The 47,139-nt window shown below is 45.3% G+C and carries 47 protein-coding genes, 1 tRNA gene and 1 pseudogene; 17 read left to right on the forward strand and 32 right to left on the reverse strand.

Annotated features, from left to right (window positions below):
- The 4 genes and pseudogenes from Q0144_RS10615 to Q0144_RS09540 form a co-directional block, all read right to left on the reverse strand.
- Positions 1–385, reverse strand: a pseudogene (locus Q0144_RS10615) (threonine/serine exporter family protein); the annotation flags it as partial.
- A gap of 17 nt (positions 386–402) precedes the next feature.
- Positions 403–621: a threonine/serine exporter family protein gene (locus Q0144_RS09530; protein ID WP_297944486.1), complete on the reverse strand. Its 219-nt coding sequence runs from the start codon at positions 619–621 to the stop codon at positions 403–405.
- A 104-nt stretch (positions 622–725) separates the two neighbouring features.
- The gene (locus tag Q0144_RS09535) at positions 726–929 is read right to left on the reverse strand and encodes a hypothetical protein (RefSeq protein WP_298063704.1); all 204 of its coding nucleotides are present in this window, start codon (positions 927–929) and stop codon (positions 726–728) included.
- Positions 930–983: 54 nt separating this feature from the next.
- A complete protein-coding gene (locus Q0144_RS09540; RefSeq protein ID WP_298063706.1) occupies positions 984–1,538 on the reverse strand; it encodes a manganese efflux pump MntP family protein in 555 nt (184 codons plus the stop codon).
- Between the two features lie 86 nt (positions 1,539–1,624).
- Here Q0144_RS09540 and Q0144_RS09545 point away from each other — a divergent pair, with 86 nt between their 5' ends.
- A complete protein-coding gene (locus Q0144_RS09545) occupies positions 1,625–2,254 on the forward strand; it encodes a hypothetical protein (protein WP_298063708.1) in 630 nt (209 codons plus the stop codon).
- Positions 2,255–2,297: 43 nt separating this feature from the next.
- Positions 2,298–4,127: a DMT family transporter gene (locus tag Q0144_RS09550; protein WP_298063711.1), complete on the forward strand. Its 1,830-nt coding sequence runs from the start codon at positions 2,298–2,300 to the stop codon at positions 4,125–4,127.
- Here Q0144_RS09550 and Q0144_RS09555 read toward each other — a convergent pair.
- Together Q0144_RS09555 and Q0144_RS09560 are read right to left on the reverse strand one after the other, a co-directional pair.
- The gene (locus Q0144_RS09555; protein WP_298063713.1) at positions 4,071–4,874 is read right to left on the reverse strand and encodes a metal ABC transporter permease; all 804 of its coding nucleotides are present in this window, start codon (positions 4,872–4,874) and stop codon (positions 4,071–4,073) included. The genes Q0144_RS09550 and Q0144_RS09555 overlap by 57 nt on opposite strands.
- A complete protein-coding gene (locus Q0144_RS09560; protein ID WP_298063716.1) occupies positions 4,867–5,634 on the reverse strand; it encodes an ABC transporter ATP-binding protein in 768 nt (255 codons plus the stop codon). The genes Q0144_RS09555 and Q0144_RS09560 overlap by 8 nt, the downstream gene beginning before the upstream one ends.
- Positions 5,635–5,733: 99 nt before the next feature.
- On the opposite strand from Q0144_RS09560, the gene Q0144_RS09565 reads away from it, so the two are divergent.
- From Q0144_RS09565 to Q0144_RS09575, 3 genes are read left to right on the forward strand one after another with little or no spacing between them, the layout of a single operon-like run.
- Positions 5,734–6,642, forward strand: a complete 909-nt coding sequence (locus Q0144_RS09565; protein WP_298063721.1) for a class I SAM-dependent methyltransferase — start codon at positions 5,734–5,736, stop codon at positions 6,640–6,642.
- Positions 6,605–7,477 carry a cytochrome c peroxidase gene (locus Q0144_RS09570; RefSeq protein ID WP_298063723.1) on the forward strand — a complete coding sequence of 291 codons (873 nt, stop codon included), beginning with the start codon at positions 6,605–6,607 and terminating at the stop codon, positions 7,475–7,477. Before Q0144_RS09565 ends, Q0144_RS09570 begins: the two co-directional genes overlap by 38 nt.
- Positions 7,467–9,887 (forward strand): GGDEF domain-containing phosphodiesterase, encoded by a 2,421-nt coding sequence (locus Q0144_RS09575; protein ID WP_298063726.1) that lies wholly within the window; start codon positions 7,467–7,469, stop codon positions 9,885–9,887. Before Q0144_RS09570 ends, Q0144_RS09575 begins: the two co-directional genes overlap by 11 nt.
- A gap of 595 nt (positions 9,888–10,482) precedes the next feature.
- Here the strand turns inward: Q0144_RS09575 and Q0144_RS09580 are convergent.
- From Q0144_RS09580 to Q0144_RS09595, 4 genes are all read right to left on the reverse strand, one after another.
- Positions 10,483–11,991, reverse strand: a complete 1,509-nt coding sequence (locus tag Q0144_RS09580; RefSeq protein WP_298063729.1) for a succinate CoA transferase — start codon at positions 11,989–11,991, stop codon at positions 10,483–10,485.
- A 956-nt stretch (positions 11,992–12,947) separates the two neighbouring features.
- Entirely contained in the window at positions 12,948–13,466 is a 519-nt protein-coding gene (locus Q0144_RS09585) for a hypothetical protein (protein ID WP_298063733.1), read from the reverse strand.
- 142 nt (positions 13,467–13,608) lie between these two features.
- Entirely contained in the window at positions 13,609–14,169 is a 561-nt protein-coding gene (locus Q0144_RS09590) for a sel1 repeat family protein (protein ID WP_298063735.1), read from the reverse strand.
- A gap of 138 nt (positions 14,170–14,307) precedes the next feature.
- Positions 14,308–14,739: a redoxin gene (locus Q0144_RS09595; RefSeq protein ID WP_298063737.1), complete on the reverse strand. Its 432-nt coding sequence runs from the start codon at positions 14,737–14,739 to the stop codon at positions 14,308–14,310.
- 345 nt (positions 14,740–15,084) lie between these two features.
- On the opposite strand from Q0144_RS09595, the gene Q0144_RS09600 reads away from it, so the two are divergent.
- Complete coding sequence (locus Q0144_RS09600) at positions 15,085–15,819, forward strand: hypothetical protein (protein WP_298063740.1); 735 nt, start codon at positions 15,085–15,087, stop codon at positions 15,817–15,819.
- Positions 15,820–15,900: 81 nt separating this feature from the next.
- On the opposite strand, the gene Q0144_RS09605 is transcribed toward Q0144_RS09600, so the two are convergent.
- A complete protein-coding gene (locus Q0144_RS09605; protein WP_298063742.1) occupies positions 15,901–16,911 on the reverse strand; it encodes a DUF475 domain-containing protein in 1,011 nt (336 codons plus the stop codon).
- Between the two features lie 87 nt (positions 16,912–16,998).
- Here Q0144_RS09605 and Q0144_RS09610 point away from each other — a divergent pair, with 87 nt between their 5' ends.
- The 6 genes from Q0144_RS09610 (at position 16,999) to Q0144_RS09635 (ending at position 22,904) form a co-directional block, all read left to right on the forward strand.
- On the forward strand, positions 16,999–18,318 hold the full coding sequence (locus Q0144_RS09610; protein WP_298063744.1) for a Na+/H+ antiporter NhaC family protein: 1,320 nt from the start codon (positions 16,999–17,001) through the stop codon (positions 18,316–18,318).
- Between the two features lie 209 nt (positions 18,319–18,527).
- Complete coding sequence (locus Q0144_RS09615) at positions 18,528–18,971, forward strand: copper resistance protein CopD (RefSeq protein WP_298063749.1); 444 nt, start codon at positions 18,528–18,530, stop codon at positions 18,969–18,971.
- Positions 18,972–19,583: 612 nt separating this feature from the next.
- Positions 19,584–20,393, forward strand: coding sequence for a transporter substrate-binding domain-containing protein (locus Q0144_RS09620; protein ID WP_295150425.1), 810 nt, complete (start codon positions 19,584–19,586; stop codon positions 20,391–20,393).
- A gap of 20 nt (positions 20,394–20,413) precedes the next feature.
- The gene (locus tag Q0144_RS09625) at positions 20,414–21,217 is read left to right on the forward strand and encodes a transporter substrate-binding domain-containing protein (protein WP_297896997.1); all 804 of its coding nucleotides are present in this window, start codon (positions 20,414–20,416) and stop codon (positions 21,215–21,217) included.
- A 64-nt stretch (positions 21,218–21,281) separates the two neighbouring features.
- A complete protein-coding gene (locus Q0144_RS09630) occupies positions 21,282–22,085 on the forward strand; it encodes a transporter substrate-binding domain-containing protein (protein ID WP_298063753.1) in 804 nt (267 codons plus the stop codon).
- A 15-nt stretch (positions 22,086–22,100) separates the two neighbouring features.
- Positions 22,101–22,904, forward strand: a complete 804-nt coding sequence (locus Q0144_RS09635) for a transporter substrate-binding domain-containing protein (RefSeq protein WP_005872862.1) — start codon at positions 22,101–22,103, stop codon at positions 22,902–22,904.
- A 220-nt stretch (positions 22,905–23,124) separates the two neighbouring features.
- On the opposite strand, the gene Q0144_RS09640 is transcribed toward Q0144_RS09635, so the two are convergent.
- Positions 23,125–24,081, reverse strand: a complete 957-nt coding sequence (locus Q0144_RS09640; RefSeq protein WP_298063756.1) for an AraC family transcriptional regulator — start codon at positions 24,079–24,081, stop codon at positions 23,125–23,127.
- Positions 24,082–24,190: 109 nt separating this feature from the next.
- On the opposite strand from Q0144_RS09640, the gene Q0144_RS09645 reads away from it, so the two are divergent.
- On the forward strand, positions 24,191–26,161 hold the full coding sequence (locus Q0144_RS09645; RefSeq protein WP_298063759.1) for a TonB-dependent receptor: 1,971 nt from the start codon (positions 24,191–24,193) through the stop codon (positions 26,159–26,161).
- A gap of 49 nt (positions 26,162–26,210) precedes the next feature.
- The gene (locus tag Q0144_RS09650) at positions 26,211–27,356 is read left to right on the forward strand and encodes a PepSY-associated TM helix domain-containing protein (RefSeq protein WP_298063762.1); all 1,146 of its coding nucleotides are present in this window, start codon (positions 26,211–26,213) and stop codon (positions 27,354–27,356) included.
- A 189-nt stretch (positions 27,357–27,545) separates the two neighbouring features.
- Here Q0144_RS09650 and Q0144_RS09655 read toward each other — a convergent pair whose 3' ends face one another.
- The 4 genes from Q0144_RS09655 to Q0144_RS09670 all read right to left on the reverse strand — a co-directional run bounded on the left by Q0144_RS09655 (position 27,546) and on the right by Q0144_RS09670 (position 31,867).
- A complete protein-coding gene (locus Q0144_RS09655) occupies positions 27,546–28,478 on the reverse strand; it encodes a D-2-hydroxyacid dehydrogenase (protein ID WP_298063765.1) in 933 nt (310 codons plus the stop codon).
- Between the two features lie 618 nt (positions 28,479–29,096).
- Entirely contained in the window at positions 29,097–30,281 is a 1,185-nt protein-coding gene (locus Q0144_RS09660; protein ID WP_298063767.1) for a glutathionylspermidine synthase family protein, read from the reverse strand.
- 363 nt (positions 30,282–30,644) lie between these two features.
- Positions 30,645–31,232: a UPF0323 family lipoprotein gene (locus Q0144_RS09665; protein WP_298063769.1), complete on the reverse strand. Its 588-nt coding sequence runs from the start codon at positions 31,230–31,232 to the stop codon at positions 30,645–30,647.
- Complete coding sequence (locus Q0144_RS09670) at positions 31,229–31,867, reverse strand: helix-turn-helix domain-containing protein (RefSeq protein WP_298063771.1); 639 nt, start codon at positions 31,865–31,867, stop codon at positions 31,229–31,231. Before Q0144_RS09670 ends, Q0144_RS09665 begins: the two co-directional genes overlap by 4 nt.
- A 279-nt stretch (positions 31,868–32,146) precedes the next feature.
- Between Q0144_RS09670 and Q0144_RS09675 the strand changes: the two genes are divergently transcribed.
- Complete coding sequence (locus tag Q0144_RS09675; RefSeq protein WP_298063774.1) at positions 32,147–32,770, forward strand: TetR/AcrR family transcriptional regulator; 624 nt, start codon at positions 32,147–32,149, stop codon at positions 32,768–32,770.
- A 335-nt stretch (positions 32,771–33,105) separates the two neighbouring features.
- Complete coding sequence (locus Q0144_RS09680; RefSeq protein ID WP_298063777.1) at positions 33,106–34,446, forward strand: FAD-dependent oxidoreductase; 1,341 nt, start codon at positions 33,106–33,108, stop codon at positions 34,444–34,446.
- A gap of 177 nt (positions 34,447–34,623) precedes the next feature.
- Here the strand turns inward: Q0144_RS09680 and Q0144_RS09685 are convergent, their stop codons facing one another.
- The 15 genes from Q0144_RS09685 to Q0144_RS09755 form a co-directional block, all read right to left on the reverse strand.
- Positions 34,624–35,181: a hypothetical protein gene (locus Q0144_RS09685; RefSeq protein WP_298063780.1), complete on the reverse strand. Its 558-nt coding sequence runs from the start codon at positions 35,179–35,181 to the stop codon at positions 34,624–34,626.
- Positions 35,182–35,192: 11 nt separating this feature from the next.
- The gene (locus tag Q0144_RS09690; RefSeq protein ID WP_298063783.1) at positions 35,193–35,561 is read right to left on the reverse strand and encodes a hypothetical protein; all 369 of its coding nucleotides are present in this window, start codon (positions 35,559–35,561) and stop codon (positions 35,193–35,195) included.
- A gap of 35 nt (positions 35,562–35,596) precedes the next feature.
- Complete coding sequence (locus Q0144_RS09695) at positions 35,597–36,079, reverse strand: hypothetical protein (protein WP_298063786.1); 483 nt, start codon at positions 36,077–36,079, stop codon at positions 35,597–35,599.
- 230 nt (positions 36,080–36,309) lie between these two features.
- The gene (locus Q0144_RS09700) at positions 36,310–36,513 is read right to left on the reverse strand and encodes a hypothetical protein (protein ID WP_298063788.1); all 204 of its coding nucleotides are present in this window, start codon (positions 36,511–36,513) and stop codon (positions 36,310–36,312) included.
- Between the two features lie 49 nt (positions 36,514–36,562).
- Positions 36,563–37,072, reverse strand: a complete 510-nt coding sequence (locus tag Q0144_RS09705; RefSeq protein ID WP_298063790.1) for a hypothetical protein — start codon at positions 37,070–37,072, stop codon at positions 36,563–36,565.
- A 13-nt stretch (positions 37,073–37,085) separates the two neighbouring features.
- Complete coding sequence (locus Q0144_RS09710; protein ID WP_298063796.1) at positions 37,086–37,400, reverse strand: hypothetical protein; 315 nt, start codon at positions 37,398–37,400, stop codon at positions 37,086–37,088.
- 92 nt (positions 37,401–37,492) lie between these two features.
- Entirely contained in the window at positions 37,493–37,924 is a 432-nt protein-coding gene (locus tag Q0144_RS09715) for a hypothetical protein (protein ID WP_298063798.1), read from the reverse strand.
- A 31-nt stretch (positions 37,925–37,955) separates the two neighbouring features.
- Positions 37,956–38,360, reverse strand: a complete 405-nt coding sequence (locus Q0144_RS09720; protein ID WP_298063801.1) for a hypothetical protein — start codon at positions 38,358–38,360, stop codon at positions 37,956–37,958.
- A gap of 103 nt (positions 38,361–38,463) precedes the next feature.
- The gene (locus Q0144_RS09725; RefSeq protein WP_298063804.1) at positions 38,464–38,784 is read right to left on the reverse strand and encodes a hypothetical protein; all 321 of its coding nucleotides are present in this window, start codon (positions 38,782–38,784) and stop codon (positions 38,464–38,466) included.
- A gap of 548 nt (positions 38,785–39,332) precedes the next feature.
- Positions 39,333–39,408 (reverse strand) — tRNA-Val (locus Q0144_RS09730).
- 358 nt (positions 39,409–39,766) lie between these two features.
- Positions 39,767–40,741 (reverse strand): DUF3137 domain-containing protein, encoded by a 975-nt coding sequence (locus Q0144_RS09735; protein ID WP_298063807.1) that lies wholly within the window; start codon positions 40,739–40,741, stop codon positions 39,767–39,769.
- A 185-nt stretch (positions 40,742–40,926) separates the two neighbouring features.
- Entirely contained in the window at positions 40,927–42,012 is a 1,086-nt protein-coding gene (gene dxr / locus Q0144_RS09740) for a 1-deoxy-D-xylulose-5-phosphate reductoisomerase (protein WP_298063810.1), read from the reverse strand.
- Positions 42,006–42,770, reverse strand: a complete 765-nt coding sequence (locus Q0144_RS09745; protein WP_298063812.1) for a phosphatidate cytidylyltransferase — start codon at positions 42,768–42,770, stop codon at positions 42,006–42,008. The genes dxr and Q0144_RS09745 overlap by 7 nt, the downstream gene beginning before the upstream one ends.
- Positions 42,771–42,819: 49 nt before the next feature.
- On the reverse strand, positions 42,820–44,142 hold the full coding sequence (locus Q0144_RS09750; RefSeq protein WP_298063814.1) for an NFACT RNA binding domain-containing protein: 1,323 nt from the start codon (positions 44,140–44,142) through the stop codon (positions 42,820–42,822).
- 5 nt (positions 44,143–44,147) lie between these two features.
- Positions 44,148–44,672 carry a nitroreductase family protein gene (locus Q0144_RS09755; RefSeq protein ID WP_298063816.1) on the reverse strand — a complete coding sequence of 175 codons (525 nt, stop codon included), beginning with the start codon at positions 44,670–44,672 and terminating at the stop codon, positions 44,148–44,150.
- Positions 44,673–44,769: 97 nt separating this feature from the next.
- Here Q0144_RS09755 and Q0144_RS09760 point away from each other — a divergent pair, with 97 nt between their 5' ends.
- A complete protein-coding gene (locus Q0144_RS09760; RefSeq protein ID WP_298063818.1) occupies positions 44,770–46,035 on the forward strand; it encodes a 3-isopropylmalate dehydratase large subunit in 1,266 nt (421 codons plus the stop codon).
- A gap of 223 nt (positions 46,036–46,258) precedes the next feature.
- Here the strand turns inward: Q0144_RS09760 and Q0144_RS09765 are convergent.
- The coding region (locus tag Q0144_RS09765) for a hypothetical protein (protein WP_298063820.1) at positions 46,259–47,139 on the reverse strand (881 nt) is incomplete at its 5' end.

Consider the following 47,139-nt stretch of genomic DNA (forward strand, 5'->3'; position numbering starts at 1 on the left):
CGAAAAATATGATTAAGTATTCGTTTTTCTTAGCGATATCAGGCTCGTTTAGAAACAAAAAACAGCGTCAAAATGCCCTTATACGCGTAAACTCCGAGCACTATCGGCAAAAGCACCAAAAACGCTATGATCTCGGCCGGTACTTTTAGGCGCTTGGCAAAGAGCATACCTAAAATCCCGCTTAAAAATGATACTATGAGAGTAGCGATGCTGATGTTAAAAATCCCATCTGCATGATCCAAAAGCGGCTAGTGTGCGCAAATGCCGCAATAAGCGCGCAAAATGCGAGAGTCCTTTTTGGCGGCGAGCTAGCGTAGGCAAAGCCAAGCCCAGCCACCGCGGCAAAAGCGCCGTCTATGAGAGTCGCGGTCAAAATCTCAAACATGTAAAATCTCCGCGCTGCTAAGCGAGAGCGTGATATAGGCGCCCCGCGATGCAAAGTATCAGGATGCCCGTGCTCACGGCTCTGCTGATGCCCACAAGTGTATTGTCGTTTAGGATATCAAAGACCAAGTTTATGAGAAAAACGCCCGGCATCAAAAAGAGTATCGACGAGCCGATCGCCACGTCGCTAGTATGCGTAAAGCTGTAAAATACGCCAAAATGTGTGATAAAAACCATAAACCAAAGTTAAAGCATTTGAGACTTTAAATTGATATCTATCTTAGCTAGCGCGCCCGTGTATCCGCCGCCGATATAGACGTGCAAACTCGCCTCGCCCGCTTTTACGTCTGCGTTTCGCAGGACGTAGCCTTTTTCAGGCTCTCCCACTCCTTTTTTAAGCAGGCTTTTTGTGCTTCGTCTATGCTGGCAAACTCCTTTTGCGTCTGCCTAGTTTTGCCGTTTTTGACGCTCTCGCTGAGTAAAATTTGACCCTGCACGCGCAAATTTAGGCGATCGCCGCCGCTTAAATTTATTAAATTTTTCATTTTCGCTCCTGCGGATTAGTTTTAAAAATTGTCGCAAAGCGGCGCTAAAAGCCGCTAAATATCGATAACGCCGAGGTGCGAGAGTAAAATTTTAACTCCGATTAGGATTAAAATCACGCCGCCTAAAACGAGCGCCTTTGAGTGCAGATATTCGCCCGTTAGCTTGCCTACGTAGCACGCCGCGACGCACAGCGCGAAGCAGACGAACCCGATTACGCAACAGGCGTAGAGGATGTTTATCTCGCCAAAGGCAAAGGTCACGCCCACGGCCATCGCGTCGATGCTGGTTGCGATCGCGCCCAGCACCAGCTCCTTCGTGCTTAGGCGTAAATCTGGCTCGTCCTGCTCGTGGCGGGATTCTGCGATCATCTTGATGCCTAAAAACGATAAAATTCCAAACGCGACGAAGTGATCGATCTGCGCGATAAATTTGACGAAATTTATCCCCAAAGCGTAACCCACAAGCGGCATTATAAACTGAGCCGCCGCGTAGAAAAACGCGACGCGCGCGATCTGCGCAAATTTAAAATTCGGATATTTCGCGCCGTTTGAGATACTAAGCGCGACGCTGTCCATCGCAAGCGCGAAAGCGATGAGTAAAAGCTCCATATTTAGCCCTTTTGGTATTATAAAAGCGTTGATTATACATTAAAATTTCTGAAATAAAATGAACAATCTTAAATTGGGAAAAAGCCTTGCTTAAAAATCTAATTTTTTGCCTTTTGCCGCTCATGGCGGCTGCGAGTTGGGAAGAGGTCGCCGTAAAGGGGCTAGACGTCGTCATCAGCGCAAACGTGGGCGATAGCGAAAATTTTAAAAACTCGCTAAGCACTCTAATCGAGCGCGCCGCAAGCGAATACGAGCGCGAAGGGATCGAGGACTACGAGCTCGATCTGCCCGCTTATCTGACGCAGCGCGCCGGCAAAAAAAGCATCGCCGTACAAAATATGCGCCGCCTGGCTACTCAAAAGCTAAATCCCGCGATTGAGCCGCTAAAAAATTTGATACTTACTAAAATCAAAGAGATGCCCGAGGCCGATACCAAGGCGGTTATGAGCGGCGAGGTGCTATTCAGCCACTATCTGCGCACCAACGCCTTTGATGAAATTTACGATATTTTGCTGCCGTTCGCGCGCGCGCTGGGCTCAGACGCGGGCTTTGCCAAAAGCTACAAAAATGCCGTGGGCAAGGAGATTGCGGATGATTTCGGCAGCGAATTTAGCAGCGCCTTCATCAACGAAAGTTTTGATTTTTTAAGCAAAAACGAAAGGGAGTTTCGCAAAAACTCGGGCGCGATTTTAAACGCGATAAAGACGGTCAGATAGGCGCGGTGGCACTAAGATCTCGGCGAAATTTTACTTTAAATTTATGAAAAATTCTATCTCGGAGCCCGCGGAAAATTTTAATTCAGGACCCGCTTTAAATTTCATCTCAAATCAGACGTGCGAGCGCGCGAAAAATACAACGCCTGGCGGTGCGGTAAATTTCGCTCCCGCTCCCTACCTCAAAAGAAATTTCAAATTTCAAGATGCGGCCACCGAGTTAAATTTTATCCGCGAAAGAAATTTAAAATTTTATCCCACTTCGGCTGGTTTCGCCGCACGCAATCGTGCCTCGATCGGTTTTGCCGCGTGTAATCGTACTTCGTGCAATCTTACCGCGCTCTATTCCGCTCTGCGCGTCAAAAATCTTGAAAGAAAATCCGCTTTAAGCTCCGCGACTCTTGCGCTAAATTTAAAGCCCGCGCAAATTCTAAGCTGCGCCGAAAACAAAGCTTTAAATTCCGCAAAAGCCCCCACAATAAATCCTTGGGAAAATTCCGCGAAAAATTTCAAACGAAATTTTATGGGAAATTCCACTCATAGTAGCACAAATAGCGCGAGTTCGCTAAGCCGTGCAAGCATCGTAAACGATCCAAATTTAAGCCTCGCAAAAAGTCTCGCTGCCGCCCATATGCGACGCTCAAAGAAAAATTTTACTGGGGTTCTTGCAAACGATCCGGACTCCGCTCATACGCCGCAGAGCTTTGGATTGAAAAATTTTAAGGCGCGGAATTTTGCGAAGAAATCTAATTTGGCAGAGAATTCTAGCTCCGCTCGAAGCTTAAATTCCGCACAGAATTTCGATTTCGCGCAAAGCTCTGATTCTACGCAGAGCCCTGCTACCGCGCAAAATTCTGCCTCTACGCAAAACTCGAATTCCACGCAGAGTTTTGGTCAAAATTCCAATTCCGCGCAAAACCCCGCGCAAAACCCCGCTCCGCCTAGCAGGCTGTGGGATCTGGGGCTGCTTTTCGTGGCGATCGTTTGGGGCTGTACCTTCGTACCGGTTCAGCGCGCGCTGCATAGCGGCGACGTTTTTAGCTTTTTGTTTTGGCGCTTTTTGGCGGCAAGCATTTTTACCTACCTCGCCTGCCTGCGCTTCGGCGTCAAATTTGACCGCGGCACGATAGGGCGGGGCGTATTTTGCGGGCTGATGCTATTTTGCGATTTTTCGTGCCAGACCATAGCGCTTGATTATGCGCTCTCCTCGACGGTGGCGTTCATTTTGGGGCTAAACGTCGTCATCGTGCCCTTTTTGATGCTTGCGTTTTTCGGCAAAAAGGTCGGTGCGAGCGCCTTTGGCGGCGCAGTTGTGGCGCTTTTGGGGCTGTATTTTTTAAGCGGAGCAAGCGCGGTGGGATTTGGCATAGGCGAGCGACTGAGCTTGATTTCGGCGTTTGCTTACGCGCTTCACATTGTCTTTACCGGCGTATGCGCGCGCAAAAGCAATCTCTACGGCTTTGTGATCGTGCAGTTTATCTGCGTCTGCGTCTGCGCGCTGATCGCGGCGGTTTTCACTCCGCACGCAGAGTTTGAAGGCGAGATAAAAGTACTTGGAAATTTAATCTTTTCGCCGAGCTTCGATTTCATTTTCGCGCTGGTTTTAACCTCGATCTTTGCTACCGTCGCGGCGTTTGTGATCCAAACAATGGCGCAAAACCGCGGCGTAAGCGAGATAAAAACGGTGCTGATTTTTGCACTAGAGCCCGTAAACGCGGGCGTGATGGGGTATGCTTTCGGCGAGAAGCTAAGCGCGCTTCAAATTTTAGGCGCGGCGCTGATACTCGCGGGCATCCTGCTTAGCGAGCTGGGCGGGATTTTAGGCGCGAAGTTTGCTAAAGACCGAGCTTGCGAAAAAGCAGACCGAGGCGACTAGGATTATCGAAGCGCCGCTGGTTAGGTTGAGCTTAAAGCTCAAAACAAGCCCCGCCGCGCAAAAAAGCGCCGATAGCGCGCAGCTTATCGCCATCATCGAGCCTAAGTTTTTTGAAATTTTTTCGGCGATGAAGGGCGGGATCGTCATCAGCGAGATCACCAAGATTAGTCCTACGATCTGAATCGACGCGACCACCGCGAGGCTAGCCATCACTACGAGGACGTAGTAAAAGACGCTCGTATTCACTCCGCGCAGCAGGGCGAATTCCTTATCGAAGCTGATTGCTAAAAACTGCCTGTAAAAGCACGCCGTAAGCGCCGCAAATGCCGCGCCGCAAATGCCGATGAAGATTAAATTTTCGTGATTTATCGCTAGGATGGAGCCGAATAAAAAGCTCATCAGATCGGATTTGTATCCAGGCGTGAGATCGGCGAAGATTATCCCTAGCGCCATTCCAAACGCCCATATCGCGCCGATTACGGCGTCGAAGCGCTCGGTGTTTCGCAGCGTGACGTAAGCGATTAGCAGCCCCAAAAACAGCGCAAATACGCTAGCCCCCAGCACGGGCGAGATGCCTAAAAACAGCGCGATGCCGATGCCGCCGTATGCGCCGTGCGCGATGCCGCCTGCGATGAAGCTCATGCGATTTATCACGACTAAAGAGCCCACGACGCCGCAGACTATACTGACTAAAAGCCCGCCGAGAAGGGCGTTTCGCATGAAATCGTAGGATAGAATTTCAGCCATTTTTGTCCTCCTTGCAGCAGCATTCGTTAAGCGCGAGATCGACGGCGCAGAAGTGTCCGTGCTCGCGCCTAAGGTGATCTAAAAATTCAGCTCTGCCTCCCGGATCGATCTCGTGGGTGTGCGCCGAGCCGTTTGCGACGTAAAGCGCGCGGTTTGCGTAGTTTAGCGCAAGCTGCACATCGTGGCTGATTAGAATTATGCCGCAGCCGCCCTCGTTTAGGGATTTCAGAAGCTCATAAATTTGAACCTGCCCCATCGTGTCGATGCTCGCTAGCGGCTCATCAAGAAGTAAAATTTTAGCCTTCGCGCACAGCGCCCGCGCGATGTAAACGCGCTGTCTTTGTCCGCCGCTAAGCTCGCTGATACGGCAGCCTGCTAAGCTCTGCATGCCTACGCGCTCCAGGGCTTGCATGGCTTGCTCGCGCTCCGATTTAGAGTAAAAGCCGAAAATTTTCTTATCTATCAGCCCCATTAAAACGACTTCGAGCACGCTTATGGGAAAGCTTTTGTTTATCGCGATGAACTGCGGCACGTAGCCCATTTGCGCTCTGGCAAGCGCTGGCGATCTGCCTAAAATTTCGATCGTGCCCGAGCTTGGTCGCAGCAGCCCCAAAAGCAGCTTTAAAAGGGTGCTTTTGCCGCCGCCGTTGGGCCCGAAAATTGCTAAAAAATCGCGCAGCTCGTAGCTTAGGTTTATATCTTTTAAAATTTCGCGTTTTTCGTAAGCAAAGTTTAAATTTCTTATCGTCACGTCCGCCATGAACGCCCTTTCGCCTAGATTTTGAAAGCATTTATTATAGCCCAAATTCGGAAAAATTGCCAAATTTTGCTATTATTACAAAAAATTTAAAGGCTAGCGGTGGAGAAAATCGGCGAAAAATCACATAAAAATAGCTGGGATAAAAAGTCCGAAAGTTACGCCAAATTTAGCGGCGAGCTAGGGGATTTTGGCAAGCGGGTGTTTGAGATACTGCGCGGCTGGGGCGTGAGCTTTGCGGGCAAAAGCGTGCTCGACGTGGGCGCCGGCACGGGGGTTTACTCGCTGTATCTCGCGTCGCTGGGCGCCAAGGTTACGGCGATCGATAGCTCGGAGGGGATGCTGCGCGAGCTAAGGCGTAGCGCAGAGGAGTTTGGCATTAGCTTGCAAAACGTATTAAATTTAAGCTTTGCGGAGTTTTGCGAGCGGCTGAGCCGCGATGGTTTTGCAAATGCGGCGGATGAAAATTTTAAAATTTATCCACGCTCGCAGAGCGAAATTTCAAACGCGCAAGCTCAAGAAGCCCGGGCTTTAAATTTAAAAGACGCTGTGAGCAAAAGCCGCGAGAGCGAAAATTTTAAAATTCCCGCAGTTTTTGACATCGCGTTTCTTACTATGAGCCCCGCGCTAAAAAGCACGGAGGATTTTGGGGCGTTTTTAGCTTTGGGCGAGCGAAAAATTTATCTAAACTGGGCGAGCGAGCGCAATTCATCGATGCTAGCGCCGCTGTTTGAGCGCTTCGGCGCAGGAGCTAAAAGACTTGCTACCGCCTCCGAAAAGTTTGAGGCGCTGCTAAAGGCGCGCGACATCAAGTTTAAAAGCGAAATTTTAACTGAAAAGCGCGAGCAAAAACGCAGTCTGCAAGAAGCTGTGCAAAATGCCGCGTGGCACCTGCATATGGACGGCGCGGAGGCTAGCGAGCGCGAGATCGAGGAGATTTTGAAAAAGCGGGCTAAAGACGGGGTGATAAGCGATGAGATCGAAGCGAGCTTTAAGCTGTTTTATATTTAGCCTGGCACCGCTTTTGGGGCTTTGCGGCAATCTTTTCTCGCCGCTTGAGATGCCTAAATACGACCCGCAAAAGGCGCGGCTGGGCGCAAAAATTTTTACCGACGTAAGATTTAGCCGCAAAGGCCGCTCCTGCGAGAGCTGCCATAACTTCTATCTAAACGACTCGGGCGCTTCGGTGCGCGACGGACGCGTGCCTACGCTAATAAATTCTTATTATTTTGACCGCTACTTGGGCGATTATAATTTCGCGGGCTTTGAAGCGCGGATCGCGGCGTCAGTTTTTAGCGAGAATGAACTGGACGCGAGCGAAGATAGAATTTTAGAGCTTATCAGGAAGAATTTAGCCTACAAGCAGGCTTTTAAAAGTGCTTACGGCGAGGCGAATACGGAAAACTTCATTGATGCGCTGAAGGAATTTTTAAAGTCCAAAACGGCGATAAATTCCAAATTTGACCGATTTTTGCGCGGCGAGGTTAAGCTAAATGATGCCGAATATAACGGATATGTGCTTTTTGTGCGGCTGTGCTCGGCATGCCATAACGGCGTTAGCCTAGGCACCGGCAGCTTTACTAAAATTCGCCCGAGCGCGGAAGAGGAGGATGCGCCTAAGCATAGGCTCACTTCCGATGGATTTGAGCTGCGCCGCGTGCCTAGCTTGCGCAATATCACGCAAACCGCACCTTACGTAAACGGGCAGACGGATTTGCGTCTTGCGGTGCGACAGATCGCAAAGGATCTGCTAAAATACGATCTTAACGATGGGGAGCTTGATGCTTTGATGAGCTTTTTGGCTACACTTAAGGGCGATATGACGGAGGCGCAGGATGAAAGATAAGATAATGTGGACTTTGATGGTGGGGATTATGATATTAGGCATAATCATCGCCGGGAATTATTTCTCGTCGCTAAGAGATGTAGCGAGATTTAGCACGATTTCGCGCGAGCTAGCTTTGATCGATAACGCCGATAACCGCTTAAATATATTATTTGATGCAAAGATCGCAAGAAGGGACTTTTCGATTGCAAATGCCGATATGCGCGGCATCTATCAGGTGCTGCAAGCTCTACAAAAAGACAAAATCATCGATAAAATCGGACTTAGCAGCGATGTGCGCGCGATCGGAAGCGCTTTTAGCGATAAAATTTCACTTTTGGACGAGCTTGGGGCTTTAAATTCGCAGAATTTAATCCTTTTTCAAAGTCTGCAGCAAAAATTTCTATCCAGTGGCGCAAATGCGCAAAGAGCAAATCTCTACTCTCAAATTTTAGGGCTTAATTATAAAAATCGCTCCGAGATCTCTGCTTTAAAAAGCGCGTTAGAAAGCGCAGATGCGTCAAGCCCCGACGAAGCTGCGTTTATAGGAATTGCGCGGCAAATTTTAAGGAATTTCGAGCGTCAAAATATCATCGTAAGCGATAATCTATCATTGCTAAACGAGCGCTTCGCAAGCCTGCGCGAGCGATTTTCTTACGCTAGCGAGGAATTCTACGGCTCGTTTATGCAAATGACGATGCTTTACACGGCTGTGTTTTTGTCGTTTTTACTGCTTACTTACATCATAAATTCCAATGCTTTGCGTAGTAAACGCGCTCTCGCGCCCTATCGCGCGCTATGCGAGGAGGCAGGTGAAGCGATAGTTTTAGCAGATCAGAGCTTTAAAATTTTATACGCTAATAAAAGCGCGCTTAGCTTAAGCGGCTACGAACAAAGCGAGCTGGAAGGAAGCGATCTTGGAGTTTTGATGCCCAAAGATAAAGGGATCGAACTTCCTGCGATGGTAAATAAAAGCGCCAAAGATACGCGCCTGCTCCGTAAAAATGGCGAACTAGCCGATGTGAGCCTAAGGCTAGCAAATATCGCCACCGCATCCAAGCCGCCGCTATATGCGCTTTACGCTCATGACATCGGCGAGCGCGAGATTATGAAGCTAGCTCTTGCGAGCGCAAAAGAGAGTTTAAACAATCAAGTCTATATCGATCATCTTACGGGCCAGGGCAACGAAGCAGCGCTATATGAGCTAATAAACGCCGAAAAAACGGGCGTAGCGATCTATATAACTATCGTAAATTTTGCAAATTTGCGACTTTTTTACAAGGCAGAAACGACAAATGAAATTCTTCGCTCCTTTGCGCGCACGCTTGCAATGTGTATCGAATCGCACGAGATCAAAGCTAGTATCTTTCGCATCCAATCGGATGAGTTTTGCCTATTTTACGAGGGACTAAATGTCGCGCGCGACGTGGAGATCATAAACAAATATTTCACCGACAAGGTTTTTAATCTCCATACGACCGAGGGCTTTGCCTCCGCGCCTTTAAATATCACGATGGGCGTGAGCGAGCGTGCAGACGTAGCGGGCGGCGCAAATAGGGTCTTTCAGGCGGTTATGGCGATGTATGAGGCGCAGAGCAAAAACGAGCACGTGGGCTTTTACTCGCGCCCAAATGCGATTGAGGAAAAATATCTGCAAAACCAGATTATGATCAACACCATTCAAAACGCGATCAAGAAAAACCAAGTCTTTGTGCTTGTTCAGCCCATATTTGATATCACCCACCGCGATCCTAGCGGCAACACATACGGTACCGAGGGTGGCGACTATGTCCCGTTAGTATATGAAATTCTAATCCGCCTAATCGATCGTTCAGGCAAGACGCGCTGCCCGGGTGAGTTTATCGACATCGCAAAGCAAACCTCGCTCTACATCCCGCTAACTCAGGTCGTAATAAACGAAGCCTTTCGCTTGCTAGACCGCTTCGCAGGGACTTGCTTTAGCATAAATCTTTCATATTTTGACATCGCAAACGAAGGCATCAAGGAGCTTTTAGAGCGCAAGCTCGCATCCAGCCCAAATGCTTCAAATCTATTCATTGAAATTTTAGAAAGCGAAGAATTTGACGATTACGAGAGCCTACGCAGCTTCATCGCCGTAGCTAAAAACTATGGCTGCAAGGTCGCGATAGACGATTTTGGCAGCGGATACTCCAACTACTATAGAATTTTAACGCTCGACGTGGATTACATAAAGATCGACGGAGCGCTCATCAAAAATATCGCAAACGACAAAAACTCGCGCGCTATCGTCGAAACTATCGCTAACTTCGCGCGCAAGCAGGGCTACGAGCTCATCGCCGAATACGTAGAAAACCACGAAATTTCAATCATCTTAGAAGAGATGGGGATTAAATATATGCAAGGCTACTTCTACAGCAGACCGATGGAGCCTTCGAGGATAAAATTCTAATCTCATCTCGCCGCAGCCTTATGACCCGCCTTTTTAAATTTACGAGCCAAAGATTGCCTTCGCAAGGCGAGAAATTCTGATTTAGCAAGCCACCTCTTTAATTTATACGGGATTCATCTTGACAAATACTACGCGAATTTATTGCGAACTTATGGCGCGCCTTGTAGCTAAGATTGCCGTAAAAGCTTACGCATGGCAAATGAAGTGGAAGCTAAATTTGAAATTTAATAGCGTATTTATAGATAAAATTTTGCGAAGTTCAAAATTTTAAAATTTCAAGCCGTAAAATTTTAAAATTTGAAATGCGTGAGCTGCAAATTTAAGGCTAAATTTTAAAATTCCGTAGCGATAAAATTTTAAATTCCGCGCCTTAAACCCGCCTGCAAATTTTAAAATTTTATGGCGCAAATTTTCAATTCATTCATATAATAAACATTTCGCGCGAGCTTTACAAAATAAAATTTTAGCACGCCTTGCTTTAAGTAACGATAGAGCTTTCAAATGCAGGCGGAATTTTTAAGTGCAAAATTTCTTGCTTTCAGCGAGAATGAGCTTAAATTTTAGGCTTTAGCGCATTAGCTCAAGCAAATTCGCTCTAAGCCTTCATACTCCCCGTATCCTTAAATCTTTGATGCCACGACAATGCCTCGCTTAGAATGTGTGGAGTATGCCCAGCACAGGGCTGCGCACATGCCCGCTCGAAATAATCTCTCAGCGCGCCTTGGTAGGTGGGATGTGCGATGCTTATCATCGCGCGAGCCCGTTCGCGAGGGCATTTACCGCGCAGATCGGCGATGCCATATTCGGTGATGATGACCTGGGTGTCGTGCTCGGTATGATCGACATGGCTCACGAATGGCACGATAGCGCTGATCGCGTCGCCTTTAGCTAGCGACGGGCTCAAAAATAGCGACAAATATCCGTTGCGGGCGAAGTCGCCGCTACCGCCAATACCGTTTTTCATCTGCGACCCCATGACGTTAGTGGAGTTTACATTGCCGTAGATGTCTGCCTCTAGCATGCCATTCATCGATACGACGCCAAGCCTTCTGATGAGTGCTGGCGAGTTGGAGACATCTTGTGAACGTAGTATGATGTGCTTGCGGTAGAAATCGATGTTTTTTTGGAATTCCTCGACACCTACGGGACTAAGCGATAGCGCTGTGGCACTTGCAGTGCCTACGACGCCTCTTTTGATGAGATCTAGCATGCCGTCTTGAATCACCTCGGAGTAGCACTGCAGCTCTTGGTAACCAGCATTTTGTAGCGAGCTAAGCACGGCGTTAGCGACGTTGCCGATGCCCGATTGTAGCGGCAGCAGCTTCTTTGCGGGAAGTCTGCCGCAAGCCTCCTCGTTTTTTAAGAATTTTACGACGTTGCAGCCGATCGCGCTTGAAATTTCATCCACGGCGGTAAAATTATTGACGCGATCATGCGTCCTAGCCTCTATGACAGCGATTACTTTGGCAGGATCTACATGCATATAGGGGCTACCTACGCGATCGCCTACGTGCTTGATCGGCAGATCCTCAGCATGCGGCGGCAGGCGCAGATCTGTAACGTCGTGAATGCCCTCCAGCTCAAGCGGCTGATAGTAATTAACTTCTAAAATCACGCGATCGGCGATATCGAGCCAGGCTTGATTGTTGCCTAGCGATGTGGACGGCACGAGCACGCCGCTTTCTTTAATCGCCACCACTTCGATCACGGCAAAGTTTAGATGTGGAAAAAAGCCAGCTTTAAGCTGCGCGGCAAGGCTTGATAGATGCACGTCTGCGTATCGCACGGCGCCACTATTTATCGCACGGCGCATATCGGCATCCGTAAAAAACGGCACGCGAAAGCTCACGGCACCTGCTTTTGCCAAAACTCCGTCTAAAAGCGGATCGGTCGATGCGCCTGTAAAAATTTTGATTTGATAGGGCTCGCCTTTTTCGTGCAGCGTTGTCGCTCGTTGCGCCAGGGCTTGCGGCAGAGCTAGCGCGCAGCCCGCCCCAACAAAGCCGCTAAAGCCCACCGATGCGCCATTTGGGATCAGTTCGCAGGCTTTCTCGGCGCTCATAATTTTTGATTTTAGATATTCGTTTTGCACGCGTGAGTTCATTTTCCGTCCTAGCCGTGATTTGGGCGAAATTATAATATTTTTGCGCTAAATTTCAAAATCTAAAATTTGGTGCGCGAGCTAGGCTATAGAGTAAAATATGAGGCGCGGTCGGTTGAGATATACGCCGTAAACGCTTTCGATCAGGCTTTTTTTGCTTCGGCGGTTTGCAATACCCGCTTGCACAAGCGCTTGGTAAATAGGGTTTTAAGCGTGATTGAGGCTTAGTTTGATGATCTCGCCGCGATACCATTAAACGCTCATCTAGCGCTGAATTTTACGGAATTTAGGCACAAAATTTACGCATAATTTGTGAGCTACGATATTTGAATTTAAGTTTCTTTTTGCAATTTAATCGCTCGCCGCACTCAAATTTAAATCTCCGCCTGGCAATTTTAAAATAGGTGTTTTGAAATTTATCGCTCGTGGCGTTTAAATTCCGCGTCTAACACAAGCCTTGAACTCATATTTGAAATTCCATCGCTTGCGGTGCACGCATTTGCATGCCGCGCTTGGATTTTAATCCGCATTAATTGAAATTCTAGCTGCTTAAAATTATCGCCTCCTCGCACAAGACGGCAGTTTAAAATTCCAATTTCGCGCTTTTTTTGGGAGGGCGGTTCGACGTAGATACGCAAAATTTTGATAAATTTTACGCTTGCGAAATTCTAAAAATTATATCATCGTCACGGCTAAATTGCAGATTTGTTTAAATTCTGGTTCTTAAAATTGTAGCTCCAGCCGTTACACGAGATTTTTAATTCAAAGAGCCTTGCCGCGTAAATTCTAATCTCTCTGAGCCCAAAAATTGACGCCGCTTAATACATGAATTTAAACGCGTTTTAGAATTCAAATTTAGCCCGCCTTGTTACCATTTTCGGTCGAGCTTTATAAAATTTCGGCAAATTTTATTTTGCTAAAATTCCAAAAATTTTATCGTCGCAAAATAGGGCGAAATTTTATCTCTGCGGCTTGCCGTCGCCGAATTTCGCGACTATCTCCTCGCTGCAGCTCTCTTTGGGCGCCCAGCCATCGCGCTTCATCCGCGCTAGATTGTCGCACGCCTCCTGCGAGCCGCCCTCGCAAAGCTCGTCGTATATCACGAGGCTGCGGCATTGCCCGCTCGCGAAACTCTCCAGCACCGCGGCGTTGCCCAGGCAGGCTCGCTCGCGCAGATTGCTCATCGCGCGCTCGCCTGCGCCGCCCATTTTATTTCCCTGCTTCCGCTCGGCGAGGGTGGCGAGCTCGCACGCGTTTGCGAAAAAGCCCTGCGCTTTGAAGCGGTTTCGCACGACGCCACGACCGCCCAGCTCGTATCTCATCGCCGCTTCGTAGCATGCGGCGGCGTCCTTTTTACTGCACTTTGCTAAAAGCGCGCTAGTTTTTGCGCCGCTAAATTTAAACTCTTTGGCTTTGCCGTCCGCGTTTGCCAAGCTAAGCGCCAGCGCCGCAGCCAGCGCAAGCTTTAAAACTTTCATCTTTACTCCTTTTGATTTTGTTTATCCGCTCGCTAGCCCCGATTTACTGCTTCATTGCGCCGCACCCGTCGCCCGCTAAAATTTAAAAGGCTCACGCGCCTTATTTGCGATCGAAGCTTGGAATTTTATCGCCTCTGTCGCGCTAATTTTTCGGCAGTAGATCGAGCACCGCGCAGGCGCGCTTATTGCGCATTTTGCACGCCCTGTCTAGCGCCTGCCCCGAGAGCTCAAAGCTCTGAGGGGTGCCGATTCCTTGGAGATATTTGACCGACAGCTCGTAGCATGCTTCGCTGCTGCCGGCATCGCACTGCTCGCGAAAAAGCTCAAACGATGCCACGACGTCCTTTTCTACGCCCAAGCCGCGCCCTAGCGCATCTGCGTAGAAAAAGCACGACAGCTGATCTTTTCGTTCGCAGCCGCTTTTCAGGCCGCGCGCGACGCGCTCGCAGGAGCCTTCGTCGCTTTTTACGATGCAGCTTTGCAGATCCGCCCGCGAAATTCCGTCCGTTTGAATGACCGCATCGGCACTGCTTTGCGAGCCGGCGCTTGCTTCGCCGCTATTTACAAAGCGCGCGCTTGCGGTCTCGTCGATACTCGTTGTTTTGTCCGTTTTGCTCGCCGCAGAAGCTTTATCCGCTGGCGCGCTCTCGTCGCAATTTGCCGCAAGTCCGCAAAACAGCGCCAAAAATAGAAATTTTTTCATACCCGCCTCCGTTAAATTTAGCGCCATTTTAATTAAAAATGCTGAATTTAATGAAAATGCGCCTCTGCTCTAAATTTTAGCTTTGTGTCGCAGCGTGTTTGAAGTGCGAAATTTAAAGCACGCCGCCAAAGCGATCGATCATAGGCTCTTTAGCACCGCGAGTACGTTTTGCGCGTCCTGTTCGGGCTCGGCGATGCGGCTAAAGCGCTTTATCTCCTTGCCGTCTTTAAAAATCAGGGTTTGGCGGTGGTAAAATTTCTTCCCGTCGCCGGTAGTGAAGGTTTCGAGCCGTAGCGGCGCTTCAAGCTCGAATTTCTCGTCGTTTATGAACTCAAACGAGGCGCCCGTAGCGCGCTTAAACTCGCTCGTACCCGCCTCGCCCATGCTGCCTACGGCGATAAGCTCAAAGCCGAGCGCTTTTATCTGCGCAAACGCGCTCTCGTAGGCCTTGCACTGAAGCGTGCAGCCCGTAAGCCCCGCCGCACCGTGCAACTCCGCGGGCAAAAATTTGCCGCTGTCGCCCATTTTCGGGTAGGTAAAAACTACGCAATTTTTCGGTAAATTTATCATTTCTCGCCTTTTGATCGAAATAGGTCGCAAAAATAGCATAAAAAATCTTAAACCCGCTTAACGGATGAAATTTTGCAGCTTCTTGGTATCATTGACGAGCTGTGTTTAAGTAAGGATTTTTGGCGGCGCAAACGAGAGCGGTGAACCCATAAGTGGAATTTTACTACCAAATAAGCGGGAGTTAAAAAGATTGCACGACAAAGGTCTCGGTTCCGCGCGGCGCTATCGTTAGGTGATTAAATTTTATGCTAGCTTTGAGTAGAATTTTAACCGAATCGCCCTTATTCGGCTTTAAGCAATAGCGTTATAAAATAATCGAATAAAAAATCATAATAAGGAAAGCAAATGATAAATGATGACTTTAAAAGATGGGCTTTGAATTTCGGCAGTTGTGACGGCGGTGATATAGGCTCGCCGAAAAACCCTAGTATTTGGCTTTGCGGATTAGAGTGGGGAGGTGGTTTTAAAGAAGAAGAACTACAAAATATTTTTAAAAATAATGATTTAAAAATTCCTGCCATATACGAGGATTGTAAGGAAAATTTAAAATACCAGTTTAATATAAAAGCTATAAAACTTTTGGCGGCAATAAACGGTGAAGAAAATCATGTCAAATTTAATGAAACTTTTAAACCGTTTTCGCGAGGCGGCAAAGGATATTTTAAGATGAATTTATATCCTTTATCCTTTAAAGATACTAATCACAGCAGATGGACTGAAGCTATTAGCAAAGAAACGGGTTTTAAAGATAAAGACGAATATATTAAATGGATTAGATTAAACAGATTTCCGATATTTAACTCATGGGCAAAAGAATATAGACCAAAGATAATTATTTGTACGGGCATAAGTTATAAAGATGACTTTATTGTAGCGTTCGGCGATCAAAATACGCAGCTACAAGAAAGAAATTTCAAGGATTACAAGAAATTTTTCTATTTTAAAAATAGCTACGGAGCGCTGGTTGTGATAATTTACTTTTTAGGTGGTCGTCACGGGCTTAAAAGCGATGAAGAAATAAGACGAACGGGCAAAGAAATAGCTAAAATTTATGAAGCGTATTTATCGAAATTGGATTAATAAAATTCCCCATATAACTTGGATATTTAAATAGATTTTGTTAAATCTCATATTTTGGTTTCGTTTTGTTATCATAGAATTTTACTCGTTGTTTCCCGCGATCGTTTCGATTAGTTTGCGTTTATTGCGGCGGTTGTAGAGCACCGACGAAAGGAGCGATAGCGCGATGAATAATATCCCCACGGTGCCCGTTATGATTTCGCTTACTTCAAATTTCAGCTTGGCAAACATTATAAACGCCAAACACGCGATAGCATAGTGCGCGCCGTGCTCCAGATACGCAAAGTGAGACAGCGTGCCGCGAGCGATGAGATACAGCGTGATGGAGCGCACGAACATCGCACCGGCGCCGAGACCTAGCATGATGATGAAGATATTATCGCTTAGCGCAAACGCGCCGATCACGCCGTCGAAGCTAAAGCTCGCGTCCAGAGTTTCTAAATACAAAAAGCCCGCAAGGCCGTTTTTTACGCCGTCCGTGCCGAAAAGGCGGTCGAAACAGGAGATGAGCAGATAGAGTAAGATCGCGCCGAAATACGCCGCGCCTAGCGTAGCCGAGCCCGTTTTAGCAAGCAGCACGAGCCCTGCGGCTAGAGCGATCAGCGTGGGGGCGTTTGGAATGCGCTTTAAAAATCGCACGAGCCCGTTATTTTCGATTATGCCCAGCCAGTGTAGCTCGCGCTGCGCATCGAAGAAAAAATCGCAAAAGACCATCAGCAAAAACGCGCCGCCGAAAACGTAAATTTGCGCTTCGTTCTCGCTTAAAATTTCATGGTAGCGGTGCGGCTGCTTAAGCGCTAGCACGAGGGTTTCCCAAAGACCCAGATGCGCGCTTGCGGCAACGATTAGCACGGGGAATAAAAACCTCATGCCAAAAACCGCGATCGGAATGCCCCAGAGGATAAATCTGCTCTGCCACACCGGCGCCATATCTTTTAGCACCTTGGCATTGACTACGGCGTTATCGAAGCTGAGGCTGATTTCCAGCGCGCACAAAAGCGCACAGATATAAGCGGCACCCGCGCCGCCGATATAAAATGCGATAGCAAGCGCAATTAGGCTTACTACAAAAGAGGAGTAAAAATATTTCATCATCGTCCTAGCCGATTTTTTGCGCGATTTTAGCAAAATTTAGCCCTAAATTCTATATAATTGCAAAAATTCCAAAAAAGGCAAAAAATGCTTACCAATCCCGTATTTATCAGTATCTGTGTGATGTGCGCGCTGTGCTTGCTGAGGTGCAACGTAATGCTCGCGATCCTAATCGGCACGATATGCGCCGTGCTCTCAAGCAAGATCCCGCTGGGCGATGCCATAAATTTATTCATAAACGGCAACCCCGAAAACGCCGGCAGCCTCGGCATGGGCGGAAATTTAGAAACCGCGCTTTCGTATCTACTGCTAGGCGTCATCGCAAGCGCGATCTCAAAGACCAACCTAACGGCGATTTTGGTGCGCGCGGTGGCAAATTTAATCAGCGACAAAAAATACGTCTTTATCTTTTCGATCGCCTTTTTTGCGTGCTTCTCACAAAATTTAATCCCCGTGCATATCGCTTTTATCCCGATTTTGATCCCGCCGCTAGTCAAGATCATGAACTCGCTAAAGATAGACCGCCGCGCCGTAGCGTGCGCGCTGACGTTCGGCCTGCAGACGCCGTATATGGCGCTGCCGCTGGGATTTGGACTTATCTTTATGGGATTAATCGAAAAAAATATGAACGCAAACGGCATCGCAGTAAGCCTAAGCGATATATCGAGCGTGATGTGGCTAAGCGCCGTGCCGATGCTCGCGGGCCTCATCCTAGCCGTGATCTGCTACCGCAAGCCGAGGGAGTATGCCGAAACCAAACAGAGCCTGGATGCGCATTTTAGCGAGCTTAAGATGGGTATGCGCGAATGGGGCGCGCTAGCGGGCATCGCGGTGTGCTTCGCGGTGCAAATTTGGATTAAATCGCTTCCGTTTGCCGCGCTTAGCGGAATTTTAGTAATGCTTGCTAGCAAAGGCATCGAGTGGAAGAAGCTCGATAGCGTATTTGACGAAGGCGTGCATATGATGGGCTACATCGCGTTTTTGATGCTGATCGCCGCAGGATACGGCACGATCTTAAAAGAAACCGGCGGCGTGAACGAGCTGGTACACGTAGCGAGCACTTTAAGCGGCGGTAAGCTCGGCGGCGCGCTGCTGATGATCGGCATCGGACTGCTCGTGACGATGGGTATCGGCTCGAGCTTCGGCACGATCCCTATCATCGCTACGATATACTGCCCGCTAGCCGCGCAGTTGGGCTTTAGTACGGCGGCGACGATCTTTATCATCGGCGTGGCTGCGGGTATCGGCGATGCGGGCTCGCCTGCGAGCGATAGCACGCTCGGGCCTACCGTGGGGCTGAATATCGACGGCGAGCATAGCCATATGTGGGATACCTGCGTGCCGACCTTTATTTTCTTTAATATCCCGCTAATCATATTCGGCATAATCTTTTCGATGATGCTTTGAAATTTTATAAAATTTAGCCGCGTGGCGTTGCTCGTAAATTTTATAAATTTACGAATGCGGTCATTTTTAAATTTAGCTGTGCGGCTTTACTTTTAAATTTGCTCGCGCGATCTACTTAAATTTAACCGCTCGCGGCGCGTTGATGAAAATCATTGCTAAAATTTGAAATTTCACATAAAATGGGCGTAATTTCATAGCAAGGAGCGGTGGTGGAGCAAATTTACCCTTACGTGCAGATCGTCCATCTCATCTGCGCCATTATCTTTTTGGGCTACATATTTTTCGACGTCGTGATTTTTATGCGGCTTAAAGGCACGCTGGGTGCGGATTTTGAGCGCGTTAAAAAAGCGATCGGCTCGCGCGCGATTAAAATCATGCCGGTTTGTCTTTTTACGCTGATAATCACCGGCGGAATGATGATGAGCCGCTGGGTCGGGAGCACTAACGGCGGATATTTCGGCACGCCGCTTCAAAAAATCTTTATGCTAAAGGTCACGCTCGCGCTCATCATCGCCGTGTGCGTAGCGATAAATTTAAGCTGCCGCGCGATGGGAAGGCCCGCGCCTGAGTTTTTACGAGCAAATATCCATAAAATCGCTTTTGTATTCGGCTTCATCATCGTGCTTTGCGCCAAGCTGATGTTTGTAGTATGATTTATAGCGCAAAATTTAGCGCTGGCCGCGCACTTTTATCGTGGAATTCTATAACGCGGCAAAGATTTAATTTTGCTTGCTTTTAAAATACGACGCTTGCTAAAAATTTTAAAATTCCAATTTATCGAGCGGGCATAGGGATTTAAGAATTTTAAATTCCGCCGCGTCTGCACCAAAGCACGAAATTTTAAAATTCCACTCCTTTCTTGTGCTATTTTGCCAAATGCAACCTGCAAGATTTGATCTTATAAAATTTTAAAATTTCATCGCAAGCTTTAAAGTGCTCGTAAAATTTCTCGCCCAATCCTACGCTGAAAATTTTGTAAAATTCCGTGACTTTAAAATTTTGCAAAATTTTAAAAATTTTAAATTCTATCGCTAGGACGCGGATAAGAATTCTAAAAGAAGTTCGCGCAAAATCGAAGCAAATAATGAAAAAGCGAATTTATTTGGCGACTTTACTTACTATTTAATAATCATTAAAGATATAAAAAGCTAAAATTGCTTTTCGCCTGCGGGCGAATTTAATGTCTGCTTGCCATTCGGGCGGGATTTTGAGGTTTCCCGTAGCCGTGGCAATGGTTTTGAAATTATTTATGAGAAAGGAAAAGGATGAAGAAATTTCTCTTAAGTCTGCTCGTCGCAGCTTTGGCTAGTAGCGCGCTTTGCGCTAGGTCGCTCTCCGAGATCAAAAGTAGCGGAGTACTTAGAATAGGCGTTTATGACGCGCAGCCGCCGTTTAGCAAGATAGAAGACGGCGTGCATCAGGGCTTTGAGGTTGATATGGCAAATGCCATCGCTAAAGATATGCTTCCATCGGGCGGAAAGGTGGAGTTTACCTCCGTGCTTGCAAATCAACGTATAAAATTCCTACAAGAAGATAAGGTCGACGCGGTTATTGCAACTCTTACCGTAACTCCGGAGCGCGAGAAGCAGATCGATTTTACGACCCCGTATTTTAGCGTCAATATAGGCATTTTGACCCGCGTCGAAGATAAGATTAAATCCTTAAATGAATTGCAAGATAAAACTATTTTAGTTCTTAGCGGCGGTACCGCAGAAACATACTTTGAAAAGCAAGGCTATAATATCGCCAGATGCGATAACGCAAACGCCTGCTATAAGGCGCTAAAAGCCGGACAGGGCGACGGGTATGCCGACGATAACCTAGTCGTGCTGGCTTATCCGGTATTAGATAAAAAGGTTGAAGTAAATATCAAAAATTTAGGCACTTCGGATTTCTTAGCCATCGGTGTGAAAAAGGGCAATTCGGAGCTTTTGGATTTTCTAAACGGCGAGCTAATCAAGCTAAGCAAAGAGGGCTTTTTCAAAAATTCGTTCGATAATTTCATCGAGCCTTACTACAAAGGAACTGCAGAGAAAAAGTATTTCTTGCTGGATGATCTTTATAGCTTGCTGTAATTTTAAAAAAGGGGGACGCTATGAAAAAGATAATCTTGGCGTTAATGCTGGCTGCGTGTTCGCTTCTTAGCAACACTTTGACTCAAATCAAAGAAAAAGGGGTTATTCGAATCGGTATAGATGGCTCATCTCCGCCGTTTAGTGTCGCTAAAGCTGGCGAATATAGCGGCTTTGAGATACTCTTAATCGAAGGGCTTGTTAAAGAAATTTTCGGTGATAAAGGCAGCAAGATACAATATGTCGTAACGGTAGGCGATGATCGTATAAAAGCGGTGCAGGATAACAGAGTTGATTTGGATATCGCACTAATCTCGGTTACAAAAGAGCGCGAGAAGCTGGTAGATTTCTCCGATCCATACTTTAGCGTAAATATCGGCGTGCTAACTCGTAGCGACGATAATATCAGAAAGGTCTCCGATCTAAACGGAAAGACTATACTGGCGCAGCCCGGTACTACTGTGTTTGATTACTTTACGAAACAGGGCTATAACGTAGTACCGTGTGCGAGCGCGAATGAATGCTTTAATGATCTAAAATCGGGTAAGGGCGACGGATACGGCGATGATAATCTACTTGTATTTGCTTACGCTGTAGTCGACCGCAAAGTCGAAGTAAATATCAAGAATTTAGGCTCGACGGACTTCCTGGCCATCGCGGTGCAAAAGGGCAATACCGAGCTGCTTAACGCGGTAAATGCGGGACTAATTGAGCTAAGTAAAAAGGGTTTTTTTACAAAAATTTTTGATGAGAGTATTGAGCCTTTTTATAAAGGCACCATTGATAAAAAGTATTTCTTGCTGGACGATCTTTACAGCTTGTTTTGATTTAAAGCGGCGATGGATGGAATTCTATTCGCTGGCAAATTTTAGTAAAATTTAAAGGAATTTTATGAAAAAGATTATATTTGCGTTGTTAATCGCTTCGTGTTCGTTATTTGCTAACTCTTTAGCGCAGATCAAAGAAAAAGGGCTCATTCGTATCGGAATAGACGGCTCACTGCCGCCGCTTAGCGTCTCCGAGGACGGCAAATACAGCGGTTTTGAAATTTCGCTTATTGAAGAGCTTTCAAAGGAAATTTTCGGCGATAAGGGCGGCAAAATCGAATATGTCGTAACTCTAGGCAATGATCGTATCACAGCTGTGCAAGATAACAAGGTCGATTTGGATATCGCAGCCATCACGGTTACGAAAGAGCGCGAGAAGCTAGTGGATTTTTCAAATCCTTACTTTAGCGTAAATATCGGCGTGCTAACTCGCACCGATGATAATATAAAAACCGTAGACGATTTACAAGATAAAGAAATTTTAGCAGAGCCCGGCACTACGGCTTTTGATTATTTTAGCAAGGAAGGATTTAAGGTTATCTCATGCGCTAGTTCGAGCGAATGTTTCCGCGCGCTAAAATCCGGTCGCGGCAGCGGCTATGCGGACGATAATATGGTAGTTTTGGGCTATTCGGTCGTAGATCGCAAGGTAGAGGTAAATATCAAGAATTTAGGCACGACGGACTTTTTAGCTATCGCGGTGCAAAAAGGTAACGATGACTTGCTAAACGCTCTAAACGACGGGCTTGTCAAGCTCAGCAAAAATGGCTTTTTCAAGAAAATTTTCAACGACAGCATCGATCCTTTTTACAAAGGCAAGGCTGAGAAAAAATATTTCTTGTTAGATGATCTTTATAAAATGTTTTAATTCAAAGGACAAAATATGAAAAAAATTCTACTAAGTATTTTGCTGGGTGCTGGCGCGCTTTGCGCTAATTCCCTAGCAGATATCAAGCAAGCAGGCGAAATTCGCATAGGCTTGCAAGATTCCCAGCCTCCGTTTAGCTTCGATGATAACGGTACGCTGAAGGGCTTTGAGGTTGATTTGGCAAACGAGCTAGTTAAAAATCTATTTGGCAATAAAAAGATCAAAATCGACTTTATCTCCGTAGCATCTAAAGATCGCGTTCCCTCACTGGAGCAAAACAAAGTAGATCTCATCATATCCAAGCTTACCGTCACAAAAGACCGCGTTCAGAAAGTTGATTTTTCCTATCCGTATTATTCAGTGCAGATCGGCGTGCTAAGCCGTAAGGACGATAATATTTCAAGAATCGATCAGATCGCGCATAAAAAAATCCTAAGCGTTAAAGGCACAACTGCCGAGGAGCACTTCAAAAACGCGGGCTATGAGATTGCGACATGTGCCGATGCGAATGAATGCGTCGCCAGACTAAAGGCTGGCGAGGGCATAGGCTTTGCCGACGATAATACGGTCGTACTCGGATACGCTAGAAACGATGCCGCGCTTGATGCAAAAATCATCAACCTTGGCAAGGTAGATTATATCGCCGTTGCCCTATCTAAGGGCAATACCGAGTTACTTGATGCGGTTAATAGCAGCCTGGTAAAAATGTATAAAGCGAAATTTTTCCATAAGGCTTTTGACGAGGATATCAAGCCATACTACGGCGGCAAGATCGATAAAAAGCACTTCACGCTCGATGAGGTTTATAGCCTGTTTTAAATTTAGATGTATTTAAAATTTTAAGGCGCCCTTTGACATCCAAACATACGCGCAGCCGCGATATTTGATCGCAGCTTGCTTTGTCGCCAAGGCTTCGGCGGCATTTATAATTTAAATTCCGTATTTTTGCGGGTCCGGTTGCGATATAAAATTTTATGAGATTTTGATATGCAGTTACGAAAGATTGTGGCTTCTAAAAGATAGTCGGTCGTGCGAAATTCTAATCCGAGTAGTAAAATTTTATATCCTTTTTCAGTTGCGTCGGCAGCACGTTAAATTTAGTCCTAAAAATTTTAGAAAAATGCGATAAATTATTATATCCGACCATTTTGGCGGCTTCGTTTACGCTGATTTGATCTAGACTTAATAGCTCTTTTGCAATCTCAAGCCGTTCATTTGTCAGCATCGCATAAACGCTCGTGCCAAAATATGCTTTAAAATCCCTTTTTAGTGCAAATTCATTCGTGGCGCAAAGATGAGCGAGCTCTTTAATACTAGGTGGATTTTGCATATTTTCGAGTAATATTTTCTTTGCTTTTTGAACTATTTTTATGCGATTTTCATCAAGTCTAAGCGCATTTTCGGGCTCATTAAATTTATGAAAACTTCTATAAAGCATCTCTAAAATTTTACTTTCCATAAAAATTTCGCGCATTTTGCCGTCGTATATCGCGGCATTTTCGATTTCTTTAAGGATGATATTTTGCACGGCGCTTGTTTTAAATTTCTTCATGCAAACTGCTTGATCTAAATTCAAATTTTTTAAAATTCCTAGTTCATTCGCAAAAGCGGTGCTAAGCGCTATGCATGAGCTTTTATAGTGTTTATTTTCAAGCTCGTGAACACCACGCAATTTGCTTTGCATAGTTCCGAGCCAAAGCTCGCCCTTATTTAAAACGAATTGATCTTTATCCGATCTGAAGCAGATAGGATTTTCGCCCGTATTGAAAAATAAAAATGAATAGCGGCTGCCTCGTTCGTGGCGATGTAAAAGAAAATCTCTGCAAATTATATCGCTGCTATAATATCCTATCTCTCCGCCCGTATAAAAAGAGCTAAAGTTGAATTTTATACTTTCGCTTTTAAGCTCGGTTTTGTTATACCCGCATTGCTTGGACGGCTCAATGTCGTTAGATATTTTTTGCAAAAAATCGTCTAAACTTATCTCCTTGCTCATCTTATCCCTTTAGCGTTTAAAAAAATCCCTCTACCGTTTAGTATTTCTTGATAATGCGTATCTTATTATAGTAAAATGAGTTTAAATTTTAATAAGAAAAGGGGCGTTTGTGCGCGCAATATATAAATTATCGCTGATCACTGCTATAGCGACAGCTGGGATATCGAGTGAGTTAGAAAAACAAGGCAAAAGCGTAAATTTGGGCGAAATTACCGTAGTCAGTGCTACCGGCTATCGGCAAAATATTCAAGACGCACCCGCTTCTATCTCCGTTCTTACGCAAAAAGAGATACAAAAACGTAACTACCAAGATATCTCCGCAATGCTAAAAGATTTGCCAAGTGCCTTTACCGCAACGCTAGGTGCTGCATCTAGAAAAGGCATAAGCCTAAGAGGCCTATCTCAAAAATATACGAAAATTTTAATCGACGGCAAGCCCGCGACTAGCGATAGCGCTTATAAAGGATTGAGAAGTATTGGCAGTAGCCAGAATTTCTTGCCTCCCGCAAATGCGATAGAGCGCATAGAGGTCATACGCGGTCCTATGAGCTCGCTTTACGGCAGCGACGCTATGGGCGGAGTAATAAATATCATCACCAAGGGCTTTTCAAATGAGCTTAGCGGCAATGTAAACGGATACTATACTTTTGCCAAAAAATCGCAAATAAAAGGTGATTATCAAACGGGTTTTTATCTAAACGGAGCTATCGTCCCGGACGTGCTAGGTATCGCACTTTACGGCAGATTTTTTGAAAAGATAGAGGACAAAGAGCCTTATGCAAATAGAAATAATGAAGAGACGAATATGGGCGCAAAACTGATGTATAACGTAACGCAAAACGATGAGGTAGCGCTTGATTATCGTAAAGTAAATAATAAATTTAGGCGTACATACGGGCGTACGCGAACAACCTCTGGAGGCAATAACGATATTGCGAAAGAGGATATGAAAGGCTACACTGCAAGTCTGTCTCATCAGGGAAAATACGATAAGTTTATGATAGATAGCTACGCAAATTACGATAGCATGAAAGAAAGCGGTGCTCAGGATCTGCGTCTTAGAACGACTACGCTAAATTCTAAAGGCTCATATTTTTTCGATTCAAATGCTTTGAGCTTGGGTGTGCAATACCGAAGCGAGAGATTAAACGAAGCCGCCACTACCGCAGATGAGGCAAATGTCAAAAGATGGGATTATTCGATCTACGGCGAGGATGATTTTTATCTAACTGATGATTTAACGCTAACCGGTGGAATCAGATATAACCGCGATAAGGACTACGGCGGCCATATATCGCCGCGCGCTTATGCCGTTTATCGTTTAAACGAAAGCTTTTCTATTAAAGGCGGCGTTTCGACGGGATATTCAACTCCGGATATTAAGCAGCGTAGCGAGGGCCTTGCCCTGCCGTTTGCAGGAGGTCAGGGAGCGCAGATCGGCAGAAGCTCTCTAAAGCCTGAAAGCAGCATAAGCTACGAAGGCGGGTTTTCTTACGACGATAACGATAAATTTAACTTTAGTGCTACTGCGTTTTATACCGAAATCAAAGATGGAATTTCTACCAAATTAATTTGCCGTCCAAGACCGGGAAATCCTTGCGTACATAACGGCAAAACTTACAGGCGCGGTATTTGGGACACTATAAATATCGGAGAAGCCGAGGTTAGGGGTCTAGAGCTAAGTAGCGATTATCAAATTTTAGATAATTTGAAGCTGCATGCAAACTACGCCTATACGAAATCCGAGCAAAAAACGGGTAGCGAGAAGGGTAAAACCTTAAATAATTTTCCAATCCATTCGGTAAAGCTAGGATTTGATTACGACGTAAGCTCGAAGCTAAACTTATGGTCGCAAATAAATTATTATAGTAGGACGCGCGATAGCCTAAGCTACGATGAGGATATCCGCTCATACACACTTTTTGATCTGGGCGCGAGCTATAAAGTTACAAAAGACGCAAGTTTAAATTTTACGCTTTATAATATATTCAACGAATTCGTACTAACGCGCTCGGGAAATTACCAAATGATGGTCGTAGACGGGATGAAGGCGCAGGTTGGATTTAACGTGAATTTTTAAATTCGCGGCGTATAAATTTCGTCCACGGATTTAAAATTTAAGGAAATTAATGGCGATTCTAAAAAGGAAAAAATTTTGGTTCAATGTCCACCTTATTTTGACGCTTATATGCTGTGTGCCGATCTTAATCATAGCCCTTAGCGGCGCTATTATCTCGTATCACGACGAGATTATAGATGCGTTAAATCAAAGCAAATCTTTCGTGAGTCCGAGTGGAAAAGATGCCCTCGAACCCGCCGAAATTTTAAATATTTTCAGAAAAGTCAAGCCCGGTTTTACGCTCAGTTATTATAGAATTCCTCAAAATAAAAATGAGGCGATTAGGCTTTCCGGTACAGATTCTAGCGGCGAGTTTAAATCATATTTTATAGATCCTTATAACGGCGAAATTACTTCGGAAAATATAGGCGATACGTTTATCGGCGTAATGCTAAACCTACATACCAATCTGGGATTTGGGCTAAGCAAAAACGAAACTCTGCGGCTAATAGGCAAAAATATCGTGGCGCTTAGCACGGTTATGTTTATTTTGGTCTTAATTTCAGGCGTGGTGATCTATTATCCTAGCTTTAGAGGGAAAATTTTACGCGCATTTAGGATAAATTTTAAAGCGAGAGGTTATGCGTTTTTATATAGCTTGCATGGCGCGGTCGGAGTTTTGCTGCTACCCGTTTTGCTTACGATAAGCGCTAGTGGGCTTTATTGGTCGTATGATTGGATAGCCAAAATCACCAACAGAGCGCTAGGGGAAAAGGAAATTTTTAGAAAAACGAGTTTTACCGAAGTGCGAGGATTTTCGCTTGAGGATGAAGATAAAATTTTAAATTTGCAGACGGCATTTGATATTTTTAAGCGTGAACGCGGTGAAAACTATGAATTCTTCAATATTATCGCTCAAAAAGATGGAGAAAATTTTATGATCTTTTATTTCGATAGAGGCGAAAAGAGCGAAGAGCATATGAACACGATGAGTGTAAATGTTAAAAAGGGCATCTTGCGGCATGCTCGCTATGATGATGCGAAAAGCACTATGCCGCGCCCGTTTGCTATACATAAAACCGTTTTGAGCGTGCATTCGGGCTATATCTTTGGCGAGGCGGGCAAGTTCTTATTTTGCGTAGCGGCGATTTCTGTGTTATTTTTCATAGTTACGGGATTTTGGATGAGCATAAAAAGAATTTATAAGAAAAGATAAATCTATAAATTCAAAGCGGAGAGATAGCTTATCCGTGGCGTAAATTTAAAATTTTATCCGAAGCGGTATCGCTTCTTTTCAGTTAATAAAATTTTATATACAGCGCTTTGAAATACTGCGTGCAGAGTCTTTGTGGGCCTTGTGCCGCATCTTGATTTTATTAAATTTGCTCCGGCATTTCGACCGCGCTCATTTGCCGCTCATAAAATCCCTAATATTCTGCGCGATCATCTTTATCAGCCGTTTGCGGGCCTCTATGCTCGCCCATGCGATGTGAGGCGTGATGACGACGTTGCGGCGATTTTTCACGCGCAAAAGCGGATGATCCGCCCTCATCGGCTCTGTTTGCAGCACGTCAAGCGCCGTGCGCAAGCCTCGTTCGTCCACGGCGCGAGCTAGCGCCTCCTCGTCCACGATGCCGCCGCGGCCGAAATTCATCAATATGGCTCCCTCTTTCATCTTCGCAAGCTCCGTCTCGCCGATCAATCCCGCCGTTTTTTCATTTAGCGGGGCGTGGATCGAGACGATGTCGCAGGCTCTTAAAAGCGCGTCCAGGCTCACTCTGGCAAACTCGCCGTTGTCGTTCGCGCCGCTGGTGGAGTAGTATCTCACGTTTGCGCCGAACGCAGCGGCGATGCGGGCGACCTTTTCGCCGATCTGTCCAAGTCCGATAACGCCGAATTCTTTGCCGTAAATTTCGCTGATGGGCGCGTCAATGTGAGTAAAAATTTCGCTCTCGCACCATTTGCCGCTGCTGCCGTAATCCGCGTAGTATCCGAGCGCGTTGGTTAGCGCAAACAGCGACGCGAAGGTCTGCTGCACGACGCTGTTCGTCGAATAGCCCGCCACATTTTTCACCGCGATACCGCGAGCCTGCGCGGCCTGCATGTCGATGTTATTCGTGCCAGTGGCGCTGACGCAGATCAGCTTAAGCGCGGTTTGCGCCATGATCTCATCCGTGATTAAGACTTTGTTGGTGATGACGACGCCAGCGCCCGCTAGGCGCTGTGCGGTTTGCGCGGGCTCCGTCATCTCGTAGCTTTCAAACTCGCCTAAGTTCGCGATCTCGCTAAGATCGGCATCGCTTCCCAGCGTCGCGGCATCCAAACATACGATTTTCATATTTTCCCCTTTGCGTTTAAAAATTTTAAGTCGTAGCAGCGCGGCTAAATTTAGCCGTTAAATTCCATTGCGCGATTCGGAGCACGGCGCTTAAACGGCAAATTTTAACTCTGCAAATTTAGCTATTGCGGAAATTTGCTCGCGAGATTTTACTATTGCAAAATTTACTCTCGCAAAATTTAACTATCGTGAATTCTGTCCTCGCGAAATTTAATGCTCGCAGCGCGCGGGGCGTTAAATTTTAAAATTCCAATTCATGCCGAAGCAGGCGTTAAATTTTACCGCCGCTGAAACCTGCGTCTAAATTTAAAATTTCAATTTGCGCAGAAGCGAGAGATAAATTTAATCGCTGCTGCCGCTCGCATTTAAATTTTAAATTTAGCTCGCGCGAATCTTACTCTGCACGAAATTTCAACTTACGCAAATTTAACCTGCACGAAATTTATCCGCGCAGAATTTTGGTCGTGCCGCTACGTTAAATTTCGCCGTAGCTTCCTAGCGTTAAATTTTACCGTTGAGCGGCGATAAAATTTACCGCCGCGAGAGCCTTGCTGCCAAAGCTATCGCCAAAATACTCCGCCTTAAAATTTCTCAAATTTTATAAAATTTGCTGCGCCGCTACTTTGCATCCTCGATGTAGTGCCCCACAAATTTTGAGAGATTATTGAGTATCTCGCCGCCCTTGCGGAAGCCCAGCGCGCAGCCTTCATAGGCGAAAAACACCCCCGCTTGGTAGCTCTGGGCGCGCTCGTCTTTGTTGAGCTCGTAAAATTCCTGATACAAAAATTTCTGATTTCCGTATTCGCCGCCGTTTTCCTCTATCTTTCTGCCGTCCGCGTCGAAAATCGCTATGTTCGCCCCCTCGCGCGCCAAAAACGGCTTTTTGATCATCTTTTTGCCGATGATCGGCGAAAAGGAGCTTTGTAGCAGCAGCGGGTGGTTCGGATACAGATCCCACAGGATTTTCATAATCCCCTTGCTTTGGAAAAGCAGCGTGTATGCGGGGTTTAGGATGATCGCCTTTTGATTTTGCACGATGTTTTTTAAGATGAGCGCAAGCTCGCCCTCCTCAATCGCGATCGCTTCCCAAGGGATTAGCTTGAACCAATACTCGTAGTTTTCGCCGTCAAAAAACACGCCCTCTTCGTCGTTAAATTCCACCTCGTCCACGTAGGCAAAGCGCGTCTTAAAGCCCGCATCCTCCGCGGTTTGCTGCAAAAGCTTCGTCGTCTTTTCATCCTCGACGTTGCCCGCGACGCTGCTAAATAAAATTTTCCACCCTTCGTAAAATTTAGAAAAATCCTCAAGTTCGCCGTCAAGCACCACGAGTCGCTTGAAATTATCGCGCAGCGCGTCGTAGAGGTCGTTGAACTGGCTCGCCTCGTCCATGCCGTTTTCTTTGAGCATCGCCCACTGGATAATCGCCGTCTCAAACACCGCCGTAGGCGTGTCGGCGTTAAATTCTATCAGCTTGATAGGCTTGCCGTCCAGCCCGCCTGCGAAATCGAAGCGCCCGTATAGGTGCCAGTGAACCTCGTTTTCCCAGCTTTGTTTGATTAGATCTACGAGGTTGAAGGGGATACCGAGCTCGTGGAAGAGGTTATTGTCGATGACATGCTGCGCGGCCGCGACAAACATCTCGTATAGCTCGTTCGCCGCTTCGTAATATGCATCCGCCTCCGCGGCGCTCACGCGCACGATCTCGTCGCTGACGTAAGGGGTCTCGTCTGCGTCCGTGTGCCAGTAAAAGCCGAGCTTTTCGAGATACTCGTTGCTTAACGGCGTTATCTTTTTTAGTTGCATTTTTATCCTTTTTTTAAAATTTAAATCCATTTGCGCCGCGATCTTTGCGGCTTTTGCTAGTTTTGATACGCATACGATTTCGCGTAAATTTAAAGTGCGCAAGGCACGCGGCAAAATTTAATTAGCGTAGATCATACGCGGCGATCGTGCATAAATTTAAGCTGCACGAGATATGCGGCTAAATTAAACGGCACGCAGACTGGTACAGATCGGGCGCGACAGAAGCGATGAAATTTAGCCGAGCTTTACAGCGCGTTTTTGAAAAACCCACGTCAAATCAATGCTAAATTTGGCGCAAATTTTAAAATTCTGAGCTCTAAATTTAACTCGCCGCGCAGAGCCGCTGTATGTTTCAAAGCGCGCTTAGCCGCCGAAAAATCCGCCGCTCTTGCCGCTCTTACTTCCGCCGAAAAACCCGCTCTTGCCGCTTCGCGCTTTGGCGTTTTGCTGCTTTGCTTGATTGAAGCTATTTACACTTCTGGAGTAGGCGCTCGGGCTTTTGTAGGCGGTTTGGCGCTGACTTTGGTAGGCTGGGTTGTTAAATAGCTTACCGCCGATCCACGAGCCGATGATGGCGCCCGCAGCGCTTGCCAAGATTGCTTCGCCCAGGCTCATGCCGCCGCTGCTAAGCTGCGCGTTTTGGTTGGTTAAATTTGAAGTGCCGGCGTCGATTTTGGCGTTTTCTTCGGCTAGAAGGGCTTTGGTTTCCTCATCGCTTAAAATTCTCTCCGTGCCGTCGAGCGATCTTAAGATAATCTGGGTTTTTTCGCTTGGAAATTCCTCTAAAATTTTATATTTTCCCGGCGCGACCTCTTCAAGCCGCACGAGCGCGCCTTCTTGCAGACGGACGTTTTGCTCCTGCTCCTTGTCGTCGCAGCCCGCTAACGAGCCTGCCATAACGAGCCCGAAGCCGCTTACCAGCGCATAGCTAGCGATTTTGCGTAGTTTCATTTTTTTCCTTTCAATGATTTTATATCTAAGCTTTGATTTATCAAAAGCTCGTTTCCCTCGACGCGGATAAACTCGCTCTTGCCGATGTTTTCGATGATTAGGCTTTGCGCTTTGAGGCGCTTTTTGCGTTTGAGCGATTTTACGAATTTTGCAAGGCTCGTCCATTCGCTGCGATCGAAGGTTTTTTCTTTGATTTCGACATCGTAGGGTTTGGCTTCGCGGCTTTTGCTCGAAAGCAGCGGTTTGTCGAAAAACGACAAAAAATATCTGAGCTTCTCGTCGCGCTCTTTATACATCAGCTTGATTTCATCTTTCGAAGCGATTAAAATTTCCTCTTTTTCTTTGTGAAGTCTGTCCTTATCGCTTTGCAGCGCTTCGATTTTACCTTTTAGCTCGGAGATTTCTTTGATGAGATAGTCGATGAAGCTTTGAGTGCCAGCTGTGCCACTGGTGCGCGGGCTTTTCGCAGAGTTTTGCGAAGTGGGCTCGCTTTGTTGTATTTCATCATCTAAAAGCACGTAGCGTACGCCGCCGCTTTCCTCGGCGCGCAAGGAATTTCTACGGATGCGGTTATAGACGGCTTCTTTTGAAATTCCTAAAATTTCGGCTGCTTCGCCGATCGAGACTTTTTTCATACAAAGATGCCTTTTAGCGTTTTAGGTAATTATTGCTAAATTTGCCTAAAATAGGCATTAAACGCTTTATTTACAAAGATAGATTCCGCCTTGCCGCAGCTGGCGCGCGATAAATTCCGCTTGTTTGCGCCCACACGATATAAAATTTCACTTCGCTCGCAAAAGCCGCGTAAAATTATTTTTTGCTGAGGTTTTAAAATTTTAGTCCAATAATGTTGCTTAATTAAGTATATTTTTTATACACTTATGAAAAAATTTTAGTATTTCAAAGGAGGCGAAATGCCCGAATCGCCTAAATATAAAAAATCCGAAATTCGCTGTAAGCTCATTTTAGACGCGGCGCTGGAGCTGTTTTTAGCCAAAGGTTACGAGGCTACGAGCTTAAGCGATATCATCGAGCTTAGCGGCGGTTCGCTATCGTCGGTTTATAAGTATTTTGATAACAAAGAAAGCCTATTTTTGCGCATCATCGAACTGCAAAGTAAAAAGCTCGACGAGCGAATGAACGAGCGCATGCGAATCAATAAAGACCTAAAATTGCGTGAGTATCTGCAGGAGTTTGCAGGGATTTATCTGGAGTTTCTTTTCGCTCCGGAGGCGATAAAATTCTATCGATTGATACTTTTCAGCGGCTTTAACGGTGCGCTTAGCGAGAGCCCAAAAATCTTTTTAAAAAGCGGCGTGCTAGGTTCGCCGAATGCGCTAGATGAGTATTTGGCGGCGCATGCGAACGAGTTTGCGCCCGGGCGCACGGCAAAAAGCCTAGCGCTATATTTTTGCTTTTTGCTTAGAGAGCCGCATTTTAGCAGGCTGCTGTTTTTCGACGAAAAGCTAAATTTCAAAGCGAGCGAGCTAATCAAGGATCGCATCGATATGTTTTTGCTAGGCGTAAAAAAGCGCTAGTGGCGGAATTTTACGGCGTAAATTCCGCGCTTTTTGCACCTTTAAATTTTATGAGCGGTTTGGGGCTTAGAATTTTGTAGCTTGGATTCTATCTGTTACCAAGCGCTATAAAACGCCGCATATCCCGCGCTTAGAATTGCAATTCTATCGGCGCAGAATTTTTAAAACGATTAGAGCCAAAATTTTATTTTCCGTATTAAATTCCGTGCTGCAGTTAGAATTTCATCGTGGAATTTCGCGCCTCTTGTCTGCGCCTTTAAATTTGCGCCACTCAGATTTTAAATTTAATAAAACCTCTTATAATCCCGCGAAATTTCAGATCAAAAGGATAAAAAATGGATTATGATATCATCGTAATAGGCTTTGGCAAAGCGGGTAAAACCCTTGCCGCAAAATCCGCTGCACTGGGCAAAAAGGTCGCTCTCATCGAGCGCTCGCCGCAGATGTACGGCGGCACCTGCATCAACGTAGGCTGCATCCCGACCAAGCGGCTAATTACCGCAAGCAAGGAAGCAGGCTTCGTAAATTTCAGCGTGCTCGGGGAGTATTTCGTACTGAGTATGCAGAAAAAGGACGAGCTCGTAGAGGCGCTGAGGGCGAAAAATTTAGCCATGCTAAAGGGAAGCCCAAATATCGACGTAATCGACGGCGAGGGCTCATTTACGAGCGCGAATTCCGTGCGCGTGCTAAGTCCTGACGGACAAACACGTGAAATTTCAGCAGAAACGATCGTCGTAAATACGGGCTCGAGGGAGGTCGAGCCTAGCTTTGAGGTAAGTTCTCAGATCGCTTATAGCAGCGAAGAAATTTTAAATTTAAAGATCCTGCCGAAGCATCTAGTAATCATCGGCGGCGGATTTATCGGGCTTGAGTTTGCCTCGATGTTTGCGGGATTCGGTTCGAAAGTCAGCGTGTTGATGCGATCGAAATTTATGAAAAACGAGGATGAGGACGTGGTCGCCAGCGTCAAATCCGCTCTGCAGGCCCAAGGCGTAGAGATTATCGAGGGCTGCGAGTTTTTGAGTTTAAAGGGCGGGGAGCTAAAATTTAACCTCGCGGGCGAGAGCAGGCTGATCGCGGCGGATGCATTTTTATACGCCCTCGGTCGTCGCGCGAATACGGGTGAGCTAAATTTAGCCGCTGCGGGAGTGCAGACGGACGCGCACGGCAATATCATCACGAATGAGCATCTGCAAAGCTCGACTGCTGGCATCTACGCGGCAGGCGACGTGCGTGGCGGCGAGATGTTTACCTACACGAGCCTGGATGATTTCAGGATCATTTTTAGCGCGCTTTTCGGAGACGGCGCGCGCACTACGAAAAATCGCACGCCGCATGCAAGCGTGCTGTTTACCCGCACGCCGCTAGCTCGCATCGGCCTTAGCGAGAGGCAGGCAAGAGAGAGTGGGCGCGAGATCAAGGTGCTGAAGCTTTCGATGGCGGCGGTGCCCGGCGCCAAGGTCGTAGCGCACGACGAGGGAATGATGAAAGCGGTCGTGGACGCAGCTAGCGGCGAAATTTTAGGCGCGGCGCTTCACTGCGTAAACGCGCACGAGATCGTTAATGAGCTGGCGATCGCCATGGCGCTGGGAGCGAAGGCGGACTTTTTCAAAAATCAAATTTTTACGCATCCTAGCATCAGCGAGGCGCTGAACGATCTTTTCGGACAGTTTTAAATTTGAAATTTACGGCGCTCGGGCTTGGCAATGCCCGGGCGCCATGACGTAAATTTATCGTGAAATTTAATGCGTAGGGGCGGGTTAAATTTAGACTGGGTTAAATAATTTGAGCCCTTACCGTCCACTTCTTTCTTGGCTACCAAAAGTTAGCTATAAAAGAAATGATTGAAATAGTTAATTGATAAAATATTCGCGTTTAGGAATAGCAAGATCGCAATCTATTCGGCACTCGGTAAGAGTATGCGGATAAAATTTCTTCTCGCAGTTTATACAGGCGAAAACGATTTCGTCCGTCGCTTCATTCAACATAACTCTATAATCGCTAGGCGACCATTGCGGGCATTCGCATGCCAAGTCCAAATCCACGCTAACTACCAAGCTATCGAATATAATCGAGTTTAATTCCTCGTAGACCAGTCTTAAGCTCTTTTGATCTTTCAGCGCTCTAATTTTATTTATCAAGCGGTATTTGTCCGATTTGATGATCTTTACGCCAAAGAATTTCTTTGCTTTTCCGTCGCCGTAAATCGATAGCTCGGTCGGATAATCTTTAAAATTTAACTTTAACAGCTCGTCCAAGCCGCAACCGTCGTATTCTTTCATACGAAATAAAATTTTATTTTCAATAAACCATGTCGCTATGCAGCAGCATACTTGCTCGGGATCAAGAGAACGTAAATTTAAAATTTTATTTTCCAGTGATACGCATAAATTTCTAATTTTGGGCTGCATTATTTAATCCTTTATTTATCCCCAAATATCAAATAGGCTAAATTTTTACTCAAATTCCCATACGCAACTACCCAGTATTCTCGTATGATATTTTTGATTTGCAAGTTATCGTCCAGAAAGTCGGCAAATATTTTAATTCTATCCCCGTCTACCGTGCCTAGCTCTTCATCCTCTTTCTCAAACGAAGCGACAATTAAATGCGACAGAGCAATCTTATCGTGGAAATTTAATGTCTTGTTTTCTAGTAGATTTAGCATAGACGTAATTTTGCCGATGTCTGCTAATTCTAGCTCCCAATCTTGCTCATCTCCCGTCGAATCTAACCCTAAAAGCTTATTTAATTTTATCGCGCTTTCTTTTCTTACGAAATAATCGGTCATTTTATTATCCTTTATAATGTTTTTAGCTGTGATACTTAGCCGTCCGCGCTATCTAGCAGTTTCCTAGAATTTTGCAAAGCCCGTACGAAATTTTCGAGCTCTACGCAGTCTTTTAATACAAATCCAAAATTTAACAAACCCACCGATAGGGCGCCACCTTCTTTTATGACGCGGGCTATTACATTTCCTTTATGCTCTATACTCACTTTATTTTCATATCTTGTAAATTTAAAGATATTTTTCGAGCATCTTCCGTTTCTTTTTGAAAATTTCTCAAATTGCTCCGTAAAATTCGGTCTTTGATTCCCATCTTTTAGCCATAATCCCCCGGCATATAGCGCCCATATAAGCTCGTAAAAATTGATATTATGCCGAGTCTCGGTAGCAGCGACTAAAAGCTTATTTGTTTCATGGTTGATCTGTATTAAAACCTCTCTGTCCATATGCCAAATCTCGGCTACTACTTTTTCTCTATCCGGCACGGAGGCAATTAAAAATTCAAATTCATTTTTTATCATATTAAAATCCTATTTTTTGTTTTTTACTACCTAATTTAATTTGAATGTTCTATCGTTCGAGCCTAAATCGTATTTATCCCATTCTTTTATGGCGTCTCGTGCCTTTTCTACTACGATATGCCAATTTGGATCCTCTATAATGGCGCGATCATCGGTTTCGTCTTTGGCTTGATAATTTTTTATAGCATCTCTAAATTCTTGCAATAATTCTATAAGTTTTGGCGGGAATCCTAAACGACAAGCCGTATTTTTTGCAAAATCGTCGAAATCAAAATCATCAAAAGTGTGCACATTAGCTCTATATACGATGAAATATGGCCCTCTACGTTGTTCTCATTCAACCAATACATTTTTTGCTGCTTTATGCTGGAAGCCTCTTCTATATTATCATAAACGCCCTTTACGCGGAATTCCTGCTCTTCTAAATTAAGCATCTATTTTCTCCATAAATTTTGTATTAAATTATTTTGTCTAAATCAAATTTTATTCATTTCCAATCTTAATCTCCGCAAGCGTTAATTTCGCTAAAGGATTGATAAACTTAGTGATACAATATTTATTATCGCATGTAATTACGCTTTGGCGCCCATCTACTTTCATTGCGTTGGAGCAATTCGGGCACATTACATAGCCTTCGCCCAAATCAACGCCAATCGGAAAATTTAACCCTCTCTGCTCTTTCAAAAATCTAAAAAATTCCTCTTTTGAAATTTTGATATTAGAAAATAATCGAAAAATTTCTTCTGCCTTTTGCCTTATCTCGCCTTCTTTAAAAAATACGTTAGGAGCCTTTTTAAAATCTTCATCAAACTCAAAAAATCTACCCGTCATCATATCCAATTCTTTTAATGCCTGCCCTTCCGCTTTATTGGTTGCGCAATATTGCGATTCCAAATCATACATCTTATAAAATTCATCGCAAAACAGCTCTATATCGCACCAATCGGATAGAAATCCAGCTACTAAATAATACAATTCTTCATTTTGCTGCATATTTCGCCTCATTTTAAATTTTATCGCCATTTTTATTATTTACGCCTTTTAGAATTTCATGCAATAGCTCGTTTTCGGCGGCATTTTTCTCATCTAATATTGATACGCCCATAGTTGTTGGAGTTATCTTAGATAAAAATAGATTTACAAGCTCTGTTTTTTCATCGATTCCGTATGACAATGTAACTATATCCAATAAATCGTGCCGCTCTATAAAACTATCAAAGATATCTTCTAATTGCGACGCTTTCTCTGCGTAGAAGAATATCCACTTGACGCCTATAAGAAAATCCGTTGTGATATTACTAAAGATATCTACCTTATCCATAAAGTGCTATCCGATAAGCAAATATATCCGAGCTGCTTTTAGGTAAAGAGTTAAGCTCATAAATAGAACCGATATTTTTGTAATTTATCATTTTATTTCTCACTTCCTTGCTTTTTTATCGTCTTTAACCACTCTTTTTCAAATTTATAATATCTTTCAAGCTTTTTATTCTTTTCTATTTGATCCGATTTTTCTATCTCGGCATAATCTTGCAGCTCGCCTCCGCATTTAGGGCAAACGCTCCTATCTTTAACGTCCGAGAAATTATAAAATTTAAAACACCCTTTGCAACGCATAAATTTAGGATAATATTTTATGCTTTTTTCGGAGCGAAAAGCAAGATATAAAAAGAAAACGCACGCCGCAAAGCATAAAATTCCTATGATGGTACGCAGATATGCGCTATCAAGCTTTACTGGTGCCATAAAGCCGGGTTTTATATCGACTTTTCCCGATAGAGCGGCCGCCAGTCCCCATGTGAAAAAAGCAAAAAAGCCGATTAATGCGAAAATTCTATTTAGCATTTTTATATATTCCTCTATAACAAATCAAATTTCATCGCTTTTTAAATTTACGCTTTTTGATCTTTGGAGCTTTAGCCCTTTGATCGGAGGCGTTTCTTTCCCGGTAGTCGCCGTCATTATACTCCGTAAGCTTTTTGCCGCAGTCCGGGCAAATTTGATCCGTATCTTTGACATCCTCGTACATGTAAAATTTACAGCAGTCCTTACACCACATATACTTCGGATATCTTTTTATGTTCTTTTCAGAGCGGAAGGCGAGGTAAAAGAAGCAAATGCCCGCTATTAAAAATACAGTTGCGGGTAATACCCATAAAATACCCGCATCATCAAATTTAATATATTTCTCGCCTATCTTTATATTTTTATTTACTGCAAAAATTATAAGGTATAAAAAGAATACTACGCCAAGAAAAAAATAGCCGATCCTATCTGACATTTTGCTGCTTCTTTTCGTTATGCTTTGCTTTATTCATCGTATTTGCGCCATACGCCTAACCCTTTAAATTTTATAGTTTTATCCGTGCTGTCATATGCAAATTTCATTCCGTAATGAACTGCCTATAAGGATTCGGTACCGTCGGATGTTTGGAAAATAGCAATGGCATATATTCGTAAATATCTACCATAACGATCTCTTGATACACATTATCTAGCCGCCAATCTATTTTGTCGTAGCGCTTGTTTTCATCATGCATATCTTCTATAAGAAGATCACCATTTTTTATACCAAAATTTATAATTAGATCGAGCTCCTCTAGCGTGTATCCCCAATCTATATGGAAAAATTTAAATACTACGGATATGATCCCGTCTCCTTCGATTGCGGAGGATAATAACTCTACAATGTGCTTTTCTCTCATTGTCGCCTTCCTTTAGCATAAAAATTTATCTTTATCGCTCGGTATCTTTTTGGTTTATAAGTTCCGCCGAGCCCCCCCCTCAAGCGAATTATACTCATCCAGATGTATATGCGAATGTTTCGGCACGGAATCTTGCGCTAAAGTAAGCAAATGCCTGGCAAGAGATATAAGTCTGCTTTTATTTGCCCTTATAGTAACTTCGTTTCCTGGAGTATTGACGGAGATCGCGAAGTCCTTTTCCCATTGTAGCTGCAGTCCCTTTTCTGTGCAGTAATCTAATGTTTTTATAACATACTGTCCCATATAGCGCCGATACTCCTTTCTAAATTTAATCGGTTGCCGATAAAAATTCATCTCATTGATCGCTTAATCGATCTCATAGTATTTCGGGAAAAATTATATCTAAAATAAAAATGAAAGATGTTGGAATAACTAAATTTAAGGCAGGCGCTGTGCGCGAAAATGAAGTGGATTAAAATTTGAAAACAACTTAAGCAGGAATTAAAGAGAAGTAAAAAGAAGTGACTGAAACTTAAAGATAGCTTAAATGGTGGTCCCGATTGGACTCGAACCAACGACTTCCACCATGTCAAGGTGACACTCTACCAACTGAGTTACGGGGCCAAAAAAGAAACGGCAGTATATCAAAAAAATCTCTCAATAGCAAGCAAATTTTAACTTTTCGTGAAATTCCGCCGAAATTCTATACAAGATTTCGCCGCGACGTAAAATGCCGTCGAAATTTTGCGCAAAATTTCACCACCATGCCGAAGCTCCGCGCAAAATTCTATCCCGCAACTAAATTTCGCAATCCCACGCGGAATTTTATCACGCTTGCACGACGCTCGCGTGTTTCGCTCTACCTTATTCTGCTCCGCTTTGTTTTATCTAGTCGCTTTGCTTCACCCCGCCTCGTTTCATCTACTCGCCTTGCTTCGCCCTGTATTATTTCGCCCGCTTGCCTCGCTCCGCCTTGCGCCCGTTAAGACGTCCAAATTTTTTTATTCAGCTTTAGAATTTTTACGATTTGCAGCATCGCGTCCAGATCCGCTTTGATATCATTTGCGATGCGGGCATTGAGTATCGGCTGATCCAAGCTAGGCTCGAAGCTGTCGGCGCCGCGAGCTATCGCGATATAAATTTTATTTTGCTTAAAGCTCAGCGAGATATCGGATTTTACAAGCTGTTTAAGAGATAAAATTTTCTCCATCAGCGCGGGCGTCAGGACATACATAGCCGCCACCGTATCGCTTGCATAAACCGAAAAGTTTGCATTGAAGTCCGCGTTATCTATCGGGATTTTGCGGCTGCTCCATAGCTTGCGCGGTAGTGCAGACGGCGGCAAATCTATGCCTGTGGGTGCCGCCGGGCCCGAAAAAACAAAAACATCGGAGCCAATTTTTTTATTAAAATTTGCCACAAAAAAAGGCCCCTCGAAAAATGTAGTGTAACTCTTTTTAAAAAACGATGAAGTTCCCCTACCGGTCTCCTTTTCCAGCCTTATATCGCAAAACATAAAATCCACTCCGTCCGCGCTTGCGTAAACCAGATCATCCGCGCGAAATCTATCAAATCCGTCAAATATCTCGCTTGCTCTTACCTCTTTTTCCTGAAAAAGCGCGCCCATTTTATACGAAAAGCCCAGCCTTTCGATATAGGGCTTGAGATAAAGCTCTTTGTATCGCAGCACAAACCGCTCGGTTTTGCGCTCGAAAATCCACTCGTAAAATTTGTCCCGCATGCCGATTATTGCTAAAATAGACGTGACCAAAAGAAATAAACTCTCTACGCCGAGATCGAGTTTTGGAAAATTAAGAAAGATGATTATCAATGCGAGCGCGAGCATCGGACCAAACACCGCAAACGCTACGAGATAACTTAAAATTTTCCAAAGCTTGCGACTTTTCTTAAGCTGCTTGCGCTGCTTTTCTAACTCTATGACGGTTTTAATATCCACGCCCAACCTCTAATTATTAAATTTAATGGCGCAACCTTGCGGCACAGCGTAAATCTGCGCCCGATACAGCGCAATAGGCGCACGCTGTTTAGAGCCGCTAAATTTTACGGCTGCTTGCGCGAGCCGCGCGCAGTGAAATTTGCCGCCACGCTCAACTTGTAGCATAAATCCCGTGATTAAAAAATTTATTTCAGCAGTTCGTTTGCATACGCTCGCACGCTCGCGTCCACTGCCGCAAGCGCATCCGCATCCGTTACGCTAGGCGAGTTAAATTTCTCCGCGCACTTTAGCACCACGCGCGCAATGTCGGTAAAGCAGCACCGCTGCTGCAAAAACGCATTTACGCCCGCTTCGTTTGCGGCGTTGATGACGACGCCGAGATCGGGGTTTGCTAACAGCGCGTCTTTGAGGGTAAAAATTTGAAATTTCATCTCGTCGATCGGCTTAAGCTCTATCGGTCGCAGCGCGCACAGATCCACGGGCGCGGTGATCTGCTCCCGTACGTCGCCGCTAAACATCGCGTGTGCGATGGCTAGGCGCATATCGGCTCTGCTAATATGCGCCGTCGTAGAGCCGTCTGCAAATTCGACCAGCGCGTGGATCTGCGAGGTGCGCTCGATAAGCGCATCGATCTCGCGCGTGCCGTAGAGCCAAAACGCCTCGATCACCTCAAAGAGCTTATTCGCCATCGTGGCGCTGTCGATCGTGATCTTCGCGCCCATCTTCCAGTTGGGGTGCTTGAGGGCATTTTGCGGCGTGAGCGAACCCAGCTGCGTTAGCGGCACGTCGTAAAACGCGCCGCCGCTAGCCGTGATGATTAGGCGCGAAACGGGGATTTTGGCGTTGCTAAGTAAAAATTTCAGTCCGAAATGCTCGCTGTCGATCGGGTAAATTTTATCCGTTTGCAGAAATTTCCCGCCGACGACGAGGCTTTCTTTGTTGGCAAGGCACAACCTCTTTCCGAACTCTTGGGTCTTTAAGCTGGGCATCATGCCCGCAAAGCCTACGAGAGCGTTTACGACCGTCGTGCTTTTGCACTCCGCAAGCATCTGCAAAATTCCATCCGCGCCGCAAAATACCCGCTCGTGATCTACCTCGCTTTTCTGCTCCGCATCCGCGATGCAGACGAGACGAGGGTGAAATTTTGCGATCTGTTCGTTTAAAAGCTTGATATTGCGCCCGCAGCTAAGCGCTTCAATCATACTGCCGCTGCGCGCGGCTACGTCTAGGGTGTTTGTGCCGATAGAGCCCGTAGAGCCTAAAACTACCATGAATAGACTATCGCCATCGCGATCGCGCCGAACATATAGCCGTCGATGCGGTCTAAGATCCCGCCGTGTCCGGGAAAGAGCGCGCCGCTATCCTTAAGGCCCGCCGCGCGCTTTAGGTAGCTCTCAAACAGATCGCCGAATACGCCAAAAATTGCTATGATGATGGTTTTGCCTAAAATTTCAAGCGGCGGCATATTGGTAAATATGCGCGCATAAATGAGGCTAACGATAAGCGCGAGCGCAAGACCGCCTAGCACGCCTTCTACGGTTTTATTCGGCGAGCTGGCGCTTAGCGGAGTTTTGCCGAAGGCTCTACCGATAAAATATGCGCCACTATCGCTAGCTACGATAATAAAGATCAGCCAAACGAAGTGAAAAACTTCCCCAAAATCATCGTAAGCCGCCCACATAAAAAATATCGGCGCAACGGGATAGATGAAAGGAAGCGTGATCTTTAGGCTGGGGCCCTTGGTAAAGGCTACGACAGAGGCGACGCATAGGATCATTAGGATGCTAACTTTTAGCGCTGAGACGAAGGGCTCATCGGTTTGCGTAAATGGTAGCAGCGCAAAAAACGCGATCGCCAGCGCGAGCCACTTTTTGCTAGTTTCCTCCAGATCCCATAATTTGAGGCTTTCAAAAAACGCAAGCACGAGTATCAGCGTAAATACAGCGAAATTTAGCCACCTGGCGTTTATGAGAATTAGAGCCAAAAATACGGCGAGTAAAATTCCTGCCGTGATTATTCTTTGCTTCATAGAATTTCCTTGGAATTTATTTTGAATAATTATACTGCAAGCTCGCTTATTACGGCTTTAAAACGCTGATTGTTTTAAAATTTACGTAGTTTACGAAAGCGCCTTCGTTGATTTTGACATTTTGACGTTTGGTGTAATCGACGAGATATTTTCCGCTGCCACTTGCACTGAAGCTCACGCAAATTTTAGCAGCAAATTCGACTACCTCTTCGCTTAGACTTTGCTTATTTGTCTTTACGATGACGTGTGCGCTTGGAATATCCTTAAGATGAAACCAATAGTCGGATTTGGAGCTATTTTTTAGTAAGAACTCATTGCCTTTTTCGTTTTTACCGACGCTAATTTTAAAATCTCCTAGATAAAAGTTCGCTACATATTCGCTATTTTTTTCCTTGCTTTTTTGCCTAATTTGCGTGCGCTTAGGCATTAGAATTTCGATCTCGTGTGCGTCCTGTGCGGCAAGGACGAGCGATTTTAAATTCTCATAAAACGCGAGTTTCTCCTTTAAATTTTGCTCTTCGATATGTATATTTGCAGCCTTTTGGCGCAGACGCTTTGCCTCGGAGTAAAGCTCGCCCAAAGTGGCGCTTGCAGGCTTTTGTAGCTTAAATTCTACCGCTTCGGCGTCTCCTTTTTGCAGCGTAAATTCTCGCGCGCTAGTTGGAATTTTATAGATATTTTCTTTTAGCAAGGCAGCTTTCGCACCTAAAAGCTCGGCGTTTCGCAGTAGTTCGGCGCTGCTTTGCAAAGAGCCTAAAGCCTCACGCACCGAGTCTAGCTTTTTATTTAGCGCCGTGATTTTTGCGGATTTGAGCGAGTTTAAGCGATCCGCATTTAGCGCGTTAAATTCCGCGCGAAAAAATGCCCTAAAGTCCGAAATTTTTGGCACGGGGGCTTCTTTAATATTTGCAGGCGGTAGGTGGCGGAGTTTTCTTCCTACCTTGATCTGTCTAAATTCCGTCTCGAAGTGCCGCAGTGCCTCTAAAATCACATCGTTTTCATCGGTGATTATTACGTTGGTAAATCGCCCGGTAAATTCGAAGTAGATATTTGAGCTTTGGGTTTTGTAGCTTGCGTTTTGGCTCACGCTAAGGCATAGAATTCTATTATTTTCTGGCACGCTAACGGAAGTGATGCGCGATTTTACGAAGCGCTTGGCAAGTAACACGTCAAAGGGCGCCGCGTAAACCTTACCTTCGGTAAAAGCGTCATTTTCGTGGATATTGCAGCCCGATTTATTCATATCGAAAAACAGCGTCTCATTGCCGTCAAAGCAGACTTTAAAAAGGTTATCTCCTACGCGCTTAATGTGCGAAAGGAAGCGTTTGGCGCGTAGATAGTCGCAAATTTGAATTAAGTTTTGATACTTCATACGCGTTAAAATTTCTCTTTATGGATTTTGCTTAAATTTAGCTTCTGCAGATCGTGCGGGCTCGGGCGCTGCTGCAGCACGCCGAGAGCCAGTATCGCTTCTGCTTTGAAATTTGGCGGAAAGCCCAGCGCCTCGCGCAAAAACTCCTCGCAGCTGCGTCCGTCCGCGGCGGCACGCAGCCTTACCTGTACCCAGCAGCTGCCGAGATTTAGCGCGCTTGCGGCAAGGTGCATGTAGCCTAGCGCCACCGAGCAGTCCTCGATCCAGACGTCCTGCTTCTGCGTATCTGCGATCACGACGATCGCGGCCGCAGCTTGTTTTAGCATATTCGCTCCGCTGTTGCGGCACGCGCTTAGTCGCTCAAGCATCCGTTTGTCGCGCACGAGGATGAACTCCCACGGGCGGCGTGCATGCCCTGACGGCGCAAGCAGGCCCGCTTTTAAAATTTTATCCAGCGCCTCATCCTCAAGCGGTCCCTGCGCGTATTTTCTTACACTTCTGCGGTTTGTAAAAATATCTAAAATTTCCATCGTCTCGCTCCTTGCGGCTCAATTATACATAAAATTGCAAAAATTTATGATTTTTTAGCTAAAATCGCGCAAATTTAACCGATACGAAGGAGATTTTATGAAGCAAACGATCACGGAGAAAATTTTTAGCGAGCACGTGGGCGAGGCGGTTTTTGCGGGACAGATCATCGAAAGCGCCATCGATATGGTCATCGGCAACGACATCACGACGCCGATTTCGATCAAGCAGTTCGAGCTTAGCGGCGCAAAAAAGCTCGCCAACCCGGACGGCTTTGCGATCGTGATGGATCACTACATCCCTACGAAAGACATTTTAAGCGCAAACCAAGCTAAAATTTCACGCGAGTTTGCTTATAAGCACGATTTGAAAAACTATTTCGACGAAAAAGATATGGGTATCGAGCACGCGTTGATGCCTGAAAAAGGGCTCGTAGTGCCCGGCGACGTCATCATCGGCGCGGACAGCCACACCTGTACCCACGGCGCGCTGGGGGCATTTGCGACGGGCATGGGCAGCACCGATCTAGCTTTCGCGATGATAACGGGCAAGAATTGGTTCAAAGTACCGCCTACGATCAAGGTGATCTTTTGCGGCAAGCCCGCGCCGCACATCTACGGCAAGGATCTTATTTTAGAGGTGATCCGCCTTATCGGCGTGGACGGCGCGCGCTATAAGGCTTTGGAGTTCTGCGGCGACGCGCTGGAGCATTTGGATATGGATAGCAGATTTTCGCTTTGCAATATGGCGATCGAAGCGGGCGGCAAGAGCGGTATCGTCGCGGTCGATGAGATCACGAAGGAATTTTTGGCAGATAAAAATTTGCGCGCCGAGCCGAAATTTCACTACTCCGACGAGGGCGCGAACTATGAGCAAATTTTAGAAATCGACGTGAGCAGGCTCGATCCGGTGATCGCATATCCATTCCTACCTAGCAACGGCAAGAGCGTGCGCGAAGCAGTGCGCGATGATATCGCCGTCGATCAGGTCTTTATCGGCAGCTGCACCAACGGCAGGCTCTCCGATCTACGGATCGCCGCGCAAATTTTAAAAGGTCGCAAGGTCGCGCGCAAAACCCGCCTCATCATCACGCCTGCGACGCAAAAGATCGCTCTGGCCGCGCAAAAAGAGGGGCTGTGGGATATTTTCGTAGAAGCGGGCGCAGTCGTGAGCAACCCGACCTGCGGCGCGTGCCTGGGCGGATATATGGGGATTTTGGGCGTGAATGAACGCTGCGTAAGCACGACTAATCGAAATTTCGTCGGTCGTATGGGTGACAGAACGAGCGAGGTATATCTGGCAAACTCAGCCGTCGCCGCAGCTAGCGCCGTTGCAGGCAAGATCGCCGATCCGAGGGATTTGTAAGTTTCAAAATTTAAATTTAGCCGCGCAACACATTAGATTTGTCTTGCGCGGTTTGAAAAATCTGCGGATCTGCTTATTTGTGCTTATACCAAATTAAAGCGCCCATGCATTTAAAATAATCATTCAGATTATCGCGGAAATTTTGCAACCGAACCGATGAAATTTTAAATATATATTGTGATATAAATTTTATATAAACCATCTATTTTAGGCAAGATAACGCTCAATTTAATATATTTTCTTTTCTTATTGGAAACTCTATAAAATATTTATCGTTTTCGTTTTGTATGATATTTTCCATATCTTTATGATAATGCTTTATGGTTATGTTATCCTCCTTGTCGTTATCAATATAACAAGAAACAGTGGAATTATGCTCGCATTCTTTTACCTTAAAAATTTTAAACATTTTCTGTGAAATATCAGTCGAATTCCCATCTTGATAGCGCATGATACGCTCTTTTGTTATATTAAATTCATCTTTCGGTACTTGGGCTTTAAAAAAATATTGCTCATCAAATTTGACTTTTATTATAAGGTTATTTATTGCCGTTTTGTTATCATCGCTTAATTTTAAATTTTTACAAGTATCGTTATAATCTTTAAAGCATAGTGGGATTTTATCCAATTTTTCACTTTCAACAAATCCATTTTTTACTGTAAAATTAGCTTTATAGTTTGCAAGTTTTATCATTCCTACAAAATCAGGGCTTAAAAGACAAATTGGACCTAACCCAATAATAAAGAAAGAAAGCCAAAAAACTGTTCTGTAATCGAAGTATGTTAAAAAAGCAATCATCTTGGGTATAAAAACAATCATAAGAAAACATAAAAGTATTGGTAATTCTATTTCTTTACATCTAAAATAAATTATTACCATAAGAAGAAAATCAAAAAGGAGAGGAAAAAATATAAATAAATTTACATCATCTTTAAATTTATTTGTTTTCAATATAGATATAATAGCATATAATACGTATGATATAAAATAAATAATGAGGGATGAGCCAAAATAATTGGATATAAAATCTATATATTTTCTTGAAGACTCGAATTTATAATATATAATCGGTATAACTAGAATTAAAAATAAGTAAATTTGTA

Source organism: uncultured Campylobacter sp., from assembly GCF_938045345.1.
Lineage (GTDB): Bacteria > Campylobacterota > Campylobacteria > Campylobacterales > Campylobacteraceae > Campylobacter_B.

What these genes read in the sequence shown, in the direction of transcription:
- Q0144_RS09530 (WP_297944486.1), bottom strand. Translation starts at nt 621, where the DNA reads ATGGTTTTTATCACACATTTTGGCGTATTTTACAGCTTTACGCATACT.
- Q0144_RS09535 (WP_298063704.1), bottom strand. Translation starts at nt 929, where the DNA reads ATGAAAAATTTAATAAATTTAAGCGGCGGCGATCGCCTAAATTTGCGC.
- Q0144_RS09540 (WP_298063706.1), bottom strand. Translation starts at nt 1,538, where the DNA reads ATGGAGCTTTTACTCATCGCTTTCGCGCTTGCGATGGACAGCGTCGCG.
- Q0144_RS09550 (WP_298063711.1), top strand. Translation starts at nt 2,298, where the DNA reads ATGAAAAATTCTATCTCGGAGCCCGCGGAAAATTTTAATTCAGGACCC.
- Q0144_RS09555 (WP_298063713.1), bottom strand. Translation starts at nt 4,874, where the DNA reads ATGGCTGAAATTCTATCCTACGATTTCATGCGAAACGCCCTTCTCGGC.
- Q0144_RS09560 (WP_298063716.1), bottom strand. Translation starts at nt 5,634, where the DNA reads ATGGCGGACGTGACGATAAGAAATTTAAACTTTGCTTACGAAAAACGC.
- Q0144_RS09570 (WP_298063723.1), top strand. Translation starts at nt 6,605, where the DNA reads ATGAGATCGAAGCGAGCTTTAAGCTGTTTTATATTTAGCCTGGCACCG.
- Q0144_RS09575 (WP_298063726.1), top strand. Translation starts at nt 7,467, where the DNA reads ATGAAAGATAAGATAATGTGGACTTTGATGGTGGGGATTATGATATTA.
- Q0144_RS09580 (WP_298063729.1), bottom strand. Translation starts at nt 11,991, where the DNA reads ATGAACTCACGCGTGCAAAACGAATATCTAAAATCAAAAATTATGAGC.
- Q0144_RS09585 (WP_298063733.1), bottom strand. Translation starts at nt 13,466, where the DNA reads ATGAAAGTTTTAAAGCTTGCGCTGGCTGCGGCGCTGGCGCTTAGCTTG.
- Q0144_RS09590 (WP_298063735.1), bottom strand. Translation starts at nt 14,169, where the DNA reads ATGAAAAAATTTCTATTTTTGGCGCTGTTTTGCGGACTTGCGGCAAAT.
- Q0144_RS09595 (WP_298063737.1), bottom strand. Translation starts at nt 14,739, where the DNA reads ATGATAAATTTACCGAAAAATTGCGTAGTTTTTACCTACCCGAAAATG.
- Q0144_RS09600 (WP_298063740.1), top strand. Translation starts at nt 15,085, where the DNA reads ATGATAAATGATGACTTTAAAAGATGGGCTTTGAATTTCGGCAGTTGT.
- Q0144_RS09605 (WP_298063742.1), bottom strand. Translation starts at nt 16,911, where the DNA reads ATGAAATATTTTTACTCCTCTTTTGTAGTAAGCCTAATTGCGCTTGCT.
- Q0144_RS09610 (WP_298063744.1), top strand. Translation starts at nt 16,999, where the DNA reads ATGCTTACCAATCCCGTATTTATCAGTATCTGTGTGATGTGCGCGCTG.
- Q0144_RS09620 (WP_295150425.1), top strand. Translation starts at nt 19,584, where the DNA reads ATGAAGAAATTTCTCTTAAGTCTGCTCGTCGCAGCTTTGGCTAGTAGC.
- Q0144_RS09625 (WP_297896997.1), top strand. Translation starts at nt 20,414, where the DNA reads ATGAAAAAGATAATCTTGGCGTTAATGCTGGCTGCGTGTTCGCTTCTT.
- Q0144_RS09630 (WP_298063753.1), top strand. Translation starts at nt 21,282, where the DNA reads ATGAAAAAGATTATATTTGCGTTGTTAATCGCTTCGTGTTCGTTATTT.
- Q0144_RS09635 (WP_005872862.1), top strand. Translation starts at nt 22,101, where the DNA reads ATGAAAAAAATTCTACTAAGTATTTTGCTGGGTGCTGGCGCGCTTTGC.
- Q0144_RS09640 (WP_298063756.1), bottom strand. Translation starts at nt 24,081, where the DNA reads ATGAGCAAGGAGATAAGTTTAGACGATTTTTTGCAAAAAATATCTAAC.
- Q0144_RS09650 (WP_298063762.1), top strand. Translation starts at nt 26,211, where the DNA reads ATGGCGATTCTAAAAAGGAAAAAATTTTGGTTCAATGTCCACCTTATT.
- Q0144_RS09655 (WP_298063765.1), bottom strand. Translation starts at nt 28,478, where the DNA reads ATGAAAATCGTATGTTTGGATGCCGCGACGCTGGGAAGCGATGCCGAT.
- Q0144_RS09660 (WP_298063767.1), bottom strand. Translation starts at nt 30,281, where the DNA reads ATGCAACTAAAAAAGATAACGCCGTTAAGCAACGAGTATCTCGAAAAG.
- Q0144_RS09665 (WP_298063769.1), bottom strand. Translation starts at nt 31,232, where the DNA reads ATGAAACTACGCAAAATCGCTAGCTATGCGCTGGTAAGCGGCTTCGGG.
- Q0144_RS09670 (WP_298063771.1), bottom strand. Translation starts at nt 31,867, where the DNA reads ATGAAAAAAGTCTCGATCGGCGAAGCAGCCGAAATTTTAGGAATTTCA.
- Q0144_RS09675 (WP_298063774.1), top strand. Translation starts at nt 32,147, where the DNA reads ATGCCCGAATCGCCTAAATATAAAAAATCCGAAATTCGCTGTAAGCTC.
- Q0144_RS09680 (WP_298063777.1), top strand. Translation starts at nt 33,106, where the DNA reads ATGGATTATGATATCATCGTAATAGGCTTTGGCAAAGCGGGTAAAACC.
- Q0144_RS09685 (WP_298063780.1), bottom strand. Translation starts at nt 35,181, where the DNA reads ATGCAGCCCAAAATTAGAAATTTATGCGTATCACTGGAAAATAAAATT.
- Q0144_RS09690 (WP_298063783.1), bottom strand. Translation starts at nt 35,561, where the DNA reads ATGACCGATTATTTCGTAAGAAAAGAAAGCGCGATAAAATTAAATAAG.
- Q0144_RS09695 (WP_298063786.1), bottom strand. Translation starts at nt 36,079, where the DNA reads ATGATAAAAAATGAATTTGAATTTTTAATTGCCTCCGTGCCGGATAGA.
- Q0144_RS09700 (WP_298063788.1), bottom strand. Translation starts at nt 36,513, where the DNA reads ATGCTTAATTTAGAAGAGCAGGAATTCCGCGTAAAGGGCGTTTATGAT.
- Q0144_RS09705 (WP_298063790.1), bottom strand. Translation starts at nt 37,072, where the DNA reads ATGCAGCAAAATGAAGAATTGTATTATTTAGTAGCTGGATTTCTATCC.
- Q0144_RS09710 (WP_298063796.1), bottom strand. Translation starts at nt 37,400, where the DNA reads ATGGATAAGGTAGATATCTTTAGTAATATCACAACGGATTTTCTTATA.
- Q0144_RS09715 (WP_298063798.1), bottom strand. Translation starts at nt 37,924, where the DNA reads ATGCTAAATAGAATTTTCGCATTAATCGGCTTTTTTGCTTTTTTCACA.
- Q0144_RS09720 (WP_298063801.1), bottom strand. Translation starts at nt 38,360, where the DNA reads ATGTCAGATAGGATCGGCTATTTTTTTCTTGGCGTAGTATTCTTTTTA.
- Q0144_RS09725 (WP_298063804.1), bottom strand. Translation starts at nt 38,784, where the DNA reads ATGAGAGAAAAGCACATTGTAGAGTTATTATCCTCCGCAATCGAAGGA.
- dxr (WP_298063810.1), bottom strand. Translation starts at nt 42,012, where the DNA reads ATGGTAGTTTTAGGCTCTACGGGCTCTATCGGCACAAACACCCTAGAC.
- Q0144_RS09745 (WP_298063812.1), bottom strand. Translation starts at nt 42,770, where the DNA reads ATGAAGCAAAGAATAATCACGGCAGGAATTTTACTCGCCGTATTTTTG.
- Q0144_RS09750 (WP_298063814.1), bottom strand. Translation starts at nt 44,142, where the DNA reads ATGAAGTATCAAAACTTAATTCAAATTTGCGACTATCTACGCGCCAAA.
- Q0144_RS09755 (WP_298063816.1), bottom strand. Translation starts at nt 44,672, where the DNA reads ATGGAAATTTTAGATATTTTTACAAACCGCAGAAGTGTAAGAAAATAC.
- Q0144_RS09760 (WP_298063818.1), top strand. Translation starts at nt 44,770, where the DNA reads ATGAAGCAAACGATCACGGAGAAAATTTTTAGCGAGCACGTGGGCGAG.